This is a genomic window from Indibacter alkaliphilus LW1 (assembly GCF_000295935.2).
Taxonomy (GTDB): domain Bacteria; phylum Bacteroidota; class Bacteroidia; order Cytophagales; family Cyclobacteriaceae; genus Indibacter; species Indibacter alkaliphilus.
The window spans coordinates 173,015-230,685 of record NZ_ALWO02000052.1 but is presented as its reverse complement, the minus strand read 5'-3'; the positions used below and the strand labels follow the sequence as shown (position 1 = coordinate 230,685).

The window sequence follows — 57,671 nt, the reverse complement described above, 5'->3', positions numbered from 1 at the left end:
ATCGCCTTGATTCCGTACCGGAAAATCCACCGTTTTCAGCGCCAGGGCAGATGAGAGCGCCTGACCATATTCAGCAGAATAGCCTCCTGTACTGAAAAAAGAACCTTTGAACAAATTAGGATTGAACCTTGTGCGGGTGGGGACATTCGAGGCAGTTGTACCGAAGGCATTCCCCACCTTAAGCCCATCAATAAAAATTGAGGTTTCCGATGCATCTCCACCCCGGACAAAAAGCCTCCCGTCATTACCCACATTGGATGTACCGGGCAAAGTCTGAAAAGCTCCTATGATATCCCCCATCGCTGCAGGCACAGTGACTATATCCACAGGCCTCAGAACCACTGCCTTTTTTTCATCAGAAGCTTCCATTGCTCCTGCAGATATGGTTACAGCTGTCATTTCATTAATGGCTTCCTTTAGGGTAGAATTGATTTCCAATACTTTCCCTTCAAGATCAATTTCAAACTCTTGGGACTTGAATCCCATGGCCTGAAAAACCAGAATATAGGCTCCCCTTTCTTCTGTTTCCAGAAAATAGGTACCGTCGATCTCTGATGAAGTTCCTTCAAAAGTCCCTTTCAGATAGATATTGACTCCGGGAATGGTTTGCCCTCTTTGGTCTGTGACCAAGCCCTTGATGGTACTCTGGGCAAATATGGGCTGTATCAAAAACAGTAAGCAGCAAATAACAATGATTTTCATGGCTTTAACTTTGACCCAAATCTGGGAACAAAGAAATCCTCAAAAAATCAAAGCTTACTGAAGTGTGGGTTCAGGTGACCGAACTGTCAAAAATAGTTACCGAAAAATTATCTGTTTTTATATTTCCCCCAGAAATACAGCGGAAAAATCAAGGCTTTCAATTTCCAGTCATTCTTTTCATGAAGGTTCAAAGAGGTGTCCTTGTGCACTGCGCTGTACATTTTGGAAGCCATTAGCGTGTGGCCTATTAAGGCCAAAAATATCACGGCATAAATTATCAATTCTGTCATTTCTTTGTCAAGAGCAATGCTGCCCAATTGTCTTTGGTTTTTTGACTTTCTTTTACAAATGAAAACTCATTGGCCTTGGCTTCGATGTCTGCGATATCGTGTTCGTAAAATCCGCTTAGAAATAGTTTTCCACCTTTCTTGACCAAAGAAGCATATACTTCCATTTCATCCAAAAGGACATTTTTATTGATATTGGCCAGTATAATTTCAAATTCACCTTGAGGCTTTACTTCCCGGACAGTACCTTTTCCCATCCTTATTTCCTGCATGCCATTGAGATCAAAGTTCTCATTGCCATTTTCAACACACCATTCGTCTATATCAAACGCTTCAACATGTGCAGCCCCTAGTTTGTGGGCCATAATGCCAAGTATTCCTGTACCCGCCCCAATATCCAACACCCGGCAAGCTCTATGGTCTACTTCCAACTGATGTGAAATCATCAGGTAAGTGGTGGCATGATGCCCGGTACCGAAAGACATTTTGGGATTGATAAGGATTTCGTATTCAAATTCAGGTTTGGCGTCATGAAAGGAGGCCCTCACATACACTTTCTCCCCTACCATAATGGGATCATAATGTTTTTCCCATTCCTCATTCCAATTAACCTTGTCCATCAACCCTTCCTCTACTACAATTGATGCAGCTACTTGGTATTTGTCTATGACTTCCTGATAGGAATCCCTTTCAAATTGACTTTCTTCAATATAAGCATCTACACCCTGGTCTGTTTCCAAAAAAGAATCGAAGCCAATTTCCGCTAATTCGGCAATTAAAATTTCACGAAATGGTTCCTTACAGCTGATCTTAAATTCTAGGTAGTGCATGATTGCGTTGGGTAAAAAAACACCCGGAGTAAAGGCAAAAGGATTGTCATTCGCCAAAAACTCCGGGATAAATATTTCTGATTTTTTAGAATGATTTTACGATTTCTACAAAATCTCTTGACTTGAGGGATGCGCCCCCGATCAAACCTCCATCCACATCAGGTTTGCTGAACAGATCCTTTGCATTGTCCGGCTTGGCCGAACCTCCGTAAAGAATCGAAAGGTTGTCTGCGATATCTGCTCCAAACTTGGAGGCGATGTGGGATCTAAGTGCTGCATGCATTTCCTGAGCCTGATCAGAGCTGGCCGTTTTTCCTGTACCAATAGCCCAAATCGGTTCATAAGCAAGAACTATTTTGGACATTTCTTCCGCTGAGAAGCCAAAAAGACTTTCGGTTAATTGATCCTTGACATAATCCTCGTGTGTTCCAGCTTCTCTGATCTCCAGAGGCTCGCCGCAGCAGAAAATCGGTGTAAGACCGTTTGCCAGCGCCTGCTTGGTCTTTTCTGTGAGCAACTGATTGGACTCTGCGAAGTATTCCCTTCTTTCGCTGTGCCCTATGATGACAAACTTGGCACCGAAAGAGGCCAACATCTCAGCAGAGGTTTCGCCAGTGTAGGCTCCAGATGCTTTATCAGAACAGTTTTGAGAACCTAAAAACAGGTTTGGTGTATCTCCTATGAGTTTATTTACTGAATACAGGTGAACAAAAGGAGGATTCAGAACTACTGTCACATCCTTCACATTTTCATCCTTAAGCATATTGACAATTTCCGAGGTCAGTTTTTGGCCTTCTTCGAAATTGAGGTTCATCTTCCAGTTGCCAGCTACTATTTTTTTACGCATGATTGTTTAATGGTTTGTTGATTTGATTTGAAAAAAATAACACATAAAGTTACTTTGGGCTAAAATTACACAAAATGTCCTTCCCAAGAAAAGATAATCCTTACGATCAACCTAAAAAGTACTGGTCATTGTCAGAAGCGAAGGTACGTATAGCCGCCTATTGTGCTTATCAGGAAAGATGTCAACTGGAAGTCAGAAACAAACTTCATGAGCGGGGCATATATGGGGACAACGCTGAGGATCTGATTGCGGAAATGATATCAGAAGGTTTTTTGAATGAGGAGCGGTTTGCCCAGGCATTTGTGCGAGGAAAATTCAAACTTAAAAAATGGGGTAAAAATAAAATCCATCAAGCTTTAAAAATGAAACAGGTCAGTCCCTACTGCATCAAATCCGGAATGAAAGAAATCGAACCGGAAGAATATTGGGAGATTTTGAAAAATCAGGCAGAAAAAAAACTTCAAAACACCAAGGAGCAGGATGATTACAAGCGTAGGTATAAAGTCACACAATTCCTGATGGCCAAAGGATTTGAGCATGATTTAGTTCAAAGTGTGCTAGATGAACTTATTTGAGGACAAAAACTTTAATTTTCAATATCTAAAGGCTAATTTGCGAAAGATTTGATTGCCAGATGATTCAGAAATTATTCCCTTTAGACAAAAATTACATTCTTAGACAAGCTCAGTCCATGCTGGAAGACCAGTTGATGGAACTGATGGTTTTTGAATTGAAAAAATCCTATACCCAGCTTTACAACCCTTTAATGTTGATGGATGAGACTTTTGTTAAAATTCTGGACACACACTCCTATCCCAAAATCTATCTGCAAATGATCTACAGACAGATTTGTGGAATTTACAGATACAAAAACGGGGACAACCAACTCGAGCTACTTTTTGATGGCAAATCCCATATCGACAAATTCAAAGAAGACTGGTACATACAGTTGATCAAATGGTGCCAGGAACTTGGCAGGCACGAGCAGTATGTCAAGACAATGCTTAGGATGACAATTCTCTTTGATTCTGAGTCTCGGGCAGAATGGTCAGAAAATCATTGCAAAGCTTTTATCAATCAGTATTTTGATCTCAAAATAGTCAAAAGAAAAGGCGAGCTGAAACTGAAATCTGCCTAAATTCCTTATTGGAATAGCAGGCCAACACTTCTTTAAAAACCGGTTTCGATTAAGTGAATTAAGGATATACCCCTTCATTCTGAAAAATAATACTTCAGAAGGAAATTTGGTTTGCTTTCGGAATAGTATTTGCACACCGCATATTTGTATAAATTTGTCCCACTATGCAAGATTATTTTCTGAATTTTGGAATTCCTCCCGAGCTATTTAATTATGTGATCATGCCATTGCTGATTTTTATGGCTAGAGTAATTGATGTCTCCATCAATACCCTGAGGATTATGTTTGTTCTGAATGGAAAAAAGAAAATAGCACCGATTTTAGGCTTTTTCGAAGCTTTGATATGGCTTTTAGCTATTGGTCAGATTTTTCAAAATATCAATAACCCTATGTCCTACATTGCATATGCAGGTGGATTTGCTATGGGAACCTTTGTAGGCATGACTATCGAAGAGAAGCTAGCTTTGGGAAGAGTCCTGGTAAGGGTTATTACTCCTGCTCCCATGCCTGATCTCATAGAGTATATGAAGGACAAAAACTTTAGGTTTACCAGTGTAGGAGCAGAAGGTCGGTATGGAAAGGTAAACTTGCTTTTCACTGTCATGAAAAGAGAGGATCTCAAAGAATATGTAGCCAAAGTCAAAGGGCTCAATGATAAAGCATTCTATACCATTGAAAGTGTAAAGAGAGTCAGCGAAGATGATTTCAGCGCAATGGAAGATCGTCCAAGGTTCACAACTAAAGTCTGGAGCAGGCTGAGAAAATGAAACATTTATCATCAGATTTATAGGATAAAAAATCAGAAAGCCCTTTGAATTTCATATTCCAAGGGCTTTCTGATTTTAGACTTATAGAAGAAATTGATCAGCTCATCGATCAAGAAGCTCAATCACTTTAAACTCAGTTCTTCTGTTGACCTGATGCTCTTCTTCAGTTTGAGCATTTTCAATGATCAACTGGCGCTTACCATAGCCTTTAGGAACTAACCTATCCGGATCAATTCCTTGAGAAACGATGTATGCCACTGCAGATTCTGCTCTTCGTTGTGACAGGGCATCGTTATAGGAATCTGTTGCTCTTGCATCTGTATGAGAGCTGAGCTCAATTCTGATCGATGGATTATCTTTGAGTATCTGCACAAGCTTATCTAGTTCCTCCGCAGCATCAGGGCGGATATCGGCTTTATCCAAATCATAGTAAATATTATCAAGCACAATGGAGCGTTCCAAAATTAATGGCTCCAAAACAATTGTGGTATCCAAAACTACATTTGTAACCTCCTCGATCAAATCTTCAGGGTTGGGAGTTTTTCCAATAGTGCTATAATTTACAGTTTTTGTGAAAAACCCAGTTTTAGATGCAATCAAGGAGAATTCTTGATTTGGAGTCAATGTAAACCTCAAGCGACCACTTTGACTGGAGAAATCCCCTCCAATATTTTTATTATTTTGATCATAAAGTGCGACACGTGTTTGAGGTAAAACTACCTCAGAGCCATCATCGTTTTTCTGTTTGGTAACAACATTCAACAGCACGTTGACAATCTTAGGTTTAGGTGTTTTATCCTCAAAGAAATAGATATCATCATCTCCAGCACCTCCTTCTCTGTTTGAAGATAGAAAACCTTCAGTTGGATATTTGGTGAAAAATATCCCAAAATCATCTGCCACCGTATTGATATTAGGTCCTAAATTTTTCACTTCCCAACCGGAATCTGTTTTCTCAGCCACGAAAATATCGAGCTTCCCAAACCCTGGATGTCCATCTGATGCAAAAAAAAGTTTCCCATCCGGAGCTACATAAGGAAACATTTCATTTCCAGGTGTATTGATCTGTGACCCTAGGTTGACAGCGTTTCCGAAATCCCCATTGGCCAGTTTAGTAGCTTTATAAAGATCAAGTCCTCCTCTTCCTCCATCGCGATTGGAAGTAAAATAAAGTTCATTTCCATCCGGACTGAATGCCGGGGTGGAATTAAACCAAAACTCGTCTTCATTAACAGGCATCCATATAGGTTGTGTGAATCCACCTCCTCTAAAATAACTCGCAAACAAATGAACTTCGGGCAGATCTTTATTGGATCTAGAGTTTCCACGTGCATAAATCAGCGTATTGCCATCCGGACTGATGGCAATGGCACCTTGATTTAATCCATCTTCATTTCTGAATTCGGGCATTTCCTGAACATTTTGGACATCAACCTTGATTCCATCAGCCCTTGCTCTGTAAATTTTTGTATACGGCACTCCTGTAGCCGGGTATATGCCAGAACCTGTCCTACTACTAGTAAAATAAATAAACCCTTCACTGAATACAGGAGCGTAGTCAGACCCTGAGGTGTTTAGAAGGTTATAATTTTCAACTTCCATGTAGGGGAAGTAGTCCTCTATTTCATCAACTTTTTGAATACTTGCCAACTCCATTTGGACTTGTCTCTGAAAATTATCGTTTAAAGTGAGGTCTTTAGCCTTAGTGAAAGCCTCTTCAGCCTCCTCATATTTTCCCTGACTTTTTAAGCTCTGTCCCAATCTGAAATAAGATTCGAAAGTCTCTTCTTCCTGAACCAACTTCTCGTAATAAGCCTGAGATTTTTCAATTCTATTGGAGAGCCTGTAGCTTTCTGCAACATAAAAATTCGCCTCTTTATTGTCAGGGTCATCTTCTAAAACCCTTGAGAATGTATTGATAGATAATTGATAATCCCCAGCCATAAACTGATTTTGGCCTTTTTGAAACAGACTTGTGCATGATCCAAAAAGCAGAATTATCAAACCCAGAAATAAAGCAGACTGCTTCATGTGTATTCTTCAAATAAATTTTCTCAAAGTTTTAAATATAGGATAATTATTATAATTAATTCCTAAAGTATTTGTTTAACCAGCTTTCTTTTGCTTCGATCAACCACTTGTCATGCAAATCGCCCTTTTCTTTTACAAGAGGGTTTAACACTTTGGTTTCTGAGTTAATAACACCCGAATTAACACTCTCCTTAATCCCGAAGACGGAATTGACTGATAAGTTGTCTTCAGATTCCAAGAATCCAACTTTTCCCTGGTCAAGAAGATTCACGCCAAACTTTTCTTCAATTTCCCGTAGCGTTCTTACTGAACTATCGATAGAGCAACCACTAGCTCCAAGCTGACTTTCATCTACGGAAAGGATGATTACCTGATCAAATTTAATGGTAAAAGATGTGGGCATCAGCGCACCATGGGTATTCCATTGTTCACAAAAAGCGGCAAGTCTTTCTTTGACCCAAACCAACTCCTCTTGCTTAAATTTCCTATCTGCTTGATATACCCAGATGCGTGCGTGAGCAGGCATGCTTTCAAATTCCAAATACATATTTAGACTATTTTATTATTCTTCAAAATAAGGACTTTCACCTTGTTTAAGTTCTTTTTCTTAACGGAGAAATTTGATATTGGGTATGTAATTTCAAACTCTAATCAAGAAATTGATCAGCATAATTACCATCATTGTCATAAAGTCAAGGCATTTTTTCCGATTTCTTGTAACAAAGTCAGAGTAATTAACCAGATTTTTGTAACAAAGTAAAGGCAATTTTGAGCAAATCTTGTAACAATGTCAGGGCATTTGGGGATTTTGAACCCTATTTTTTTAAAACAAATGCTAATTAAAAAACCTGCCAGGTTTTGGAAACCTGGCAGGTCTTATACATTCAAAAATAATACGCTCATTTTAATCTAATTTACCAATTAAAACTGCCGTAAAGGATCATCATTTACATCCTCAGCGAATATCAACAAGTAACCAAAATCCATAAATATCATTTCCTCCTGTATCGATAATGGACTAAATGACAGAGTTCATCGGAAAGCTTTAACAATACCAACCCACTTATATCCCCATATCCTTAGCAATCATCTCTGCCAAGTCATAGACTTTGACATCATGCTCCCTTTCTTTGTTTTTGACTCCATCAGACATCATGGTCAAGCAAAATGGGCAACCTACAGCTATAGCAGAAGCTCCTGTGGAAAGCGCCTCTTCAGTTCGCTCTATATTGATATCCTTCTTCCCTTCTTCAGGTTCTTTGAACATCTGTGCACCACCTGCTCCACAGCAAAGACCTTTGGTTCGACAACGCTTCATTTCCACCAATTCCACGTCTAAAGCCTTGATCACCTCTCTCGGCGCTTCATAAACATCATTTGCGCGTCCAAGGTAACAGGAATCATGGAAAGTGATTTTCTTTCCTTTGAACTCTCCACCACCTTTGAGCGCTACTTTACCCTCATTGATCAGTTGCTGTAGAAATTGAGAATGATGAATCACTTCATACTCACCACCTAGGGCTGGATATTCATTCTTGATGGTGTTGAAGCAATGTGGACAGGCTGTGACTACCTTCTTGACATTGTAGCCATTCATCACTTGAATATTGGCCACAGCTTGCATTTGGAACAAAAACTCATTGCCAGCCCTTCTTGCAGGATCACCTGTACAAGCCTCCTCTGGTCCAAGCACAGCGAAGCTCACACCTACTTTGTTCAATATTTTTACAAAAGCCTGAGTAACGGCTTTGTATCGATCATCAAAAGAACCGGCGCAACCCACCCAAAAAAGTATTTCTGGGCTTTCGCCGGAAGCGGCCATCTCGGCCATAGTTGGAACTTTATATGTTGACATGATTTGGATTTTAGATTGTAGATTTTTGATTTCAGATGTAAGAAGCCCTTCCTTCTTGCGTCTTATATCTTGTCTCTTGCTTCTTATTTCGCTTCTTCGTTTTTCAACTGATCTGCCCAGTTGAATCTGTCGGTAGGAGCAAATTTCCAAGGAGAAAATGAGGTCTCCATATTCTGGAACATTGCATTCCACTGGGCGGGGCTTCCTGACTCTTCCATGGCCACGTATCTTCTCATTTGAAGAATGATAGATAATGGGTCGATATTGACTGGGCAAGCTTCCACACAGGCATTGCAGGAAGTACAGGCATTGATCTCTTCCTTGGTGGTATAATCCCCTAGAAGCGACTTACCATCTTCTAAGCCCGGCCCACCTGAATCGATGCTTTTACCTACTTCCTCAGCCCGATCTCTCACATCCATCATAATTTTTCTGGGAGAAAGCTTTTTCCCTGTGATATTGGCTGGGCATTCAGCAGTACATCTACCACATTCGGTACAACTGTAGGCATTCATGATATTGACCCAAGAAAGATCATTGACGTCCTTGGCTCCAAACCTTCCAATCTCAGCAGGCGGATCATTGGAAGTTTCAGTTTGAATTCCAAGCATCATATTTACTTCATTGGTCACTTCAGACATATTTTTCATTTCACCTTTTGGCTGCAAGTTCGAATACCACGTGTTAGGGAAAGCAAGGAATATATGTAGGTGCTTAGAATAAGTCACGTAAATAGCAAAAGCCAAAATACCTACAATATGAAACCACCAGGCAAATCGCTCAAGGAATATCAAGGCACCTTCTGACATTCCCTGGAATAAGGGTTGGATAAGTCCGCTAAAGAAAAGCCCTTCTACAGCAAGATATTTGTCAACTCCTCTTTCCGCCAATATCTGATCTGTCGCATTCATGGTCAAAATGGCAAACATCAATACAATTTCAATGATCAGAATAAGGTTAGCATCCAAAGCAGGCCAACCTTTAAGCTCTTTCATGGCTAGACGGTCTACCTTCATAATATTTCTCCTTATCAAGAAAGCAAAACAAGACACCAGTACAGCAATGGCCAAAAACTCAAAAATATTCATAGCCACGGCATAAACACCTCCCAAGAAAGGTGCAAAAATCCTGTGTTGCCCGGATAGGCCGTCAATAATAAATTCAAGAACTTCAAGATTGATAACGATAAAGGCCACATAAATCAACAAGTGCAAAAATGCAGGGCCCAATCTTTTAAACATTTTCTTTTGACCTAAAGCAACCAAAACCATGGTTTTCCATCTTTGCTCCTTCATATCGTTACGGTCTTCCTTGTGTCCAAGAAAGATATTTCTTCTCAAATAGCTGACCCTTTTATACAAAATGTAGCCAGCTACTGCAAAAACAAGAAGAAAAATCAACTGAGGTAAAATGCTCATATTGTTTAATTTAGCGTTTATAGAATGGGTTTATATGATTTTTTTATAGAAATGATTTGCATCAAAGATACAAATATCTACCTTTGCATCACTTTAAAACGGTCAGGTGATGTAGCTCAGTTGGTAGAGCATCGGACTGAAAATCCGTGAGTCGGTGGTTCGAATCCACTCATCACCACAAGTCCCGAGACAATCGGGACTTTTTTTATTTGTACCCTGCTGATTTTATTTACAGATTCCATATTCATTTCAATGATTATTTGATGCAAAATAATAAATAGTAGGCATGCATACTATTTTGCACGGCAATTTAAAATCAATCTAATTTCTATTTTTTTCTCAAATTGCTGTAACATTTCAAAAGCTCATGCATCATCTACTTGAATGAAAACATTTTTTGAAGCACATATACTATCGCTCAAAAACCAACTTTACAGAATGGCCTACCTCTGGCTGAAAGACAGGGATACGGCTCAGGATGTATTGCAAAGTGTTTTTGAAAAAGCTTGGATAAGAAAAGATGAGCTTCAGAAAATGGAAAATCCGAAAGGATGGATGGTTCGAACTTTAAAAAATGAAAGCCTTCAAGAGTTTCGCAACAATAAGAAATTTGAAAAAATAGAAGGCATGGACCTTGAATCGGAAGCAAAGGAGGATGAGGGAGATGCTGACATTCAGATTAAAATGGTCTTTAAGTTCTTACAAACCCTCCCGGAAAAACAAAAGGAAGTGTTTCACTTGAGGGAAGTTGAAGGATTGACATATGAGGAAATTTCTGAATATATGGAAATCTCACTGGATCAAGTAAAAGTCAATTTACACCGAAGCAGAAAATCTTTACGGGAATTCCTTACAAAAGCCAATTATAATGAACGATAAACTAAATGAGCTTCTAAATAAATATTGGGAAGGTAACAGCAGCCTAGAGGAAGAACGCCTGATGAGAAAACTCTTACTCCAGGAGGAAGGCAGGGAACAAGAGAAATCCTTTTTCTTGGGTTTGGATAAGTTGTCGAAAGCTTCTGCCAAAGCCATCACTCCTGCTCCTAAATCATTGGACCCATGGAAAAACTGGCTTAGATATGCTGCAGCATTAGCCATTCTATTTATTTCAAGCTGGGTTTCCTATAATTCTTATCAATCTTACCAAGAAAGAAAAGCCTACGAAGAGGTGATGCAGGCCTTCATACTTATACAGGATAATTTGCAAAAAGGAACGGCTCAATTCGAAGCCATGGAGGATTTGAAATACCTAAATACAACACATGAAATGTTCAATATCGACGATCCAAAATATTAATGAAATAGACCCTACATGAAACGGTCAGCTTTGGTCCCTTAGCAAGGGGAAAATAAAAGATTCTTCCCGTCCTGATAGTTTTATGGAAGAGAAAAATGTATCCACGAAAGAAAAACAATAAACAGATGAAAAAATACATCAGCGCAATTCTACTTTGTTTCATCATCTCAAGCCTACAGGCTCAAGATGATGCAATTGTAAAATTCTTTTCCAAGTATATGGAGGACGATAATTTCTCCAGGGTGTATATAAGCCCGAAGATGATGCAGATGGCAGGAGGTTTTCTTAAATCAACTGACAACAAGGATGAAGAAGCCCAGAAAATGGGAGAGCTCATCTCAAGAGTAAAAGGAATAAGAATACTCAGTGCCGAAAAGGTAAGCGGAAATAACCTCTACTATGAAGCTATGAGCACCCTAAATAAAAATCTTTATGAGGATTTGATGGATGTCGCTGACAAGGGTTCAAACATCAAGTTTATGGTCAGGGAAGAAAAAGGTAAAGTCAAAGAATTGATCATGATCAGTGGATCCAAGGAAAGCTTTACGCTACTGAGTATGCTGGGTGACTTCAGTTATCAAGACCTCAACATTCTGGCCGATAAGACGAATATCCCAGGTATGGATAAATACAATAAAGGGAAGTAAAGGATAAGGTTTGAAAGATGATGGAGGAAAAGATTATAGTTTGAAATATTTCTGAAAGATTTGGACACAGAATTTTAGAAGTAAACAAACACAAAACAACCCTACCCAATTAAAGACTAATTGACACTAAGCATTTATTGATATCCATTCTATTGAAATGTTCAATTTTGTTCAAATACATCTATCGGAGAAAAAAAAGATTATCATATTAATATTTAAAGTGCTTAAAACTTTACAGCAATGAAACGAAATTATATAGTATTTACGGTAACCATTTTGGCATTGATTCTTCAAAATGGCTTTGCACAATCCGACCCTTATGAAGAAATCAATAAAAGGCTGGAAACACCTGTAGAGTCAAAACTTCTTTGGCCTTGGGAAGAGAATGATTTAAAAAAGGGAATGAAGATGTCTGAAATGAATGCCACCTACAGGCTTGCTTTCAACGATCAGAACAAGTCAGAACTCGCCATTGATTTTAAGAATTTTGAGGAAATGGTATCAGCTATTTATTTTAAGGACCAAGTTTCAGGAAAAATTCTTGCAGAAACCTTAGAAAAATCTATTTCTGACGAATTCAAACCTGTTTTTGAGCAAACAGATGGAGAAGATATCTTTTTCATGTTTTCAAATGGAGACAAAGAGCAAGAAGAAGTATATTTTTTAGCAAGCAGCAAAGAAAAGTATGAACTCCTCTATTTCAAATACAAGCCAAAAACCAAGGCAAAAGACAGGCTACAATTTCAATTAGAAAACATATTAAATAAATAACTCAGACTATGAAAAAGTACATAATTTTATTCACAGCCTTATTGTTGCTCGTTGGACAATACAGCTTTGCCCAAAGCAAATCTGTTGACGCCATGTATCAAAAATATAAAGGGAACGAAAACTTCATTCACCTGGATATTGGAGGTAGCTTTATGAATTTTGCCAGAGGATTCAACATTCAGCTTGACCATGGAAAGCAAGAAGCCATTGCTAACTCCATGGAAAGACTTAAAATGTATAAGCTCCCAGTAAACTCCGAAACAGCGAAGAAGGAATACAACGAATTAAAGAAAGGACTGGAAAAAGAAAACTTTGACCTTACCCTAGAAATGCAGGAAAAGAAAAATGGTATTCAGGTCTATACAAAAGGTAATAAAATCATAAGTGATATAGTAGTTCTGGTCCGTGATGATAAAAATGAGCTCATAGTACTGGAATTATTGGGGAAATTTGAAGCTGAAGCGCTGACCGACATAGGAAACATCACTAAATAAACATTCAAAATCCTCACCAGAAAGTGGTCCTTTGACAGGGATCACTTTTTTATTTTTATAATTTGGATATTCGCAATCGATTGTTTCATTTATTATTAAATTTTTTTATTTAAAAAAATATTATTTTGTTTGAAAGCGATAAAATACATTATGATTACAGGCGTCACCGATTGCGGAAAAATTTTATTGATTTAATTATCAATAATTATCATGAATATTTTTTATGTTTTTAACAATAAAACATGTATTTCGTTGCTTAATTTGTAATTTATTGAAACATATTTTACATTTGTACTGTTGATATATCGAGAATCGACATTCCCCCACAATAACCTGCCTTCAATTATTTGATATTCGGAAAATCCGAAAAGAAGGTAAATCGAAAGATTAAATATTCTAAACCTATTAAATACTTACTATTATGAAAACGTTAATTGCATTAATTGTCGCGTTAGGTATTTCTACAAGTACATTCGCAGGAACAAATGGTGATGAGACTCCAGTGAAGTCTCCGGTATCCCTTAGAAAAGTGGATGACAGCAAAGTTCAATTGCTTTATGGTTTAATCCCAAATGGTACCATCACAGTAAAAATCTATGATCAAAACCATACTTTGGTGCAAAAAGACAGGATCTTCAAAAGAGAAGCATTTGCAAAATATTATGACTTTTCTCTTTTGTCTCCAGCAAAATACAATATCGAGGTAATTGAAAACAGTGAAGTAGTAGAAACGTTTGAATTGGATCTAAGAAGCAATTCTTACGAGCCGGTTATATACTCTAAAGTGGAAAAAATAAGCAACAATAAATTCAAGTTGCTTGTCAATTCACTCTTGCCAACAGATCTTTCAATCATGATCTTTGAAAATGGTCAATTGGTTCACGAAGAAGTCGTAGACAATGTAAATGGCTTTCAGAAACTTTACACCTTCTCAAGATTCAGCTCTAATCCAAATGTTGAATTTATTGTAAAATCACAGGATGGTTTCAGAAAACTGATGGCTGCCAAATAATAAAACAAGCACCTCAAAACAAGTTTTGAATTTTTGAAAACTTGTGTCTGAACACATTGATAAATAAAGGAGTCTATATGATGACTCCTTTATTTTTTTATTTGATATATAAATTAAGTTTATAATTCTTTCTTAATCGTTGATAATAATTTTCAATTATATATTTCCAATTTATCGTGTTTTTATACTTTTAAAAATTTATTTAACCGCTATTTATTTTTTCAAATCTCTTTATCTCCATCAATACCATTTTAAACAATAAGCATTTTTAATTTGGCAATTCCCCTCCTAATCCATTTATTTTTAATGCCATACCCAAACTTATAAAAACCTCAATAATTGAAATTCGTCAAAGATATCCGAAACCAAACATTGATTGCCATGAAAAATTTATTTGTTGTTACCCTTATTCTGATGGCTACATTTTCAACAACTAAAGCTATAAATGAAGGGCCCAAAAGCCCAGTAGTTTCTCTGAAAGCAGTTGAAGATGGCAAGGCTTTATTCCGGTATAAGACCATTCCTCAGAATCCTGTTTTTGTAAATGTTTATGATTCCAATCAAAGGCTAATGAATTCACAAAGACTGCTGAAGAAAAACTCATTTGCTAAATATTATGACTTTTCTTCTTTAGAGCCTGGGGAATATATCTTTGAGATAATCGAACGTGGTCAGGATGCTAAAAGAATACCTTTCAAATTTGAGAAAAAAGAAACTCCTCGGCCTATAGCATATTCTGAATTTGAAATACTGACTGGTAATAGACTCAACCTTAAATTCAATGCTCTAAACCCAACAGGCCTGACGATTACTGCATTTGAAGATGGGAAGCAAATTCATGAGGAAAGGATTTTTGATACAGCTGCACTTGAAAGAGTTTATCGACTGAAAGGAGTCAGCCCAATGGCTGAGCTCGAAATCGCTATTCAATCCAATGACGGATATCAAACCAGATACAAAATCAAATAGAAAACCAAATAATCAGCTCAAAAAACAAAAAGGCCAGCTACTCAACAGCTGGCCTTTTTCTATTTACCTTAAAAGTACTTTAGGAAAAATATTTCAACCTAACCACTTCTTTTTCCTGAAGAAATCTATATCTGCCTCTGCCCAGATCTTTTTTATCCAATCCGGCATACATTACCCTGTCAAGAGCAGTCACTTCATAACCCAAATGGGCAAATATCCTCCTTACAATCCTATTTCTTCCAACGTGGATCTCAAGACCTAGAATAGTCCTGTCTTTGGAAAGTACCTGCATGTCATCTACTGTTACAGGGCCGTCCTCTAGGCTTAGGCCTTCCAAAATTACCTTCTCATCATTATTGGTCAGCGGCTTATCCAGCGTGACCTGGTAGATTTTTTTGATCTTATTGGAAGGGTGAGAAAGTTTGGCTGCCAACTCACCATCGTTGGTAAACAACAATAGACCTGTCGTATTTCTGTCAAGCCTCCCTACAGGGAATACCCTTTCCTCACAGGCATTGTCAATAAGACTCATGACTGTTTTTCTTTCCATAGGATCATCCGTTGTCGTAATGAAGTCCTTAGGTTTATTGAGGAGGATGTAAATAGGTTTTTCGGGATTCAACACTTTACCCTTATAGGTGACGTGATCTGATCTTTTTACTTTATATCCCATTTCTAGGACAGTTTCACCATTTACCTTGACAAATCCCTGCTCGATCAAGTTGTCAGCTTCCCTTCGGGAGCATACCCCAGAGTTCGCAATGTATTTATTCAATCTGATCTCATCAGAAGGAGACTGTTTTCCCTGATGTTTCTCTACTTTTTCAAAATTATATTTTGGGACCTCCTCAACTTTTTCATGAGTAAATGGATTCTTGAATTTCTTCTTCGGTCTGTTCTGATTTTCAAGTTCTGATTTATGGACCTTTTCAAAAATAGGCTTTTGATTTCTGCCTCTTCCTTTGTAGACATTTCTAAAATCTTCTGAGTCCCCTTCTTTTTCTAGTCGAGATTTCTTGTCAGAATCATGTTTTTTTGGTGCAAACTTCCCCTCTGTACTGAAGTCCTTTTTCTTTTTGAAATCATCCTTTCCAAAGGATTTTTTCTTAGCATCCCCATAGCCCGTTTCTTGTGGTCTATTCGGTATACTTTCTCTTTTTCCGGATGTCTTGGAAAACTCTCTTTTACCATCCTTGGATCTTTGTTCAGTGCCCTTGTTTTTTCTGGCTTCTGAATCTTTCCTATTATCTTTCTTCATTTTGTTGCAGCATCTCTGCTGGATTATTGTAATTTTTTCCGTCAGGTTAAGTCCCTGATTTCAAATGGGAAGCAAAGGTACAAAAAGTAAATGTATTAAAATCACTTCTTGTAAAATGACTCGACAGCTGCTCTCACAGAACCATGATTCATCAATAGATCGAAAGCGGTCTTTTCATCCAATCCTGTCGTTTCCATTATCATTCTTGTTCCTCTTTTTACCAGCTTTTCATTGGAAAGCTGCATGTCTACCATCTTATTTCCTTTTACTCTGCCTAATTTGATCATTGTAGTAGTTGATATCATGTTCAACACAAGCTTTTGGGCTGTACCGGATTTCATTCTTGTACTACCTGTGACAAATTCAGGACCTACAACTACCTGAATAGGGTATTCCACAGCCTCTGCTAATGGTGAACCATTGTTACAGGTGATGCATCCTGTCAAAAGTCCTGCCTCTCTAGCAGCTTTGACCCCTCCGATTACATATGGGGTGGTTCCAGATGCAGCTATACCGATCACAGTATCATTTTCATTGAAGCCAAATTCCATGATGTCCTTCCAAGCCTGCAAAGGGTCGTCTTCGGCATTTTCAACAGCTTTCCTGATGGCAGCATCTCCACCTGCTATTATCCCCACAACCCAATCAAAAGGAACTCCATAGGTGGGAGGACACTCAGAAGCATCCAATATCCCAAGCCGACCACTGGTGCCTGCACCAATGTAAAAAAGCCTGCCACCTTTGGACATTCTTGGTACAATTTGGCTGATCAAAGCATCAATAGACGGAATTTCTTTTTCCACCGCAAATGCAACCTTTTGGTCTTCTCTATTGATGTTTTCCAATAGGGACCTGATGTCCATTTGCTCTAAATTGTCATAAAGGGAAGTGCTTTCTGTAGTACTCATAGTCTATTTTGATGGTATAGTGTCAATCCTGCAATAGGACCTTCAATAATCATATTAACCTGAATATCTGAGTCAAAAGCCGCATTTCTGAGAACATCACTGTTGTAAAAAGCAATCGAACCCACAAAATTCACAGGCTTTTTTTTATAATCATCATATTTCATAATGTGCTTTTTGAAAAACTCCTGAAAAGCATTGTAGTACAGCATATAGCAATATGGTTCGCTTTTATTTTCAGTAATAAATCTGCAAAAGCTTGCCATATATCTTCCGGGAAAGGGTCTTTGGTAGACATTTTCTATGATCACCTGATTGTCCAGCTTAAAAGTATCAAGGACTTTTTCCCTAAGTTTTTTGGGCATTTCTTCATGAATAAAATCTGCCAAAAACTTCCTTCCAATATAAGCTCCACCTCCTTCATCCCCTAAAATATATCCCGGCGCAGGTCTCTTGTCGATGATGATATCACCGTCATAATCACAACTGTTAGACCCTGTCCCCAAAATACAGGCAATTCCAGCATCATGTCCACAAGTAGCACGGGCAGCGGCCATGAGGTCATGGTCGATATTGATATCCGCATGTTTAAATAAGCTTCTTAAAGCATTTTCAACTTGTTGGCGATTTTTCGGAGAAGTACAGCCAGCACCGTAATAATAGATGGTCTCAACATCTGACCTTAGGTCCAGTAAAAAATCATCCTGCAGCTCACTTGACATTTCGGCAGCTGTCTGGTAATTGGGATTAAACCCAATCCCTCTGTGCTGGGCAATTTCTCCTTTATCATTAATTACCCTCCAATCTGTTTTACTGGCTCCACTGTCTGCTATTAAAATCATTCTATTTTATCAATAATCCAATGACTTGAAATTTGTTAAAAACCTTTGAGGTGTGCGGGGCATCCTGCAACTCATCGGAAAGATCCTGTCCTGCCCAATGCTCATAATGTTTACCATTTTTCCATAATCTGGAAGAGGAAACATCATATATTTTCCCTTGGTATGCCACCCAAATCTCTGGCTTGTCCTGACCGTTACGCAAAGCCAATTGCTGCTTGGTATACATTTTCATTTAGAAAAGCTTCAATTGGGCATTTATCCAGCGTTCCGGAATTTCACCTGTCTGGGCCATTTGATAATCTTTGTAGCTGCAAGGTATAATTGTGGAACGTTCAAACTTTTCCAAGCCTGAATCAGGCACTTCCATCCACCACTTTTCACTTCTTTTGCTTTTGTAAAAAACAATAATGGAAGGTTTCCTATCCAAAGATACAGTATATTTCACATAATCGCTTCCCTTGAAGGACATGCTGTCTTTCCGGTTATAAAATCCCTCTATAAAGTACCATATCATGGTCGCTATTACAGATGCCGTTTTATTTCTATTGTCATCATAATAGGGCTGATAACCATATACCCCAATGGAGGACAATTTTTCATTCATCCCTGCAAATCTAAAAATCTGACAAGCATCTTCCCCACTTAAGCCAAAAGGCTGGGCATCCACTGCTCCGGGTGCATCAGAAGATTGGATGGCACTGACGTCAAAACTCATCAAATCAGCATTTCTGATGATAGGCTCAGCCTCTTTCAGGTTATTTTTGAGGCTTCCTAATCTTATATGATCAAAATAGAGTTTTTCCATGACATTGATTAAATCTTTGTCATTCAAAAAGCTCTGGTAACCAATATGCCCATAATTAAACAGAAAATTAGGTTGATGCAAAATGATTTCCTGGGAATGGACTTGAGCTGCATCACCCTCTTCCTCCATGTCAATCTTGGCATCCACAGTCACCATGGAAACCAGCTTTTTTAAGCCTTGGTAAGAAAGATACTGCCCAAAATCCAAATCATGTGTACCTCCAAAGTAAATGGGCAAAATCTGTTTTTTCATTAAAAACTCCCCTACTGCCTTGATATACTCAATAGAATCTTCCCTGGATTTGCCAAGTTTTAGATCACCCAAATCAACAATTTTATAAAGTGCCTCAGCTTTTTTAAGATGGTAAAGTTTTTCCCTGATTTCAGCACTCGCTCTTTCTACCGTGTCTCCCTTTTTCATTCCTCTATTGTCCCTTAGGCCAATCAAGGCTATTTGTGCTCCTTTGATATCCGGGAAAACTTCTCCAAAGTAATGTATGTAATTGAAAAAGGAATTGTGGGAATATTCCTGATGAAAGAGATAATCAGGAATGGGGTCAAAGAAAGTCTTTAGATTCATAGATTTGCTGATACTTCATTCAAAAATAATTAAAAAAATGGGAGGCAAAATAAAAAGTCCCGCTAATGCGGGACTTCAATTTTAATTAACCTCCGAAGTCATCAAATCTGATGTTTTCTTCAGGTATACCTAAGTCATCCAACAGCTTCAGAACAGCAGCGTTCATCAATGGAGGTCCACAGAGGTAAAACTCAACCTCATCTGGCTCCGGATGATCCTTCAAGTAGTTATCATATAATACTTGGTGAATAAATCCTATATATCCATCACCTTCTTCGTCATCTAAGGATTTTTTGATTTTCCAATTATCTTCTGGAAGAGGCTCAGATAGACCAATATAAAATTTAAAGTTTGGAAAATCCTTTTCAATATCTCTGAAATGAGGCACGTAGAATAATTCTTTTTTAGATCTACCGCCATACCAATAGGATACTTTCCTGTCTGTTTTCTCAGTGTGGAACAAATGGAAAATGTGGGATCTCAATGGAGCCATACCTGCACCACCGCCTATGTAGATCATTTCCCTTTGGGTAGGGTTGATATGGAATTCTCCATACGGACCTGAGATTGTAACTTTATCACCTGGCTTTCTGCCAAACACATAAGAAGAACAAACACCAGGATTAACATCCATCCACTTGTTATTGGCTCTATCCCAAGGTGGAGTCGCAATACGGATAGTCAACATGATAATGTTACCTTCTGCAGGGTGGTTGGCCATGGAGTAGGCTCTGAAAAGCTCTTCATCATTTTTCATGACAAGATCCCAAAGACCGAACTTATCCCAATCACTTTGATAAACGTCATCTGGGTGACCTAACTCAGGATGTGGAGCGATATCCATATCCTTAAAGTTGACTGTTATTGGCGGAACATCTATCTGAATATAGCCTCCTGATTCGAAATCCAATGTTTCTCCTTCAGGCAGCTTCACCTTAAATTCTTTGATAAAGGTGGATACATTATAGTTGGAAACAACTTCGCATTCCCATTTCTTAATACCGAAGATTTCATCTGGTATTCTGATTTTCATGTCCTGCTTCACCTTTACCTGGCAGGTCAATCTTACTTGGGATTGCTTTTCTGCACGGCTCAAGTGCCCCTCTTCGGTGGGCAGCACTTCGCCTCCTCCTTCTTCGATGACACACTTACACATTGCGCAAGTACCACCTCCACCACATGCTGACGGAAGGAAAATTTTATTATTTCCCAAGGTGCTTAGCAAGGTAGATCCTGCTGAAGTAGTGATGGTCTTTTCGTTGTTGATAACGATCTGAACATCTCCAGAAGCAACTAACTTAGACTGGGCAAACAACAAGATAAAAACAAGTAGCAACAAGATCACTGTAAATGCTACTATCGATGTGATAATTACTGAACCCATTTAATATTTATTTTTACTTTAAATTTCAGTATTTGAACCCTTTTTAGGCTCACAAATATATTTATAAATCATTTAATCTGGGTAAAATGTTGGTTTATTTTACCCATTTAGATTTTAATCAGATAACGAACTGAGCGCTTAATTGTTAAGTAATTTGAGTAAAGTTGTCAATCTGTTTTTCAACTGCCTTCTATCGATGATAAAATCGAGAAAACCATGTTCAAGCACAAATTCCGAACTTTGGAACCCCTTGGGAAGGTCTTTTCCTATGGTTTCTCTTATAACCCTTGGTCCGGCAAAACCTATCAGTGCTCCAGGTTCTGCGATATTAAAATCTCCTAACATAGCGTAAGATGCTGTCACACCACCTGTAGTTGGATCAGTCAAAAGAGAAATGTAAGGAATTCCCGCCTTATCTAACAAAGCAAGTTTGGCTGATGTTTTGGCCATTTGCATCAAGCTGAAGCCGGCTTCCATCATTCTGGCGCCACCGGATTTTGATATCATCAAAAATGGAATTTTATTTTTCAATGAATAATCTATAGCCCTGGCAATCTTTTCACCTACAACAGAGCCCATAGATCCGCCAATAAAATTAAAATCCATACAAGAGATGACGATGTCAAACCCGTTCATTTTTCCAACTCCAGTTCTCACGGCATCATTGAGTTCTGTTTTTTGAATGGTAGCTTCTATGCGAGCATTGTATGGTTTGGAATCTACAAACTTCAATGGATCGCCTGATTTCATATTTTTATCAAGCTCTTTGAAATTATTCCCATCAAAAAGTATCTCAAAATATTCTTTGGAACCTATTTTAACATGGTAATCATCATCCGGACAAACAAATGAATTGTTTTTCAATTCCCGGGTATGGATAATATTCCCTTTGGGAGTTTTGAACCAAAGACCGTCAGGTGTGTCTTTTTTCTCCTCCGTTGCGGTTTTGATACCTTTATCTGTTCTTTTAAACCAAGCCATATTAGAATGTTTTAAACCGAAACTATTGTTTCAGGGACTACAAATTTATACGTATTCTCCGTTAAATAAAATTTAAGCACCTAACTTACATTGGTGGAAAATGTGATATCAGAGTGGAATTCATCTTATCACAAGATAAAACATGAAATTGGGCATTCTGTTTTCTACAACAAACCAAGTCTTTCTACGGAATAATTTTACAATAGTGGAATTTTGGTTTGTAATTCAGGCAATTTCCCTCAAATTCAGGTTTGATTCAAAAATACAGTTATGACCCTTGCTTTACTCTTGGTTTCTTCCGGAATCATTTTGTTGATTGCCTATTTTACATATGGAAAATATGTGTACCAAAAATTTGGCCTTTCCGACAAAAGAAGGGCTCCTTCCCATGAATACAAGGATGGAGTAGACTATATTCCCAGCAAACCAATCGTAGTATTAGGGCATCATTTTGCTTCCATAGCAGGGGCAGGTCCCATTGTGGGTCCAATTATCGCAGTTACTTTTGGTTGGATACCTGCTGTAATTTGGATTTTGGTCGGAGGAATATTCTTTGGTGCAGTACACGATCTTGGGAGTATGGCTGCAAGCTTGAGAAACAAGGGAAAGTCTATTGGTGTCATTATTCAAAACAATATAGGTCAGAAGGGAAAACAGCTTTTTATAATCTTCAGCTTCTCCACATTAATTTTGATTATTGGTGTATTTGCCGATATCATTGCCAAAACTTTTGTCAGCAATGCCGGCGTGGCATCTGCGTCCATACTTTTTATTCTACTAGCAATAGCTTTTGGGCTTGTCAATAGATTTATAGGAAGCAGTAAAACAGCTTTTGTCATTATTTCAATAATTGGAATTGGTCTCATGTACTATTTTGTCTATTTGGGTATGCAAATGCCCTTTGATCTGGACTATCAGAGCTGGGTCTATATTCTGTTAGCTTATGCTTTTATTGCCTCAGTCACTCCGATATCCATGCTTTTACAGCCAAGAGATTACTTGAACAGCTTTTTGCTCTATGGACTCATTATTTCTGCTGTCATCGGGGTTTTTGTAGCAAATCCTGAAATCAAAATGGAGAATGAGATTCATATCAGTGCAGACAATTTGGGTTATCTGTTTCCTGTTTTGTTTGTCACTATAGCCTGCGGTGCCATCAGTGGATTTCACTCTCTTGTAGCTTCAGGCACTACTTCTAAACAATTGGATAAAGAAAGTGACGCCAAAATAGTTGGTTTTGGAGGCATGCTGATTGAATCTTTTCTTGCTATCATCTCAGTCGGTGCCGTAATTGTACTGAGTAGAACTGAATATCTTGAAAGACTTGGAGGTGAAGGTCCTGTTCCTCTTTTTGCAAGTGGACTTGGTGGAATGATTTCAAGCTTGGGAGTTTCTGAGAATTTTGCGGTTGGTTTTGTAGCACTGACTGTTTCCGCATTTGCATTGACTACCTTGGATACTTGTACAAGATTGGCCAGATTCACGCTTCAGGAATATTTTGAAGATGTAAAAAACCCGGTAGGAACTACCCTTTCAAAAAACCGATATATCTCTACTACAGTAGTGGTTGTACTTTCAGTCTTGTTACTGGCTTCCGGTGGTTTCAGTACTTTATGGCCAATCTTCGGCTCTGCAAATCAATTGTTGGCAGCTTTGGCACTCTTGACAGTAGCTGTTTGGCTGATAAGGAAAAATGTCAATGCTACTTTTATCACCATCCCGATGTTTTTTATGTTTACAGTCACTTTAACATCATTGGGGTTATTTGCTTGGAATAATTACAAAAGTGAAACCTACATACTTTCAGTCATTGCAGCACTGCTGTTTATCCTCTCCATTGCTCTTATAATACTTGCTTCAAAAAGCTTGAAAAAAGAAGTAAATGACAGCATCAAGGTATAATAGTCCGACAGTTGAACTGTCGGACTATTAGAGCAATTAAAAGGTATTGAAAGGCGTCTCTGCCTTTCTGGTAATCCTCCAAGCCAAATTCAAATTGATCAGATAATCTGCAAAAGCGGCATCGCCATGTACATAATTATCAGGTGTGGACTCAATTTTGTCTGTAAGACTCCTTGTCCTATTCCTTATCAAAGCTATCGGCACATTTACTCCTATTGTTAAATCCCCTAGCATGTAACTGGCCCCAGGTTCAACGGACACGATGTAGCCCGGTCTTCTAAACCCTTCACTTTGTCCAAGGATATCCCTAACAGGAATTCCTTCCAATCTACCACCCAAACTCAGCCCAAGCCCATGACCACTTCCAACCGGCTTAAATATTCCTGACCTGAGTGCATATTGGTCAGGAACGCTCATGACTGCTTCGCTAGCCCTTCGTCTGAATGTCTGCACACCATTGGTATTTCTGGGGTTGAAGAGGTAAAACCCATCATAATACAGAAAAGTGCTTTTTCCAAAATTCCATATTCCCTGAGTATTGAGCACAAAACCGAATCCGCCATCTCCTAATTGAATAGACTGATCTACAGGTCTAACCTCAGATTGTCCTTCGGAGCCTACATTGTAAAATGTGCTTGTAGAACGGTAATTCCCTGTAGGGAGCTTAATTCCTCCCCCTAACGCGACATTTCCCTTAGGGGATCGCTCACCGGAAAAAATCCAATATCCACCACCTAGGATAATATCTGTCATTCCACCTGAGTAAGTCATATGTCTTGACGTTCTCCCATGCTCATAGAGAGAGCTCCTTTCGTTGTAAGCAAAAGGAATGGATGCCAGTAAAAAAGTCCTTTCAGAAAGGGCATAACTTATATTGATATCCATCCCATGAGTCCAATTTATAACTTCAGTATTATTCGCAATTCTATCTGGCTCTTCATGAGTACCTCTAAAATGCCTGAAAGACTTAAAATAACGATAATTGACAGAAATGTTCCATTCCCCTTTTTCCAGAATGTTGCCTTGCCCTACCGCATTTCCAATACCTGAAAATTGACGGATGGCTACACAGCCCTGGCCTAAGGAATCATTTACCCAAACCAGTGTAATTAATAATATAGGTATATAAAATTTAATATTTTTCATTGTTTTTATAATTAAATTGTTGGTGAATGATTTTGTGTATTAGCTAGAAATGTTTCCTACCATACCTATCCCACCACTGTTATGGAGAAGTAAGCATTCATTTAGTCAGCGCCATCATTTTTTGCTTTGACAATAGCATAGCTCCCAACTTTCTTCCCCTGTTCAATTCCTACCTCAGCATCAAACCTATAGTGAATTCCACCATAAATTCTTGACACGGCAGCTTCTTCTGACCAAATTCTAAATTGATTTGAATCTCCAGGAAAAAAATACGAAAGCACTTCTGCGGCAGCAGCAGAGAAAGTACTGTGGCCCGAAGTATAAGCAGGGAAGTTTGGAGTTCCGAGAATAGTCTTGAAAGCAGGAATTGTTTCCACAGGTCTAGGGTAATGGTAATAGTATTTTGTATCCCAACAGGCCACTCCCGCATCCATAATTGCAGTATTCATGTAGGCAAATACCCTAGCCGACCGTAAAGGGTTCAGCCTATTCTTTACTATTGATTCTTTGGCAAACTTATTCCAGTGGCCCGGAGGCGTATAAGAGCCAATCCCATCTTCCCACCAATTAGCAATCCTTCTTTGATCCAAAGTCATATGAGCAGCATATTTCTTCAACTCATTCACATCTTTTTCAAATTGCGCTGAACCTGGGGCCGGAGGAGGGACTGATCTAACCTCCTCAACATTAGATATATGCCACATCCTGACTTTACCGAAAAGAGGCGTAAGACCAACCGGCCTTTGAGGGGTTTCCATATTTTGCCATTTCCATCCAAATCTTTCATAAGCCGCATTGGCAATTGAATCTGACACAGGCTTAGGCGTCTGTGCTCTTGCCATTCCATCTGTAGAGGCTCTTTGTCTGGCGAAACTCATAATTTCATTCCCGATCAAAACCCCCGCATCAATATCACTTTTCACATTTATTCCCGCATTCTCTAAACTGGATATATGTTCCTCATATTTTTGATCTATAAAAGTATGTTCCAATGGAAACATCATTTTTAAAACTTCTTTGGATACCATCGCTACAGCAGCACCGTCGGATGGGTAAGAGGGCAATTGGCTTTTGGGGTATGCAGGATTTATACTGCAATCCACCCAATAAGGCGATGTCCTATTGTGCTGAAACTTATGCTTCCAAGCAATTACCAAGGCATCATATTGGGCTACACTTAGGTATGCAAGCATCCTACTGGTATAAGGAGGGTGGGCAAAAGGGAAAGCAGGCGGACCATCCGGATTAGCCGGATTGGGAAGGGTATAAGTACCATCAGGATTTGGGCCTGGTATCAGGTTGTATTTTGCAGCCATTTCCAGTGCAATTTCATTCCATCGAAGAATTGGGTTGTTGGTCCAATACCTAACTGCATCTCTTTCAGCAGCTGTCTGACTGTTCATTTTTTGCCTCATAGCTTCAAGCTCTTGCACATATTCGCTGCTTGTGACAGGCTTTGGTGCAGGCACCTCAATTTGGTCTACATTACTGACCAATATGGTTTTCCAGTTACCACCATTTACATCTAATTCCTCAAATTCGTAATTTTCGAATTCTAAAAACCTCGGTGTTTCTTCCAAACAAGCGGAAGTAAACCAAAGTAAAATGATGATATATATATTATTAGTAAATTTCATTTTCATATCAGTTGGAAGATTTGTTGAATGCCTGGAACTGATAAGTCAGCCCCAATCCGACGGTGGTAAATTTCCCCATGTTTCTGCCGCTAACGGTGTGATTTACATAAGCAATTGTGCCTAAGCCTTGACGCCCTTTAATATAGTATTGAATCCAGGTACCTACTTGGGCAAAATCCATTTTATTGGTAGGCTGTGGTCTATTGTAAGACCTGATATCATCACCGGTCAGGCAGTTGAGACTTTGAAAGGTGGCTTCTATACTTAATTGGTCATCAAGTAGCCAGTAAGCCAATGCTGCATGAAAATTCACTGCATTAGGGACATTCATAAAAGAGGAGTATACACTACCATTTTCGTAATAATAATCTCTTTCTATTTGGGTCTGCCCTCTCCATAGATAGGCCATTGAAGTTCTGGCAACGAGTCCAAAATCTGTCCTATAACTGACAATTCCGCGCATGCCAACCTCAGGTGCTCCTGCTCCAATACTGAATGGCATGTAATCGGACAGGTATGGACCTACAGGAGTATTGAAATTGGTATTGGTGAGAAAAGAAAAATTCCCTCCTCCGGCCCGTTTTTCCAACCATTTTACTTTTAAGGAAAGGCTGAGATCCTGAATCCCTTCCTGCCCAGCTTGAGTTCCGCCTGAGGCCTCGGTACGGACATAAGGAATACTTGCCATAAAATTCACATGATTACCAATACCAACAGCCACGTATGGCATGATCAGTTGTCTGGTAAGTGTCCCGATATTGGCATTCTCTCTAAGAAAACTCCCCTCCCAATACCTGTTCCAAGTGCCGTGCTCAAACATAAGGGCTGCACAAACTTCCCCATTTGACATCATAATTTCATCAAATGGCAATTGCCCCTGGGATGGAGCGATATAAATAAACTGCAAGAGGACAGCTAGCCCTGATGCATAAATCAGATTTTTCATTTTTGATAGATTTGGTTTGATGTAATTTTTGGTTAATTCCAATTTGTATTTGTATCCAAAGAAGAACTACACAAATACAATTATCCCATAGTAAGGGATCCACGAAACCTTACTCACTACTTTTAGAAAGCGATGATAATCGGAATTAACCCTATGGAGAAATTACACCAACTCCGGAGGAGGCGTGTCGATGTTTAAAAATTGGTTTTCATAAGCTGAAAAAATAAACCCTATCAATAATTTTTGTTCAACGTGTATCCAGCCTAATTCAACGGGATTGTCAGGCTGCACATAGTCTTTTACAAATGTTTTGGATAACAATGAGTTGCTTTTTCCATCAGGTATTTCATCCTGCACCAAGGAGCTGATCCATTGCTTGATGGTGTGATCCAAAGTACTTTTGGCAGAATCGGGAACGTATATGATCTGCAAGGTGTCCTGAACATACCGTTGCTTTACCGCACGGTAGATTTTCCCGTCTTTTTCAAACTGTGTATTGGTAGTCCGAAACTCTTCCTCATCAGCCATGTAAGGAAGGCTCATAGGAATTTCAAGTAGACGCTCTTCTCCCTGCTCAAGATTCTCTGAGTAAATTTTTTCTATCCAGTTTTTTTCGATTTGAAGATTAAAGGAAAAATAAGCCACATAGTACCCAAAATGGTACAATGCAAAACAACATAATAAAAATATGGCAATAGACCTCCTCACAATTGAATATTTCAGCCAGAAATGTAAAACTTTTTTTTTGTTTCAAAAAAATAAAAAAGAACAATCTTTCTTCATTATCCTATGATATTCGAAATTGATCAAATGCTCTCTAAAATTTTCCAGAGTAAAAAAGACAGCAAGGCTATTCTTCCATAGAGCTTCAACACTTTCTTTCTGTTGCACCGATCCAAAAACCACAATACATACACCGGCCTTATCATTCCAAGTAATAACTTGAATAAAGCCACATAAAAGATAGTCATGAAAATAAGCTTGACAGCTACAACCATACGGGCAAAAATAAAGAGGAACCGTAAATCAACAGTTCCTCTTTGTATAAATCAATTTAAATTCAAATTTATTTTTTCTTCTTGATTTCCTGCATCATGTACCCTTCGATGGTGTCATCTACCAGGATATCGTTGAATTTCTTGATAGAAATACCACATTCGTATCCAGCTTTTACTTCAGCCACATCATCTTTGAATCGCTTCAACTGATCTATTTCTCCATCGTGAATTACTATACCGTCTCTGATGATTCTGATCTTATTTTTCCTGGTTACATAACCATCTGTTACATAACATCCTGCTACTGTACCGATTTTGGAAATTTTGAAAACTTCCCTTACCTGTACGTTGCCAGTGATGACTTCTTCAAATTCAGGCTCAAGCATTCCTTCTATGGCATCTTTGATCTGGTTGATCGCATCATAGATAATTGAGTAATGTCTGATTTCAATTTCTTCTTGTTCGGCCAACCTTTTAGCGTTAGAAGAAGGTCTTACCTGGAATCCAAGAATAATTGCATCTGAGGCAGAAGCCAACAGCACATCAGATTCTGAAATCTGACCCACTCCTTTGTGAATGATATTCACAGAAACTTCTTCTTTGGATAATTTAAGCAAAGAGTCCGATAATGCTTCCACAGAACCATCCACGTCACCTTTGATAATAATATTAAGTTCCTTAAAGCTACCAATGGCCAATCGTCTGCCGATTTCATCCAATGTGATATGCTTTTTGGTTCTCATGCTCTGCTCTCTGAGAATCTGTTCCCTTGAGTTGGCTATTTCCCTTGCCTCCCTTTCGCTATCATATACTTTGAAGGTATCTCCAGCTTGAGGAGCTCCACTTAAACCCAAAACTTGGACTGGTGTGGAAGGACCAGCTTTTGAAAGTTTTTTGCCTTTATGATCGGTCATAGCCTTAACTTTACCATAATGCTGACCGGCCAACAATACATCACCAATTTTTAGTGTTCCGGCCTGAACCATTATAGTGGTCACATACCCTCTACCTTTATCAAGGGAAGCCTCTACTACTGTACCAACTGCATTCTTCTCTGAATTGGCAGTCAATTCCAGCACTTCTGCTTCAAGCAATACTTTTTCCAATAAGTCATCAATTCCAAGACCTGTTTTGGCTGATATATCCTGAGACTGGTATTTACCACCCCATTCCTCAACCAAAAGATTCATATTGGCAAGTTGTTCTTTAATTTTATTAGGATTGGCATTCGGCTTATCAATCTTATTGATTGCGAATATCATCGGTACACCTGCCACTTGGGCATGGTTGATTGCTTCTTTGGTTTGCGGCATGATGTCATCATCAGCTGCGATTACAATAATTGCGACATCTGTGATTTTAGCACCTCTGGCTCTCATCGCCGTAAAGGCTTCGTGACCTGGTGTATCCAAGAATGCAATTTTTTCACCGTTTGCGGTGGTCACGTCATAAGCACCAATGTGCTGTGTAATACCACCCGCTTCAGCATCGGTGACTTTTGACCTCCTGATGTAATCTAGAAGGGAAGTTTTACCATGATCTACGTGACCCATGATGGTCACGATTGGAGCTCTTGGCTTCAGATCATCAGGATTATCTTCTACTTCAATGACGTTTTCTTCCTCATCAGGCTTGGTGAATTCAACTTCATAGTCAAACTCATCAGCAATGATGGTGATAGCTTCGGCGTCAAGTCTTTGGTTAATAGAAACAAACATCCCTAAAGACATACAGCTGGATATCACTTGATTGACTGAAACATCCATCAATGATGCCAGGTCATTAGCTGAAATAAATTCTGTTACTCTGAGTATTTTGGTTTCTTCTACACCTTCAACTTCCTCACGGGATCTGTCGGTTTTTTTATCTCTTCTCTTGGATTTACCTCCACCGGACTTGCCTCCTCCCTGAAGTCTGGCTAGAGTCTGTTTGATCTGATCTTGGATTTCCTTTTGAGTGGGTTCAGCTTTCTGTACTCTACCAGCATTCTGCTGAGGCCTGCCTTTGCCACCTTGATTTCTGCGGTCTCTACCGGCATTTTGATTAGTTCCAGGACCACCGGGCTTTGCACCGGGTCTATTTTGTTGGTTGGGGCCCCCAGTATTTTTATCAATCCTTTTTCTTGGACGTTTTTTCTTCTCCTTACCTTTCTCATCAGAAGATGCTACAGGTTTGCCCTTTTTCTTTGACCTTTCTTCAGGTAATTCAATCTTACCCAATACGGTCAAGCCCTTCAGCGCATCTGCTTTGGCAGAGATGACTCTTTCTTGAACCTTTTCCTCTTCTTTAGGCGGTTCAGGAGCTTTAGGCGTTTTAGGAGCCTCCTTCTTGGCAGGTTCCTCTTTTTTTTCCTCAACTACTTTTTCTTCTTTTTTCTCAGTCTTTGCGTCGTCAGTGGTCTGAGGCTTCACAGCCTGAGGTTTTTCTTCTTTCGGAGGACGTGCTTTTGGTGCTTCCTCCTGCTTTTTAGGCTCTTCCTTCTTGACCTGTTGCTTTGGCTCCTCTTTTTTCGGAGTCTCTTTTTTAGGGCTAAGATCAATTTTGCCCAAAACTTTAATCCCTTGTAGTTTCGGTGCCTCAACAGGGACTTTATCTGCCTCCTTCTCCTGTTCTTTAGCAGGTGCGGGCTTTGGTTCTGCTTTTGGCTGTTCCTTTTCTTTAGGTTCTGGTGCTGGAGCTGGCTCAGGCTTTTTCTCCTCTTTCACATCAGATTCAGCCTCAATGGTAAAAGTCTCATGGTGACGCTTACCTATAGACAGATGAGATGCCTCTTCTTTTTCCATAGCAGAGGACTTAAACTCCTTGGCCAACATGTTAAACTGGTCCATGTTGATTTTGGAGTTGGGATTATTTTCTACTTCGAAGCCTTTTTTGGACAAAGAATCCACTATCGTAGAAATACCTACGTTGAGTTTCCTTGCCACCTGGCCCAATCTCATTGTTTTTTCTTCTGACATACGCTAAAAACTCTCTCTAATATAGTTTTGGCAAATATAGGCCAATTATTGTGGAATTTGGCCTATACTTATTGTTCAAATTCCTGTTTTAAGATTTTAAATACTTCATCAATAGTCTCTTCCTCAAGCTCAGTCCTTCTTAAAAGGTCCTCTTTGCTCAGTGAAAGAACACTCTTGGCAGTATCCAATCCTGTCTTTTTCAATTCATCAATTACCCATCCGTCAATTTCATCCACAAATTCTTCCAGATCAACATCTTCCTCCTCGGCATCGCTCAATTCTCTGAAAACATCAATTTCAAAACCAACCAATCTGGATGCCAATCTGATATTGAACCCCCCCTTACCTATTGCCATAGAAACTTGATCTGGCTTCAGGTAAACTGATAGTCTTTTGTTTTCCTGATCTGCACTGATGGAGCTAACCTTGGCAGGACTCAGTGCCCTTGAAACATATAATTCAAGATTGTCTGTGTAATTGATAACATCAATATTTTCATTTTGCAGTTCCCTTACGATAGCGTGAATACGGCTTCCTTTCATACCAACACAGGCACCTACGGGATCTATTCTGTCATCATAAGATTCAACCGCTACTTTAGCTCTCTCTCCTGGCTCTCTGACGATTTTTTTGATTGTAATCAGACCGTCAAAAACTTCCGGGACTTCATTTTCAAACAGTCTTTCCAAGAAGATCGGAGAGGTTCTTGAAAGAATTATTTTTGGATTTCCGTTAACCATTTCCACTTTATGGACAATAGCTTTTACTGAGTCTCCTTTTCTGAACCTATCTTTTGGTATCTGCTCTCCTTTTGGGAGAATCAACTCATTGCCTTCCCCATCTATCAATAATACCTCTCTGCCTAGGATTTGATATACTTCAGCGGATATGATTTCACCTACAAGCTCTTCATATTGATTGAACAATAAATCTTTTTCCAAATCTTTGATTCTCTGTATCAAAGTCTGTCTTGCCATCATGACAGCCCTTCTTCCGAATTCTTCCAGCTCAATTTTCTCGTAAACTTCCTCTCCTACTTCAAAATCTGGCTCTATTTTTCTGGCGTCTGTAAGGCTGATTTTGTCAAAATCCCAAATATCCTCAGAATTGTCGTCGACAATTTCCCTGATTCTTAATATTTCCAGGTCACCTTTATCCGCATTGATGGTTACGTCAAAGTTTTCATCTGTTTCGTACTTCTTGCGAATCATCGCTCTAAAAACATCTTCAAGGATACGGATCATGGTAGGGCGATCCACATTTTTAGATCTTGCAAACTCTGCAAATGATTCTATTAGAACTTTAGCATCCATTTTTTTTATTTAAAAGAGACTAACACAATTGATTTTTTTATCTGGTCCAAAGCCACCTGGATATTTTGTTCCACGGCTTTTTTCCCTTTTTCTTTTACTTTTATCTTTAGTTGGACTTCCGTGTTACCAACAGCGACCAACTCACCTTCTAACTCTTTCCCGTCCAAAAGACTAACCTTTAAATTGCGGCCAACATTCTTTTGGTATTGCCTCTTAGAAGACAAAGGATAATCGACTCCAGGAGAGGAAACTTCCAAGACGTAGGCTTTGGAAAGTATTTCTTTTGCCTCCAACTCTTCGCCCACCTGCCTGCTTACTTTGGCACAAGTGTCAATATTGAGTCCTAAATCAGCATCAATCAATATTTTTACCTGCGCTTTGGCGCCTTTATCCAATACCTGAACTTCAACCACAAAGTGGCTTTCGTCCGGAAGGTATTTCTCGACAATTTCCTCTATTGTTTGTCTGGTACTCATTTCGAATCTGGCTAATAAACGAAAGAGGGGACTGCTGTCCCCTCACGTTATTTTGGATAATACTCCACAAAGGTAATAAAATTATTCCCACAAAAAAAAACAGCATTCTTGTAATAAATTGAGAATTAGATAATAATTTTGCCGACCCACGTTGAATCTTCTGCACAGATTGTGCTAAGTTTAACCTTTAATTCAAAGACCAAATCTATTCAATCTATATATAATGGGATTATTCGATTTTTTTTCAAGTGATATCGCTATTGACTTAGGTACAGCAAACACGCTGATCATACATAAAGACAAGATCGTAGTGGATGAGCCATCCATCATTGCCATCGACAGAACCACCAATAGGGTGCTTGCTGTAGGCAAAGATGCGATGAATATGCACGAAAAGACTCACGAAAATATCAAAACTATCCGCCCCTTGAAGGATGGGGTGATCGCGGATTTTTATGCTGCAGAGCAAATGATCAGGGGTTTGATCAAAATGATTCCAGGCCACAAAAAAGGAATGTTTCCCAAATCCCACAGAATGGTTATCTGTATACCATCTGGTATTACTGAGGTAGAAAAAAGAGCTGTAAGGGATTCTGCTGAACATGCAGGTGCAAAGGAAGTCTATATGATCTATGAGCCTATAGCTGCCGCTATAGGTATTGGCATTGATATTGAAAAGCCGATGGGGTCCATGATTGTAGATATTGGTGGGGGAACTACCGAAATTGCATTGATTGCCCTTTCCGGTATTGTAGCAGATCAATCCATCAGAGTAGCTGGTGACACTTTCACCAAAGACATTTTGGACTACATGAGAAGACAACACAACCTTCTTATAGGTGAAAGATCAGCTGAAAAAGTAAAAATCGCCATTGGTTCTGCATTGACTGAGCTAGATGATGCGCCCGAAGATTATGAAATCAGGGGAAGAGACCTGATGACGGGGATTCCCAAGGTGATCAAGGTTTCTTATTCCGAAATTGCTTTTGCACTGGACAAATCAGTATCCAAAATTGAAGAAGCTGTCTTAAAAGCTCTGGAAATTGCACCACCTGAACTTTCTGCTGACATTTATGACAATGGAATTCACCTCACAGGAGGTGGTGCTTTGTTGAAAGGTCTTGATAAAAGGTTACACCAAAAAACAAAACTTCCGATCCATATTGCTGAAGATCCACTAAGAGCAGTAGTAAGAGGTACTGGTACTGCACTTAAAAATATTCATAATTTCAGGACAGTTTTGATGACCTAATGGCTGAATGCAAAGAATTTTACTATTTCTCTATAGGTTAAGAGCTTTCTTACTATTCCTTTTTTTGGAAGCAATCGCCCTGTGGCTGATTGCATCTTACAATTCCCAGCAAGGTTCTGCTTTCTTCAACAGTGCCAATCAGGCAAGTGGCTCTGTCCTTACAGCACGCAACAATGTTGTAGAATACTTTTCTTTGGCATCTGTAAATAAAAGCTTGGTGGAAAAGAACGCTGAACTTTTGGCGGAGCTGGAAAAATTCAGAATGCCTGCTGATAGCGTCTATATTGAACTGGACAGTCTCCTTGCGAACAGCTTTCAATTCAAAGGAGCCAAGGTAATCAACAATTCTCTCAATCTTTCCCAAAACTTCCTGACCATCAATAAAGGTTCAAATCATGGGATCAAAGAAGGAATGGGGGTATTCAATGAGGAAGGGGTTGTAGGACGGGTCAAAGGCGTCACCAAAAACTTTGCCTCTGTTATTTCAGTATTGCATACTGACTTGTTAATCTCTTCCAAAATAGAATCTTCCGACGTATTTGGATCTACCAAATGGGATGGAAAAGACGCCAATAAAGCCAAGCTTTTGTACGTACCAAGGCACGTCAATATCAAAGAGGGTGATAAGGTCGTGACTTCAGGGTATAATGCTGTTTTTCCGGAAGGAATACCCATTGGAAAAGTTTTTCAAGTCAGTCAGGGTGCAGAGACCAATTACCTGGATATTACTATAGAACTTGCTGCGGATTTTAGCAGGATTTCCTATGTTTATTTGGTTGAGAACAATCAAGAAGAAGAACTCAACGAGCTTTATCAATCAAACGGTATCAGTAATGAGTAGCGGAAGAATTTTTTTATTAGTTGGCGGGTTTGTGCTTTACCTTTTATTGCAGGTACTTTTGCTTAAAAACATGGTGATCTTCAGTTCGGCATTCTGCTTCCTGTATGTATTGTACATTCTGTTGCTTCCTATAGACATCAAAAGCATCCCAAGCATGTTGATTGCATTTGCAATGGGCTTGGGGGTTGACTTATTTTACGACACCTTAGGGATACACACAGCGAGTTTGGTTGCAGTGGCATTTGTAAGAAACCCCTGGCTGAAAGTACTTACACCCACAGGAGGCTATGATGAAGGGCTTATGCCTTCTATGCTCAATATGGGTTTTGGATGGTTTTTGACTTATAGTTTACCATTATTTTTATTCCATCATCTTTTGTTTTTTTATATTGAAAATTTAGGCACTAATTTATTCTTCCCGGTCGTTCAAAAAATTATATACAGTGCTATTTTTGTATTTATAATGAGTATAATTGTTCAACTGTTGTTTTACAGGAGAAGAAGAGGAATTTAATGAACGATCAAAGGCCGATTACCATCATCATAGCCATCATTTTGGTGGGGGCGGTATTGCTAACCAAACTATTTTTGATTCAAGTGGCTGACGACAGCTTCTTGAAGCGCGCAGAGCGAAATGCCATCCAAAGAGTAGTAGATCACCCCTACCGAGGACTTGTGAATGACCGTAAGGGAAACATTATGGTTTACAACAATCCTATTTTCGATTTGATGATTATCCCCAAAGAATTCAGCGTCAAGGACACCACGCGTTTCTGCGAAATTTTTCAAATCAGTAAAGAAGAATTGATTGAGGGCTATACTGCTGCAAGAAAATATTCTTATGTCAAGCCTTCTCCTTTAATCAAACAAATTTCCACTTCTGAATTTGCAAAAATCCAAGATTATCTGATCGATTACCCTGGGCTATTTGTAATGACAAGGGCGGTTAGGTCTTATCCCCAACCAAGCGCTGCCAATGCCTTGGGCTACATTGGCGAAATAAGTGCTGCACAATTGGAAAGAGACACCTTAAAGTACTATCGACAAGGTGATTATGTTGGTCTGAGCGGTATAGAAGGCTTTTATGAAAAAGAGCTTCGCGGAGTAAAAGGGGTCAAGTATAAAATGGTTAATGTGCGGGGAGTAGACAAGGGCTCTTTCAAAAGCGGGGAGTATGATACCGCTTCAGTCGCAGGTCACAACCTTACCTCTACCATTGACCTCGCTTTGCAGCAATATGGGGAAAAACTCATGGAAGGTAAAAAGGGCTCTGTAGTAGCCATTGAACCCAAAACTGGAGAAATCCTTGCCATCATCTCAGCACCAAGCTATGATCCAAATGTATTGACCGGATCAAAATTCGGATCCAATTATTTATTGTTGAACAGAGATGAAAGCAAACCTCTCTTCAACCGACCAATCATGGCAATGTATCCTCCGGGATCAATTTTCAAAATTGTCCAATCTCTTGTAGGGCTTCAGATGGGGGTATTGACTCCAAATACCACTTATGCCTGTAATCGTTCCTTGGTAGCTTGCCACAACCATTCAAGCCCTGTGAATCTTTTTGGAGCTATCAGGAACTCCTGTAATCCCTATTACCACCAAGCCTACAGGGCGATGATCAATAGGGAGGTCTCAAGCAGTACTTTCAAGGACACGGAAATAGGCCTAAATGCCTGGAGAGAATATGTTTTAAAGTTTGGTCTTGGTTCCCCTTTGGGAGTTGATCTTTTCAATGAAAAGGGTGGCTCAATTCCTTCGAGCGCTTTGTATGACAGGGTATATGGTCCGGGTAGGTGGAAGTATTCCACTATTTACTCCTTATCCATCGGACAGGGAGAGATGCTTGTTACCCCTTTACAGATGGCTAATTTGGCTGCGATTTTTGCCAATAAAGGATATTATTATGTGCCTCACCTTGTCAAAGCAATTGATGGAGACAACAGAAGAATCCCTGAAAAATACAGAACAAAGATGGAAGTTGGTGTAGATGCACATCACTTTGACATGGTGCAAGATGCCATGGCAGAGGCCATCTATGGCACGGCTGCCAGAGCTGCTATCAAGGACATTACAATTGCTGGAAAAACAGGGACAGCTCAAAATCCTCAAGGAGAGGATCACTCGGTTTTTATTGCTTTTGCTCCAAAAGAGGATCCTAAAATAGCCATTGCTGTGTACGTAGAAAATGCAGGATGGGGAGGAAGGGCTGCGGCAAGCACTGCCAGCTTGATGATAGAAAAATACATCAGGGGAGAAGTCACAAGGCCTTCCTTAGAAGAATATGTGCTCGCCGGAAAATTTATGTAAAGTGAGGCAGGACGATTTATATATCAACAAAATAGACTGGGTTACCATTTGCATTTATGTGGTACTTGTCATCATTGGCTGGTTCAACATCTATGCGGCGGTGTATGACGAGCAGTTCCCAAAAAGTATTTTTGACCTATCCATTAATTCCGGTCAGCAACTTCTACGTATAGGTGCGGCTTTTTTGATCATTTTGCTCATTATGGTAGCAGATTATAGGGTCTTTGATAATTTGGCCTGGATATTATACATTGCTTTTTTAGTTCTTCTGATTATTACCCCATTTATAGGGAAAGAAGTAAACGGACAGATTCTGTCTATTGGCTTTGGCTCTTTCAGAATACAACCATCTGAGTTTGCAAAATTTACAACGGCTTTGGCCTTGGCAAAGTACATGGAGCGTCCAAGTTTTGATCTTTCTCAGATGAAACACCAATTTCAGGCACTTGCTATCATTATGATTCCCATTATCCTGATTATGCTTCAGCCTGATACGGGAACTGCCATGGTGTATTTTGCATTTTTCATCATGCTTTACAGAGAAGGTATGCCTCAGCGCTACTATGTTCTGGCACTTACTTTTATTGCGATCTCCCTATTAGCCTTGGGTATAGAAAACAACTTGTACCTTGTGATCGGGGTTGGGGCAGTTATATTGATTTTGATTTTGATGGGCAAGAAAAAGCTCTCCAGGATTATAAGTTTTGTTTTGTTAGGAACCGTAATTGTCGCATACAGTTACAGTTTGGATTATGTTGTTTCAAAACTCCCAGAACATCAGCAAAACAGAATTATGGTTTTGTTCAATCCTGACTTGGATCCACTAGGGGCAGGGTGGAATGTAACCCAGTCCAAAATTGCTATAGGCTCTGGAGGATTTCTTGGAAAAGGTTATCTTGAAGGAACACAGACAAAATTTGACTTTGTCCCAGAGCAGCATACTGACTTTATCTTTTGTACACTTGGGGAGGAATTTGGATGGGTTGGCAGCTCGGTCGTAATCATTCTTTTCTGTGCCTTATTGATCCGTTTGGTCATGCTTGCTGAAAGACAAAAAAACAGGTTTTCCAGAGTGTATGGATACTGTGTAATTTCTATTCTGTTTTTCCATTTCATGGTCAATATTGCCATGACTATAGGGCTATTTCCAGTAGTAGGTATTCCGTTGCCGTTCTTCAGCTATGGAGGCTCCTCATTATGGTCATTTACGATACTGTTGTTTATTTTTATCAAGCTAGATTCTCACAGAATTCAGCTTTTGGGTCGTATGGGATAAAAAAAGGGGTTGATTAACCCCTCTGATCAAATTTTCTGAAAACCAACTGCAAAAATTCATTGACTGAATCCGACTCCTTATTCCAACCAAGTTCGGAAACATACCGCTGATTGAGCAAGTTGATGGCATCTACAAAGCTTTCGCACTTGTCTACAGACTTAAGCGCATGCGTTAATAAGTCCGGGTTTCCTTCAAAAAGCTCTTTGGTAAACATGATACGCTGATTAATCCCCAGGCTTTCTGAAAGTTCTTTGATAGTCCCTTTCATAATGCTGTATTCTTCATGCTCAAATCTTGCCCAAGCTTGTAACGGATCAATTCCGCCAACATTGGCTCCAACTGCTGCAGATCTTGGCTCAACTTTTACCTTTTCCTCCTCTTTAGGGGAAGTTTCTTCCTTTTCTTGGGTAAGCACCTCAGGATTTTTTGCAGGTTCTTCTATTGCTTTTGTAACGGGAAAACCTTTTACCTCCTCTGGCTTGGCAGCTGTCTCAGCTATGACTTCTGGACCTTCACCCTTATCCATCCACAATTTCCCGTAATCAATCGGCAATACAGAGTCAAAACTGCTCAAGAGCTCTTTTACAGGCTTAAGTGATGATTTTTGTTGCTCATAACTATTCGCAACTGCAGATTTGTAAGCCTTCACAGAATAACCTAGCCCCGCTCTATCAACTAATCCAGTAACCAAGGAGGTATGCCATTTAAAATACTTTTTATTCTCTTTCAGGAAATTCGGTAGCTGGTCCTCCGGAACCTTATCGAGTTCCTGCGAAAAATAAGTCACAGGATCTACTGCAAGCAAAATAGAATAGGCTACTGCCTCTGTGAGCAAAGGCTCGAAATGTTGTCTTTCAACTTTAATCGTCCTAGACAGGACATTCATAAATTCCTTGAGCGCTTCATGAACGTTTTTATCCCTGTAATCAAAATACGGGTTGCTTTTCAACGCTTCAAGTTCCCTCTGCCATGCTTCAAATAGTGCTTTGATGACAAAAAAATTAACCTGAGCAGAAGGTGTGAGTTGAAGAATATCCTGACCTGTGATGTACTTTTTTTGAGCATAGCTCGAATCACAGATTTTTTTGGTAAACTTTTCTGCGTAGTTTTCTATGTATGGACTGTTTAACTTAGCATTCATTTTCAAAGAGTTGTTTATTTAAATAAGGAACGAAAATAATGCCTAAAATTATTATTGAAAATCTTAATCATCGGGAAATTATTTCCGCTGAAGCTAATTGTAAAGTTATTGAATTAATCCATGAAAACTACATAGACTGGATGCATGCCTGTGGAAAAAAAGGCAGGTGCACCACTTGCAAAATGATCGTCAAAGAAGGAATTGAAAATCTTTCCGAGATGACAGAAAGAGAGGAATTTTTCAGGGACAAGGGCAGGTTAAACAGTTCCGAAAGATTATCTTGCCAAGCAAAATTGCAAAAAGGAGAAATTATCATCCGTGTGGCTGAGGAAAACAAATTCCCGCATATGGAATACAGCGAATAAAATATGTTTATAGAACCTTCTTTAGGTAAGTCCAATCCCAAAGACAAGAAAGGTCATATTGAAGTTATCTGTGGATCTATGTTTTCAGGAAAAACCGAAGAACTGATCCGCAGGTTAAACAGAGCTTTGATTGCCCGCCAAAAAGTGGAAATTTTTAAACCTTCCATAGACAAAAGATACCATGAATTTGATGTGGTTTCGCATAATGAGACAGCCATCAGATCCACTCCGGTGCAGTTTGCCGAAGACATTATCCTGCTGGCAGGCAACTGTGATGTGGTAGGTATTGATGAGGTTCAGTTTTTTGACAACAGGGTTGTCCATGTAGCCACTGTACTGGCCAATGCCGGCAAAAGAGTTATTTTGGCTGGATTGGATATGGACTTCGAAGGAAATCCTTTTGAGCCTATGCCGCAATTACTCGCTGTAGCTGAATATGTCACCAAAGTGCATGCGATATGTATGAAATGCGGCGATCTCGCTTCGTATTCTTTCAGATTGAGTGAAACCAGAGAAAAAGTGGTGTTAGGTGAAAAAGAAAGCTACGAGGCAAGATGTAGAAAATGCTTCTTTGAAGACAAAAGCCAAAAGTAAAGATCAATGGAAGGGAAGAATCAAAAAGCAATTCGTAAGAAAAATAGAAATTCCTTTTTTCTGATTTTGGCTTTTTCTTTCAATATTTTTTCATTGAATTCATCTTTTGCTCAATCCAATATCCCGGTAGGATCTTGGCGCATACATACCAGCTACCTCGGGGAAGGGGTTCTGAGCGGTTCAGAAAACTCTGTTTTTTCACTGGGCTCTCATTCCTTATTTTACTTAAACATCAATACAAATAAAGTAAATACCCTGACCGTATTGGACGGCTTGTATGATCAGAATTTTTCTGCGGGAGCATTTGATCCAATTTCCAAAAAATTTATCATCGCTTTTCCTGATGGTACAATTCAATTGGTAGGGGAAAGAGAAATTCAAACTGTCAATTCGCTAAGAGAAAACCCGCAAGTCACCCAAAAATCAATCAACCGAGTAAGGATTAAAGGAGGTTTTGTCCTCCTTGCAGGAGATTTTGGCGTACTGCGGATTAATCCTGTTGAAACAAGTATTTCCGCATCCTTTACCAATCTGGGCAGAGATGGCGGTTTATTGGCAATCAATGATATTGCAGAAGATGACAAGTTCCTTTATCTGGCATCAAAAGCAGGTTTGCTCTTGGGAGATAAAAACTCCAATCTCAATGACTTCAGAAACTGGAGAAGAATAGGAGAGTCGATTGGGGAATTTATCAATATAGCTTTGGTTGCCGGTAAAATTATAGCCATTCATAGGAATGGAAATCTCTATTTTCTTGAAAATGACAAGAATCAACCCGAACAAATTATCGGCATTCAAGAGGCTAAAAACCTTCATTTTTATGGAGAAAGACTTTTTTTCCAAATGGGAAATGGAATCTATGCCATTGATGAAAATGCATCCTGGAACCTTGAATTTGACACAGAAATCCAGAGTTTTTCGGATTTTTTTATCAACACCTCTGGGATTTATTATCAAGTACAAGGCAAAGGAATAGTATCACAGAACGGAGATATTTTTGCTCCTCCGGGACCGCGGTCTCAGGTAAGGCAATTGCTTCCCACTTCTGAAGGACTTCTTGGAATTCCATTTTCAAAAAATATTTTAGGAGAAACAACTGTTTCAAGCACTCAGGAAAGCAGCAGGCTGTTTGAGGGAAGGTGGGAAGCTTTAGAATCCCCAGATGAGATAGTTTCAGTAGCTCAAATGGGAAATGATCTGTTTCTCGGGACTTTTTCAAATGGGCTCTGGAAAAAAAACTCAAGTGGGCTTCAGCAAATCCAAATTGGCTCTTCAGGTCACGAAGTTAGTATCAGTGCAATACATACAGATGCATTTGGACATCTTTGGGTAGGCATTGCAGATGACAAGCCAAGGCTTCTGAAAATCAATTCTACTGGAAATATAAATTCAGTAGCAGTAGAGGGGCTTTCTTTCCCTTACAAAATTATATCAGACAGAACAGGGAATTTATGGATTCTAAATGCCCCATTAAACGGCAACTCCTTTATACAAGTATTTCATGAGCAGTCTAATTTGAACCGGATCTTGGGTTCGGCAAGTAATAATGGTTCACTCCCACCGGGAAATGTGATGGATATTGCCATTGACGCCAATCAACAGCTTTGGATAAGTACTGGTAATGGAGTCTTGTATGTTCCCAACGCATCCGATATTTCGGACAACAATAATTTAAATGCACTTACGCCCATTTTTCAGGGCAGGCCTTTGTTTTCAGGAGTCAATGTCAGGCAAATCCTAGTAGCGCCAGATCAAAGTAAATGGTTTGGAACTGTAAGAGATGGAATTTGGAGGTTTTCTGAATTTGGAAATGAACTGCTAGAGCATTTCAACCAGGCAAACAGTCCCTTAATTTCAAATAATATTTCGAACTTGAATCTGGACCCTGTTTCCGGTGAGCTGTTGATTGTACAAGAGCATGCCGCTTTTTCCTACAGAGGATCGAGCATAAAAAGCGCTCCAGGCTTGGAATCTTTAAAGATTTTTCCAAATCCGGTAAGGCCTGATTTTAATGGTGTTTTGAGTATAGAGGGTTTGATTGATTTTGCCAAAATAAAGATCACTTCTTCGGCAGGAAGAGTAGTGTTTTCATCACAAGTACAAGGTGGTAAAGTGATATGGAACCTTCGGGAGTTGCAAGGAGGAAGGGTCAAGCCTGGAGTATATTTGGTGTTTGTTACTGACAAAGAAGGCATAGAAAGAGTTTCCGGTAAATTTGTAGTCTTGTAATGCTAGTAAAAACTGAAGGCATAGTAGTTTCCCATCTGAGGTTTAGAGATACCTCTATCATAGCCAAGGTTTTTACCAGAGAGTTGGGATTAAAAAGCTACATAGTAAATGGTGTAAGAAGCAATAAATCTCAAGGTAAAATAGCCCTTTATCAACCTTTGACTCTACTCGAACTGGTTGCCTACGAAAAAGAAAATGCCGGAATCAATAGAATATCAGAAGCCAAATTAGGGTATGCTTTTAAAGCCATACCTTTTGACTTTATCAAATCAGGAGTGGCTTTGTTTATGGCTGAGGTTTTATCCAAGTCCATATATGACAATTATCAAAATGAGGACTTGTTTGATTTTTTGAAAGAAACGATCCTGCTTCTTGACAGCGATAAAGCCCAGATTAGTAATTTCCCATTAGTATTTCTCTGGGAAACCTCCAGGTATTTGGGATTTTCGCCGGAGAAAGCAAGTTACTTTTTTGAAGAAATTCAGGAGAACATCACCAAACAAATCGATTGGTCCCCTGAAATGGCAGCCTTGGATGTATTGATTTCAGAATCCTTCCAATGTCAGGAAAAAATTCCTTCAAAAATACGGAGAGACCTCTTAGATCATATGTTGATACTTTACAGTAAGAACCTGGAGTATGTTGGCGAATGGAAATCCGTGCAGGTACTGCGTCAGCTTATGCGCTGAACTAGAGGATATCTACCTGAAAATCCTATCTTTAGAAGAAAAACACAAATAATGAACATATATATTAAGGTATCTGAACCAAAAATTTGCGTATTAAGTATTGAAACGTTAATATTGTGCCAACACAGTAATTGAAAAACCTTCTCCCCGGAGGTTTTTAGCTATCCTGAATATATTTTTAATTCAGTTCAATAGTCTCAATACACTATTAATTCAATTTACATCTCATTATCAATTTAATTTCGTAAGCTTTTTATGTATAACATAGAAGAATTAAGGATCAGACTTCTTTCGGAGTTGAAGGAAATCGCTGAGGAATTGGGAGTCAAGAACTTCAAAAACCTCAAAAAAGACGACCTTGTTTACGCCATTTTGGATCAACAAGCCATCACTCCCGAGCAAGCTCTACCAAAAAAGAAGCCTTCACTCACAGAAGCTGAACCCAAAAAAGAAGAAAAACCTAAGGAGACTCGAGCCAAATCACCCGAAGCGGATTCTGAGGAAAGCAAATCCAAATTCAGAAGGCAAAATGTAACAGCTCAGCCGAAGGATGCTCCGAAAGAGGAGAAGAGTTCCAAAAAAGAAGAGCCTAAGAAACAAAGCCCTAAGAAAGAAGAAAGAAAAGAAAATACAGAAAAGAATGCTGTCCCTTCCACTTCTTCCACACCTCCTCCGCCGCCTCCCGCAGATACAGACGAAAAGCCGAAATTTATAAGACCTCGTAGAAAAGTAGTCGAAGTGGAACCTGTAGCTCCGCAGGCTGAAAAAGCTCCCGAACAAGAGGCTGAAATCCCAAGAAGAAAAAATATCAAAGATGCCGAGGAGGCACATATTCCCACCGCAGAGGTATCTCACTCATCCAAAAAGAAGTCATATGTCAGCTTGAAGGAGTTTGAAGGAATCATTGAAAATGAGGGGGTTTTGGAAATCATGTCTGAAGGATATGGCTTTATGCGCTCTTTGGATTACAATTATTTGGCATCTCCGGATGACATTTATGTATCTCCTTCACAGATCAAGCTCTTTGGACTGAAAACAGGTGATCACATCAAAGGCTCTATAAGACCTCCCAAAGAAGGTGAAAAATATTTTGCACTTCTTAAAGTGATCACAGTAAACGGCAAGACGACCGAGGAAATCAGAGACCGGATTCCATTTGAATACCTTACACCACTTTTCCCTGAAGAAAGATTGAATCTTTCTACCAAAGCAGACAACTACTCAACCAGAATATTGGATCTTTTTGCACCTATTGGTAAAGGTCAGAGAGGAATGATTGTGGCACAGCCAAAAACAGGTAAAACAGTTCTTTTGCAGCAAATTGCCAATGCAATCGCCGAAAATCACCCCGAAGTACACTTGATGATACTTTTGGTGGACGAACGGCCTGAAGAGGTAACAGATATGGCCCGTTCAGTAAAAGCAGAAGTAATTTCTTCAACTTTTGATGAACAAGCTGACCGTCATGTAAAAGTGGCGACAATAGTGCTTGAAAAGGCCAAAAGAATGGTGGAGTGTGGTCATGATGTGGTTATTCTTCTGGATTCAATCACAAGATTGGCCAGAGCCTACAATACAGTTGTTCCTTCCTCAGGAAAGATTCTTTCCGGTGGTGTGGATGCAAACGCCCTGCACAAGCCAAAGAGGTTCTTCGGAGCTGCAAGAAACGTAGAAAACGGAGGTTCATTGACCATCATTGCTACAGCCCTTGTAGAGACTGGATCCAAAATGGATGAAGTAATCTTTGAAGAATTCAAAGGAACAGGTAACATGGAATTGGCCTTAGACAGAAAGCTTTCAAACAGAAGAATCTATCCTGCTATAGATGTACCTGGATCAGGAACAAGAAGAGAAGATCTACTGATGGACAAAGAAGAAATGCAAAGGGTATGGATTCTGCGCAAGCTGATGTCCGACATGACTTCCCAAGAGGCCATGGAATTCTTGCTTCAAAGAATGAAAGGCACAAGAGACAATGCAGAGTTTCTTATATCTATGAATGGGTAACTTTAAGTCCAACAATTTACAATGGCATCCTCTCTTTAAAGGATGCCATTTTTTTTATCTATCCATATTGAATAAGCAATGATGAATGAAATATAATTTGGTTTAAAAGACGTTTTTCTTTATACAAAAAACACAAATCTCTTTTTGGTTCGAAAACTTTAGATTACTTTTGTGATACAAGTTGATCACCCAAACAACTCAGTATCATTTATGAGCGCTTTCATTCAGAAAAATGTATTTCATACGTTCTTGTTTCTGTGTGCCTTTTTATATTTTTCCCATAATTCAATAGCTTCCTGCCCTAACTGCACTGGGAATATTAAAACATATAGACCCGGCGCGACCAACAATGTCAATTCGGGAAACAACAACACCAATAATTCCACTTGGGATCCTAATGGAGCCCCAGGGTCTTCAGATATTGCAAGGTTTAATGAAGACCGTTCATTTACTTGGTTGGCCAACAACGAAGATATCCGAGGAATAATCTTGGAAGGTAACTCCAAGCTAATACTAGACAGGCCAAACGAAGGAAATAATCCTTCTTTTGTAATTGGAGGTACTGCCCAAAATAGAGGATGTATTATTATTAAAAGTGGCTCAATCCTTACACTGCGCTATATTTCAAATTTAGTATATGTCAATATTTGTATAGAGGATGGAGGGAAACTTGTTGTAGATTCCAGAAGTGAGGACAGGAATGATTATCTATTCAATGGCGTGGACATTTCTTTGAATGGCCCAAATGCTCAAGTTGAATTCGGGGAAGCAGACATCATTGTTGGAGATCAAGGGTTGGGGATTTCCGGATATACAGGTCAAGGATGTACATTAAATGCAGATGGTTCCTATTCTCTACCTAGTCCTCCTCCAAATATCACAGCAGACCCCGCAAAAACAAATATTCAGGATTTTTGTGAGTTTTTAGATGCTGCTGGTTTTAGTATTCTACCCGTTAAATACCTTTATTTCAATTCAAGTATTGACCGACATGAAAGGTCAATTAAATTAAAATGGGCTACAGCAAAAGAGTTGAACAACTCACATTTTGAAATTGAAAGATCAATTAACAATGTTAACAATTGGAATAAAATAACAGAACTTGATGGAGTTGGATGGTCGGACATGCCTGTCGAATATTCATTTTCTGACAATGATCTTCCTCTTTCTGGAGGAATCGCCTACTACAGAATCAAACAGGTAGATTTTGACGGAAGCTTCTCTTATACAGAAACTATTTCTGAGAGATTCTCTAAGATTGAATCATCAGGTAAAACTTGGAGAGTTTTTCCAAACCCGACTTTAGGAAACATTAATATTGGACTTCTGGATTTAGAAAAATATAAAGGTGAAGATATAAGGGTTAAGTTGTTTAACTCGGGAATCAATACCTCTGCTGAGGTATCAAAAAACATTGGATCTATTTCATCAGAATTATCAGAAATCTTGCAAACATCTAAGCCTGGAGTTTATGTCCTAGAAATAGCTTGGGGAGAACAAGTAGAACATTTTAGAATATTAAAAAACTAAAGTTTAACTTTTAAAAAAAGGGTCAGATTTGAGAAATCTGACCCTTTTTCTTTTCACATATCATCCTCCTCATCAAAATCTTCCTCATCTGGCGCTCCCATGTCAAACATACTGCTGAAAAGGTCCTTAAACTTCAAACCTGTATCCAGCAGTTTTTTGCTCAGTTGGCTGTATTCGGCCAAGCCATGGAGCAAAAATTCCATGAAAAATTCCTTTTCTTTTTCAGGTAATTCTTTGACCATCTTGGTCACCAAGTCCTCCAAGCCCGGTACTTGATGCAATGCTGTCTTGAATTCTTTGTCAGATTGAGAAGCCAAAACATCAAGCTCATTTCCTTCCCCAAACCAGGACAAAGGCAAAACATAAGGATTGCCTTCTTTGTCTTTCTTCTTTTGCTCAGGAGAAGGAAAGTAATTTACAAATTGTGATCGAATAGCTTTCCCGATCAGATTGTAGGCGACTAATCCAGCCCCTTCCTGCTCTCCTTCATACACCAATTCTACTTTTCCTGTAATGGCTGGAATCACTCCTATGAGGTCCGAGATCCGGGCAACGGTATTCTCTTCCTGATTGAGATAAAGCCTCCTTTCAGCAGCAGAAACCAAATTCTCATACCCAGAAATAGTTAACCTTGCAGACACCCCACTCTTCTCATCCACATATTCACTGCTTCTGGCTTCCACTGCGATCTGCTCTATCAGGTCTTTCAGCAATTCGGGCACATGGATTTTTTCAATGGGCTTTCCTTCAAGCCTGGCTTCTTGAGAAGTGATTCTTTTTCCTATTTCTATGGACTTAGGATAGTGGGTGATGATCTGGCTCTCAATCCTGTCTTTCAAAGGTGTCACAATAGAACCCCGATTGGTATAATCTTCAGGATTGGCCGTAAACACAAACTGTATATCCAAAGGTAGCCTCAGCTTAAAACCACGGATCTGAATGTCCCCTTCCTGTAATATATTGAACAAGGCGACCTGTATCCTTGCCTGCAAATCGGGCAACTCATTGATTACAAAAATCGATCTGTGTGACCTTGGTACCAGGCCATAATGAATCACCCTTTCATCATTGTAAGAAAGTTTCATGGTTGCCGCTTTGATCGGATCAACATCCCCGATCAGATCAGCTACAGACACATCAGGAGTGGCCAATTTCTCTGTGTAACGATCATCCCGATGCCACCAGGAAACCGGAGTCTGATCACCTTTTGATTCTATAAGCTCCTTGGCAAATGTACTCAATGGCTGCAAAGGGTCATCATTCAGTTCTGCTCCTTCCACCACCGGTACATATTCATCGAGCAACTTGGTCATCATTCTGGCGATCCTGGTTTTGGCCTGACCTCTCAAACCCAGAAAATTGATATTGTGACGGGACAATATCGCCCTTTCTATATCCGGAATCACAGTATCTTCAAATCCCCAGATTCCTTCAAAAACATTGATCTTCTGGCTGATTTTACTGATCAGGTTTTGGCGCAACTCTTCTTTGATTGATTTTGGCTGATACCCTGCTGCTTTTAATTCGCCAAGGTTCTTAATCTTCAACAGTGCTCCTGCTGTGAGGTTTTTATACTCCATATTTTTAAAATCTTTTTGTTCTGTTTTTTCTATAATCTTCAAAAATCAAATCACCCAAACCCTTGAGGCTACTGTAATAAGCATTGCCATTGTTTACCTTGGTGAATTCTTTCACGAACTCCTTCAGGTAAGGGTCAGAAGCAATCATAAATGTGGTTACCGGAATTTTTAGCTTACGGCATTGTGCTGCCAATTTCAAAGTCTCTGACAAAATCTTGCTGTCTATTCCAAAAGCATTTTTATAATACTTGATGCCTACCTTAAGGCAGGTAGGCTTTCCATCAGTAATCATAAAAATTTGCTTGTTTGGATTTTTTCTCCTCCTCAGCAGATCCATGGCAAGTTCCAATCCTGCTACCGTATTGGTATGATAAGGACCCACCTGCAAATATGGAAGGTCTTTTATCTCTATCTGCCAGGCATCATTTCCAAAAACTATCACATCTAGCGTATCTTTCGGATAGCGGGTTTTGATCAGCTCTGCCAAAGCCATAGCTACTTTTTTGGCAGGGGTGATCCTATCTTCACCGTATAGGATCATGGAATGGCTGATGTCAATCATCAATACTGTGGAAGTCTGGGTCCTGTATTCATTCTCTACCACCTCCAGGTCATCCTCTGTGAGCAGGTAGTCCCCACCAAAACCATGATTGATCTGGGCATTGCGGATAGAATCCGTCAAAGCAATCTGGTCTAGATTATCTCCAAAGGAATAAGGTCTTCTTTCGCTACCCTTTTCATCTCCAGGTCCGGAATGGGTGGTTTTGTGCATGCCTCCCTTGCCTCTCTTCAGCTTACCGAAAATTTCCTCCAGGGCATTTTTCCTGATAGTCTGCTCCGCTTTGCCTGTAATTTTGATCTCACCTTTGGCATTTTCCTCAGTGAGGTAACCCTTATTTTTAAGATCTTCAATAAAATCGCCTATCCCGTAACCTGGATTGGTCATGTTGTATCTTTTATCAAGGTTACTCAACCAACTTAAAGCCTCTGCCACATCTCCTCCAGTCATGGTGACTAATTGTAAAAAGATATTCAGCAGGTTTTCAAAGGTATTTTTCTCAGGATCTTGGGGTGGTACGTATTTGGTAAATCGGAATCCTTTCATAAATCACCTAACAAACTGAATGCAAAGCTGGTTTAATAATTATCATTAAATAATTTGAAAATGAAAGATTATCTGTTTCCAGTCTACCTGACTACCGCTTTCCTGATAATATTTATCACCGCAATCTTTGCAGACATCAATACAGGAATAGTCATGTTTATGTTTTCTATATCACCAGCGGCTGTGATCTGGATGGTCTACAAAGTGCTGACAGCTGATGTTGAGGTCAATGATACCTTTGAGGACAAATGGTATCAGGACATGTGATAAGCTTAATACTATTTCATCATGTGGAGATGAACATTTACTTAAAAAGATTCAATCTGAAAATGTAAAATCATCCATCCATATATTAAAGTAACCGAATACATATTGGGTCAAAAAATATCAATGTGTGTTTTTTACATTTATACATAGATGCAGTGAAAAAATGAACCGTCAAATCAAAGTTTTAGGCAAAGTTCAGGGTGTTTTCTTTCGCAAAAGCACGCAGAAAAAAGCCGTGGAGCTTGGTTTAACAGGCTGGGTAAAAAATGAAGAGGATGGTTCAGTCTTGGTGGAAATTGAAGGAGACTTACACTCCATACTTGCTATGCAAAGCTGGTTAAGATTGGGTCCCCCTAATGCAGAAGTAAAAGAATTGGAGATTAGCAATGCCGACGAGAAAGGATATGAAGACTTTTTGATATTGCAATAGTTATGGGCATTCACCAGCCGTAAATTGTACTACCCCGTTTGCCTTGGCATAACAATCATTCCCATAGGTTTTCCCATCACAGCCACATACAGGTTGGTATATATCATAACAAAATGTTTTGGAATTGATCTTTGATTGATCTATGCAGCTTGATTCAATCTCTCTTACAGGATTTTCCTGCTCGCACTGAAAGGCAGTAATACTCATTGCGAGGAACAAAATGATGGGAAGGAATAATCTTTTCATAATTCTCATTAAATCCATATTCTCTTGACGTTAGCTTTTAAGAAACTGCTACAGCTTTACCAAACTTTCTTTTCCCCGAAGCCCAAGAGGGCATCCGAGAAATTTTGCTAATTTTGCCAACCTAAAATTTAAGACATTATGCTTGATAAATTACAGGCGCTCAAAGATAGATTTATAGAAGTCGGACAGCTCATCATTCAGCCGGACGCCATGTCGGACATGGGCAAATATACCAAGCTTACCAAAGAATATAAAGAATTGGAAAAGGTGGTAGAGCTTTATGATGAATACAAACTGGTCATAGAAAACATCAAAAGCACCAAAGAAATCCTCGATAAAGAAAAAGACCCTGATTTTAGGGAAATGGCTAAAGTTGAGCTGGATGAACTTAAGAAAAAAGAAAGTGTATTAGAGGAACAAGTCAAGCAACAATTGATACCAAAGGATCCAAACGATTCCAAAGACTGTATTTTGGAAATCAGAGGTGGTACAGGAGGCGATGAAGCAGCAATTTTTGCAGGGGATCTATTCAGGATGTACGAGCGGTTTTGTGAAAAACAAGGTTGGAAATTAACTGTACTTGATTTGACTTTTGGGTCCTCAGGCGGATATAAAGAAATCATAAGTACCATCACTGGTGCTGATGTCTATGGAATGATGAAATATGAGTCAGGTGTACATAGAGTACAGCGGGTTCCGACTACAGAAACCCAGGGAAGGGTACATACCTCCGCAGCATCAGTAGCAGTACTTCCGGAAATGGACGAAGTAGAAGTGGACATCAACATGAACGATATCCGAAAAGACACTTATTGTTCTTCTGGCCCAGGTGGACAATCTGTCAATACAACTTACTCCGCCGTGAGACTAACACACAACCCAACCGGGCTTGTGGTAACGTGCCAAGATGAAAAATCACAGATCAAAAACTTTGAAAAAGCATTGAAAGTACTTCGCTCAAGGTTGTATGAAATCGAGTTGGCCAAACACAATGAGGCTGTAGGAGCACAAAGAAGATCTATGGTAGGAAGCGGTGACAGATCAGATAAAATAAGAACCTACAATTATCCTCAAAGTAGAGTCACAGATCACAGAATCAATAAAACCGTGTATAACCTTCCTGATGTCATGGATGGCAATATTGAAGAATTCATCTCGGCACTTCGACTGGCAGAAAACCTTGAAAAAATGAAATCCTCCGGCATGGAAGAATAGATACTCTAATAAAAATCCATCAACTTTTTATGAATTCTCATAAAAACCACGTTAACTTAAGGTTAAGAAACCCAATTTTTACATGAAGATCAGCGGAAAAAAAAATATTGAACTGGCCACCTGGAATGACAGACATTTTCATAACCTATATCCCTTGGCCAACAATCCCAATATTGCAAAGAATCTTCGGGACAGCTTCCCCTCTCCTTATACCATTCATGATGCCAGGCATTGGATTGAGCACAACCAAAAGTTCAACCCTCCCCAAAATTTTGCCATTGAATTCGAGGGGCAACTTGCCGGCTCTATTGGTTGCGAAATCGGAAAAGATGAGCTCAGAACTAATATGGAAATCGGATTTTGGTTGGGAGAGGCCTTTTGGGGTAAGGGAATTGCTACCGAAGCAGTGACCTTATTCACCGAGTATGCTCTTGAAAAATTTCCCGAAATCAAGCGGATTTATTCACAGGTATTTGATGTAAATATCCCCTGTATGAAAGTGTTGGAGAATGCAGGATTTGAGCCTGAAGCCATTCTTAGACATGGTTATATCAAAAATGGGAGGGTTGGAGACCTTTTTCAGTATGTGATCATAAGAGAAGAAGTAGAGAAACACAGCTAAGTAAAAAGCCGGCCTGTAAATTACGGAAGCCGGCTTTTTTATTAACACCTCTCTAATGCCTGTTCAATATCCCAAATGATATCGGCATGATGTTCGACGCCAATTGAAAGTCTAACCAGCTTTGCTGAAATACCCATTGCCTGCTTATCTTCAATTGAAACATCACTATGAGTCATGGTGGCAGGATGTTCGGCCAAAGACTCCGTACTTCCCAAAGAAACTGCAAGCTTGATCAGCTTTAGACTATTCAAGAACTTAAATGCCTCCTGTTCTCCACCTTTGACATCAAAAGAAACCATGGCACCCGCGCAGGAAAGCTGTTTTTTAAAGATCTGATATTGCTCTGTCCCCTCTTTCAGATGACCTAAATAATAGACTTTTTCTACTTTGGGATGATCAGCTAAAAAATCTGCGACTTTTACTGCATTTTCAGCTTGCTGTTGCATTCTTACCTTCAGGGTCTCTAAGCTTCTCATTAGCAGCCAACCTGTCCATGGCCCAGCCATATTTCCTAAAAAAGTCCTCAATGTCCTTACACGCTGCATATATTTCTGCTTGCCCAAAACAGCACCTGCAATCAAATCAGAGTGACCCCCTATGTATTTGGTAGCAGAGTACACCACAAGATCAGCACCATGCTTCAACGGGTGCTGCCATAAAGGACCCATATAAGTATTGTCTACACAGACCACCACTTCTTTTTCCTCTGTGGCTAACTTGTCAGCCACTTTCCGACACAGCTCAAGATCAAACAAAGCGTTGGTTGGATTCGCTGGAGTCTCCACATAGACAAGCTTTACTTTATCCTTGGCACCATAGGCATCAATCATTTCCAAAATGTCGGATTCTGACTGGAGACTGGTAAAACCTATCCCTTTAATGCCGTATTGCGGAAGCACCTTGTTTACAAAGTGGTCAGTACCGCCATATACAGGCTTACTGTACAATATCACATCTCCTGGCCTCAAAAATTCCAACATGACAGTTGAAATGGCAGACATCCCACTCTCAAAAACAGCACATTCGTCTGCTTCATCCCATAGGCAAAGCCTTTCTTCGAGGATCTGTAAGTCAGGATTGTTCAACCGTGAATAAATCAAACCCAACTCTTCATTGGGTTGCTTCTCCCGCTGCCCATAAGCAACCTCGAAAAATGCCTTCCCTTCCTCTGCGGAATTAAAAACAAAAGTAGAGGTTTGGAAAATTGGACACTTAATGGCGCCTTCTGACAATGCCGGTTTATAACCATGCGACATCATCAAACTTTCTGGATGGAAATATCTACTGTTCATCATATTTGGGTTTTTGATACAAAACAGCAAAAATCTTCAGAATATTACAATACAGTTTGTAAAATATTATTTTGTTAATACTTAATCGACCTAATTATTATTTTACATTGGCAAAATAAAAAGTTATTACGGCTTTTTTTGCAATCATTTATTTTGAGTTTAAAATAAATTTAGGCCTCAAAATACAGAAAATTGCGCACACTACTATTTGACTAGAATTTTTCGAAAAACCTCCCTGTCACGGGTTTGAATACTGATGGTATGAAGTCCTTTTGGCATGGCGGAGAATTTAAACTCAAAACCTGTCTTTGAAGGAACCAACTCTCTTATTGATTGGCCCAATGCATTGAAAATTGTGATTTTCCTTACTTCTGACATCCCTGTAATCCTTATATTAAAATCTCCTGAAGAAGGATTGGGATAAACATTGACAAACTCCATCTCAATAGGCTGTTCATGAATAGAGGTGATGAGGTTGACATTCACCGCAAGCGACCTTGCCTCTCCTTCATCACAACTATTCACCGGTGTTACGGAAACAGTGAAGTCTCCTTCTCTTTCCCATTGAACGGTTATTTTATTGGTACCTTGACCATCCAGTATTCTGCCACCTTGGTCACTGATATTCCATTGGTAGTTGACCTCAGGAAGACCTGTCACTTGGTATTCTTCTACTGTAAGACCAGCCATTTCCGGCCCGGAAATTACTGATGGCATTGAAGGTGGAGTTTGAACTCTGATTTCTTTTGAAAACAGTTCCCCATTACCACAGGCATTGCCTGGTGTTACTCTGATTGTTTGATTTCCTTCATTGATCCACCTCACTACAATGCTATTGCTTCCCTGTCCTTCGGTAATCAGCCCACCTGTCGCTTCCCAGATAAAATTTGTCCCAGGTATATCTTCCACTGAATATTCCATAAAACTTTCCATGCAAACAGCACCATCTCCTTCAATTTCAGAAATCATCCTCGGCTCCGTGGAAACCAATACTTCCAAGCCTCTAGTTCCTCCATTTCCACAGAAATTACTGGCTCTGACCAAGACTGCATTTCTGCCTGGAATATCCCATGCCACTACAATTCTCGCTGTGCCCTGTCCTTCCAAAATTGTCCCTCCATCGACTCTCCATTCATATTCTGTCCCCTCTTCCAAGGCTTCCTGAACGGTATACACTTGCTGGCTTAGGCATAAGTTATTTTCTCCAAAAATTACTGTTGGTGTTTCTGGAACTTGGCAGTCATAATTAAATAGTCCACCTTTTTCCCCCACAGCAAATCCATTGCTCAAGGTTCCAAAGCTAATTCCTGTAAAATCCTGAAATGTAGATGTAGTAAGCCTCTCCCAAGTAATCCCTCCATCTTTTGTTTGAATAATGAGACCCCTTTCGCCTGCTATAAATCCAACTGACTCATCCAAGAACTCTACTGAATTCAGGTTTTGATTATAGGAAGTATTTATCAGAGACCAGGAAACTCCCCTATCCTCAGTTTTGATAATTGTACCATCATTTCCTATCGCTATGGCTGCATCTTCATCAAGAATTGCCAAACCATTAAGATTTTGATTGGTCCCGGAAGGTATTCTGCGCCATTCTCCATTTTCAAGTATTGCCACAAAGCCACCTGACCCTGATACAATTCCCGCTTCTTGATCAAAAAAAGCAATTGACCTGAAATTAAAATTACTGTTGCCAATATTGATACTTTCCCAATTGACCCCTGCATTCTCTGTTTTGGAAAGAAAGCCTCCATTTCCCACTGCATATCCCAAGTTATTATTAAAAAAGAATAGTCCATTGATTTGATTGCTGGTCCCGGGGTTTAGTGAAGTCCAATTACCCCCTGAATTGGTCGTCCTCAAAATATTGCCATTATCACCCGCGATATAGCCAAAAGCATTTGTCGTGAAAAATAAGCCATTGAAAGTGATGGAGAGTGGCCTAGATCTGTCCACTAGAGTATTCCCACCATTATTGGTAGAAAAAACCCTTCCGTTGGGCCCGATAATATAGCCTAAAGTTGCTGTTCTGAATTGTGTACCGGTGTAATCAATTTCTCTCCCTGATAGTCTCAGGCTCCAACTTTGGCCGGAGTTTGTAGAGGATATGACAAACCCGTTACTTCCTACCGCAAAGACAATATTTGCTGTAGTCCTGAAACTGGCGTCAACATAATTTTCTGCATTGTTTATGTTGATACCATCAAAGGTAAGTCCACCATTTACGGTTCTCATTAATGTAGCACCTTCACCTGTCACCACTCCCAAATTAGTATTGGTTCTGTTGAAGGCTACTGCAATGAGATTTCTTTCTGTACCGGAATTGATCCTTTCCCAATTATTTCCTGAGTTACTGGTTTTAAGAATTGTACCAGAATTACCAACCGCAAAGCCCGTTTTTCCATCTGTAAAATAGATGTCATTCAAGGATTGAGCCTGTCCCGTATTGGTAGAAGACCAATTATTCCCTCCATTGAATGTTCTTATCACCTGACCGTTAGCAGCTGCTACATATCCTGTGTCTGCATTTGCAAAATAAAGCCCTCTTAAGTCAGCATTGGTTCCTATATTTTGTCTTGCCCAGGATTGGCCTCCATTGGTAGATCTATAGGTTTCCCCATTGTCACCGATAATGTAGGCTCTGCTATTATTTAGAAATTTTACCTTTCTAAGGTTTGCAGATGTTCCGATATTGACTAGCTGCCAGTTACTTCCGCCATCCGAAGTCCTGTATACCTGCCCTCCTTCACCGACCATCAAGCCAAGGGTTTCACTGGTGAAGTCAATCCCCAGCATTCTGTTTTTAGTAGGAGCTTCCTGTTCTACCCAGCTTAAACCTCCATCAATGGTTTTTAAGATAATCTGATTTCCGGAAATATAGCCGACTTCTTCATTTAACCAAACAATACCTGTCAGCTGATTGCCCCATCCACCAACTCTCCTCCAAGATTGTGCATAGACCATTTGTTGGAAAATGAAGTAGACAAAAAGTGCAAAAAAAACTTTTCTCATGAGTTTAGATGACTGACATGCACAAAAATAAGATTAATTGGCTAAAATGAAACATGTGCCATACATTTGAACAAGCAATAAAACTAATAACCTTGTTGATTAACCTCATAAAGAACAATTATCATTTTAGAAACTCCCATTTAAGTCCTATTTTTAGTAAATCTTAGAAATTATCATGAAAAAAATATTTTACATAATTCCAGCAATTTTTACCATTTGGAGTTGTAATTCCAATGAAAAGGTGAGCCGTGAAGTTTTTGACGAAGTCAATAAGAGTATGAAAGTCACCAAGGTAAATGAGGCTGAACTTTTACAATCAGCTATAAAGTGGGGAAATGAAATCAGTCAGGAAGCCCAAGACCAGTTGATCAGTACCTTACAAAATGCCATTTCTGAAAAAGGGGTACCTGGAGCGATTGAGTTTTGTAACCTGGAAGCATTACCCATTCTGAAGGAAGTTGGTGATAG

The 57,671-nt window shown here is 39.4% G+C and carries 55 protein-coding genes and 1 tRNA gene (2 of these 56 running past the window's edge); 28 read left to right on the top strand and 28 right to left on the bottom strand.

Annotation, left to right across the window (positions count from 1 at the left end):
* The 4 genes from A33Q_RS19340 to tpiA form a co-directional block, all read right to left on the bottom strand.
* Nucleotides 1–702, bottom strand: partial view of a TonB-dependent receptor gene (locus A33Q_RS19340; RefSeq protein WP_009033023.1) — the 5' end (the start) only. It extends 1,464 nt beyond the left edge of the window; the window shows 702 of its 2,166 coding nt (coding positions 1–702); the start codon lies at nucleotides 700–702; its stop codon lies beyond the left edge, outside the window.
* A 107-nt stretch (nucleotides 703–809) separates the two neighbouring features.
* Nucleotides 810–992 carry a hypothetical protein gene (locus A33Q_RS19335; RefSeq protein ID WP_009033024.1) on the bottom strand — a complete coding sequence of 61 codons (183 nt, stop codon included), beginning with the start codon at nucleotides 990–992 and terminating at the stop codon, nucleotides 810–812.
* Nucleotides 989–1,819 carry a 50S ribosomal protein L11 methyltransferase gene (prmA, locus tag A33Q_RS19330; protein WP_009033025.1) on the bottom strand — a complete coding sequence of 277 codons (831 nt, stop codon included), beginning with the start codon at nucleotides 1,817–1,819 and terminating at the stop codon, nucleotides 989–991. The genes A33Q_RS19335 and prmA overlap by 4 nt, the downstream gene beginning before the upstream one ends.
* Before the next feature lie 85 nt (nucleotides 1,820–1,904).
* On the bottom strand, nucleotides 1,905–2,666 hold the full coding sequence (gene tpiA, locus A33Q_RS19325) for a triose-phosphate isomerase (protein WP_009033026.1): 762 nt from the start codon (nucleotides 2,664–2,666) through the stop codon (nucleotides 1,905–1,907).
* 74 nt (nucleotides 2,667–2,740) lie between these two features.
* Between tpiA and A33Q_RS19320 the strand changes: the two genes are divergently transcribed.
* The 3 genes from A33Q_RS19320 to A33Q_RS19310 all read left to right on the top strand — a co-directional run bounded on the left by A33Q_RS19320 (nucleotide 2,741) and on the right by A33Q_RS19310 (nucleotide 4,571).
* Nucleotides 2,741–3,241 carry a regulatory protein RecX gene (locus A33Q_RS19320; RefSeq protein ID WP_009033027.1) on the top strand — a complete coding sequence of 167 codons (501 nt, stop codon included), beginning with the start codon at nucleotides 2,741–2,743 and terminating at the stop codon, nucleotides 3,239–3,241.
* Between the two features lie 59 nt (nucleotides 3,242–3,300).
* Nucleotides 3,301–3,804 (top strand): hypothetical protein, encoded by a 504-nt coding sequence (locus tag A33Q_RS19315; protein ID WP_009033028.1) that lies wholly within the window; start codon nucleotides 3,301–3,303, stop codon nucleotides 3,802–3,804.
* Nucleotides 3,805–3,968: 164 nt separating this feature from the next.
* Nucleotides 3,969–4,571: a DUF2179 domain-containing protein gene (locus A33Q_RS19310; protein WP_009033029.1), complete on the top strand. Its 603-nt coding sequence runs from the start codon at nucleotides 3,969–3,971 to the stop codon at nucleotides 4,569–4,571.
* Between the two features lie 102 nt (nucleotides 4,572–4,673).
* On the opposite strand, the gene A33Q_RS19305 is transcribed toward A33Q_RS19310, so the two are convergent.
* The 4 genes from A33Q_RS19305 to A33Q_RS19290 form a co-directional block, all read right to left on the bottom strand.
* The gene (locus A33Q_RS19305; RefSeq protein ID WP_009033030.1) at nucleotides 4,674–6,602 is read right to left on the bottom strand and encodes an OmpA family protein; all 1,929 of its coding nucleotides are present in this window, start codon (nucleotides 6,600–6,602) and stop codon (nucleotides 4,674–4,676) included.
* Nucleotides 6,603–6,657: 55 nt separating this feature from the next.
* On the bottom strand, nucleotides 6,658–7,149 hold the full coding sequence (locus tag A33Q_RS19300; protein ID WP_009033031.1) for a hypothetical protein: 492 nt from the start codon (nucleotides 7,147–7,149) through the stop codon (nucleotides 6,658–6,660).
* Nucleotides 7,150–7,665: 516 nt separating this feature from the next.
* Entirely contained in the window at nucleotides 7,666–8,457 is a 792-nt protein-coding gene (locus A33Q_RS19295) for a (Fe-S)-binding protein (RefSeq protein WP_040490716.1), read from the bottom strand.
* An 83-nt stretch (nucleotides 8,458–8,540) separates the two neighbouring features.
* A complete protein-coding gene (locus A33Q_RS19290) occupies nucleotides 8,541–9,875 on the bottom strand; it encodes a 4Fe-4S dicluster domain-containing protein (protein ID WP_009033033.1) in 1,335 nt (444 codons plus the stop codon).
* A 105-nt stretch (nucleotides 9,876–9,980) separates the two neighbouring features.
* Between A33Q_RS19290 and A33Q_RS19285 the strand changes: the two genes are divergently transcribed.
* The 8 genes from A33Q_RS19285 to A33Q_RS21695 all read left to right on the top strand — a co-directional run bounded on the left by A33Q_RS19285 (nucleotide 9,981) and on the right by A33Q_RS21695 (nucleotide 15,068).
* A tRNA-Phe gene (locus A33Q_RS19285) sits at nucleotides 9,981–10,053 on the top strand.
* Between the two features lie 206 nt (nucleotides 10,054–10,259).
* Nucleotides 10,260–10,754 (top strand): RNA polymerase sigma factor, encoded by a 495-nt coding sequence (locus A33Q_RS19280; RefSeq protein WP_009033034.1) that lies wholly within the window; start codon nucleotides 10,260–10,262, stop codon nucleotides 10,752–10,754.
* Nucleotides 10,744–11,175: a hypothetical protein gene (locus A33Q_RS19275; protein WP_009033035.1), complete on the top strand. Its 432-nt coding sequence runs from the start codon at nucleotides 10,744–10,746 to the stop codon at nucleotides 11,173–11,175. Before A33Q_RS19280 ends, A33Q_RS19275 begins: the two co-directional genes overlap by 11 nt.
* A gap of 125 nt (nucleotides 11,176–11,300) precedes the next feature.
* The gene (locus A33Q_RS19270) at nucleotides 11,301–11,822 is read left to right on the top strand and encodes a DUF4252 domain-containing protein (RefSeq protein ID WP_009033036.1); all 522 of its coding nucleotides are present in this window, start codon (nucleotides 11,301–11,303) and stop codon (nucleotides 11,820–11,822) included.
* Between the two features lie 240 nt (nucleotides 11,823–12,062).
* Nucleotides 12,063–12,593, top strand: coding sequence for a hypothetical protein (locus A33Q_RS19265; protein WP_009033037.1), 531 nt, complete (start codon nucleotides 12,063–12,065; stop codon nucleotides 12,591–12,593).
* 8 nt (nucleotides 12,594–12,601) lie between these two features.
* Nucleotides 12,602–13,087 (top strand): DUF4252 domain-containing protein, encoded by a 486-nt coding sequence (locus tag A33Q_RS19260; RefSeq protein ID WP_009033038.1) that lies wholly within the window; start codon nucleotides 12,602–12,604, stop codon nucleotides 13,085–13,087.
* 421 nt (nucleotides 13,088–13,508) lie between these two features.
* Nucleotides 13,509–14,099, top strand: a complete 591-nt coding sequence (locus A33Q_RS19255) for a hypothetical protein (RefSeq protein ID WP_009033039.1) — start codon at nucleotides 13,509–13,511, stop codon at nucleotides 14,097–14,099.
* 381 nt (nucleotides 14,100–14,480) lie between these two features.
* Nucleotides 14,481–15,068, top strand: a complete 588-nt coding sequence (locus A33Q_RS21695) for a hypothetical protein (protein WP_152527438.1) — start codon at nucleotides 14,481–14,483, stop codon at nucleotides 15,066–15,068.
* 79 nt (nucleotides 15,069–15,147) lie between these two features.
* Here the strand turns inward: A33Q_RS21695 and A33Q_RS19245 are convergent, their stop codons facing one another.
* From A33Q_RS19245 to accD, 7 genes are all read right to left on the bottom strand, one after another.
* Nucleotides 15,148–16,326 (bottom strand): pseudouridine synthase, encoded by a 1,179-nt coding sequence (locus tag A33Q_RS19245; RefSeq protein ID WP_009033041.1) that lies wholly within the window; start codon nucleotides 16,324–16,326, stop codon nucleotides 15,148–15,150.
* A 101-nt stretch (nucleotides 16,327–16,427) separates the two neighbouring features.
* Nucleotides 16,428–17,234 (bottom strand): N-acetylmuramic acid 6-phosphate etherase, encoded by an 807-nt coding sequence (murQ, locus tag A33Q_RS19240; RefSeq protein WP_009033042.1) that lies wholly within the window; start codon nucleotides 17,232–17,234, stop codon nucleotides 16,428–16,430.
* Nucleotides 17,231–18,073, bottom strand: a complete 843-nt coding sequence (locus A33Q_RS19235) for a hypothetical protein (RefSeq protein WP_009033043.1) — start codon at nucleotides 18,071–18,073, stop codon at nucleotides 17,231–17,233. The genes murQ and A33Q_RS19235 overlap by 4 nt, the downstream gene beginning before the upstream one ends.
* Nucleotide 18,074: 1 nt before the next feature.
* On the bottom strand, nucleotides 18,075–18,305 hold the full coding sequence (locus A33Q_RS19230) for a cytochrome b5 domain-containing protein (RefSeq protein ID WP_009033044.1): 231 nt from the start codon (nucleotides 18,303–18,305) through the stop codon (nucleotides 18,075–18,077).
* Nucleotides 18,306–19,457 (bottom strand): formimidoylglutamase, encoded by a 1,152-nt coding sequence (locus tag A33Q_RS19225; RefSeq protein WP_009033045.1) that lies wholly within the window; start codon nucleotides 19,455–19,457, stop codon nucleotides 18,306–18,308. It abuts the gene before it with no gap.
* Between the two features lie 85 nt (nucleotides 19,458–19,542).
* Nucleotides 19,543–20,841, bottom strand: a complete 1,299-nt coding sequence (gene nqrF / locus A33Q_RS19220; protein ID WP_009033046.1) for an NADH:ubiquinone reductase (Na(+)-transporting) subunit F — start codon at nucleotides 20,839–20,841, stop codon at nucleotides 19,543–19,545.
* A 138-nt stretch (nucleotides 20,842–20,979) separates the two neighbouring features.
* Nucleotides 20,980–21,822, bottom strand: a complete 843-nt coding sequence (accD, locus tag A33Q_RS19215) for an acetyl-CoA carboxylase, carboxyltransferase subunit beta (RefSeq protein WP_009033047.1) — start codon at nucleotides 21,820–21,822, stop codon at nucleotides 20,980–20,982.
* 270 nt (nucleotides 21,823–22,092) lie between these two features.
* Between accD and A33Q_RS19210 the strand changes: the two genes are divergently transcribed.
* Entirely contained in the window at nucleotides 22,093–23,724 is a 1,632-nt protein-coding gene (locus tag A33Q_RS19210) for a carbon starvation CstA family protein (protein ID WP_009033048.1), read from the top strand.
* 36 nt (nucleotides 23,725–23,760) lie between these two features.
* Here the strand turns inward: A33Q_RS19210 and A33Q_RS19205 are convergent, their stop codons facing one another.
* The 7 genes from A33Q_RS19205 to A33Q_RS19170 all read right to left on the bottom strand — a co-directional run bounded on the left by A33Q_RS19205 (nucleotide 23,761) and on the right by A33Q_RS19170 (nucleotide 33,197).
* Complete coding sequence (locus tag A33Q_RS19205) at nucleotides 23,761–24,870, bottom strand: hypothetical protein (RefSeq protein ID WP_009033049.1); 1,110 nt, start codon at nucleotides 24,868–24,870, stop codon at nucleotides 23,761–23,763.
* Between the two features lie 101 nt (nucleotides 24,871–24,971).
* Entirely contained in the window at nucleotides 24,972–26,507 is a 1,536-nt protein-coding gene (locus A33Q_RS19200; protein ID WP_235062820.1) for a phosphatase PAP2 family protein, read from the bottom strand.
* A gap of 7 nt (nucleotides 26,508–26,514) precedes the next feature.
* Nucleotides 26,515–27,453 (bottom strand): OmpA family protein, encoded by a 939-nt coding sequence (locus A33Q_RS19195; RefSeq protein WP_009033051.1) that lies wholly within the window; start codon nucleotides 27,451–27,453, stop codon nucleotides 26,515–26,517.
* A 162-nt stretch (nucleotides 27,454–27,615) separates the two neighbouring features.
* Nucleotides 27,616–28,161 (bottom strand): hypothetical protein, encoded by a 546-nt coding sequence (locus A33Q_RS19190; RefSeq protein WP_040490714.1) that lies wholly within the window; start codon nucleotides 28,159–28,161, stop codon nucleotides 27,616–27,618.
* A 358-nt stretch (nucleotides 28,162–28,519) separates the two neighbouring features.
* A complete protein-coding gene (gene infB / locus A33Q_RS19180) occupies nucleotides 28,520–31,408 on the bottom strand; it encodes a translation initiation factor IF-2 (protein ID WP_016255586.1) in 2,889 nt (962 codons plus the stop codon).
* Nucleotides 31,409–31,476: 68 nt separating this feature from the next.
* The gene (nusA, locus tag A33Q_RS19175) at nucleotides 31,477–32,721 is read right to left on the bottom strand and encodes a transcription termination factor NusA (RefSeq protein WP_009033054.1); all 1,245 of its coding nucleotides are present in this window, start codon (nucleotides 32,719–32,721) and stop codon (nucleotides 31,477–31,479) included.
* Between the two features lie 5 nt (nucleotides 32,722–32,726).
* On the bottom strand, nucleotides 32,727–33,197 hold the full coding sequence (locus A33Q_RS19170; RefSeq protein WP_009033055.1) for a ribosome maturation factor RimP: 471 nt from the start codon (nucleotides 33,195–33,197) through the stop codon (nucleotides 32,727–32,729).
* A gap of 223 nt (nucleotides 33,198–33,420) precedes the next feature.
* Here A33Q_RS19170 and A33Q_RS19165 point away from each other — a divergent pair, with 223 nt between their 5' ends.
* The 5 genes from A33Q_RS19165 to rodA are packed head-to-tail and all read left to right on the top strand — an operon-like array spanning nucleotide 33,421 to nucleotide 38,879.
* Nucleotides 33,421–34,449, top strand: a complete 1,029-nt coding sequence (locus tag A33Q_RS19165; RefSeq protein ID WP_009033056.1) for a rod shape-determining protein — start codon at nucleotides 33,421–33,423, stop codon at nucleotides 34,447–34,449.
* A gap of 7 nt (nucleotides 34,450–34,456) precedes the next feature.
* The gene (mreC, locus tag A33Q_RS19160; protein WP_009033057.1) at nucleotides 34,457–35,290 is read left to right on the top strand and encodes a rod shape-determining protein MreC; all 834 of its coding nucleotides are present in this window, start codon (nucleotides 34,457–34,459) and stop codon (nucleotides 35,288–35,290) included.
* On the top strand, nucleotides 35,283–35,804 hold the full coding sequence (locus A33Q_RS19155) for a hypothetical protein (RefSeq protein ID WP_040490712.1): 522 nt from the start codon (nucleotides 35,283–35,285) through the stop codon (nucleotides 35,802–35,804). The genes mreC and A33Q_RS19155 overlap by 8 nt, the downstream gene beginning before the upstream one ends.
* Nucleotides 35,804–37,603 (top strand): penicillin-binding protein 2, encoded by a 1,800-nt coding sequence (gene mrdA / locus A33Q_RS19150; RefSeq protein ID WP_009033059.1) that lies wholly within the window; start codon nucleotides 35,804–35,806, stop codon nucleotides 37,601–37,603. The genes A33Q_RS19155 and mrdA overlap by 1 nt, the downstream gene beginning before the upstream one ends.
* 1 nt (nucleotide 37,604) lies before the next feature.
* On the top strand, nucleotides 37,605–38,879 hold the full coding sequence (gene rodA / locus A33Q_RS19145; protein ID WP_009033060.1) for a rod shape-determining protein RodA: 1,275 nt from the start codon (nucleotides 37,605–37,607) through the stop codon (nucleotides 38,877–38,879).
* 13 nt (nucleotides 38,880–38,892) lie between these two features.
* Here the strand turns inward: rodA and A33Q_RS19140 are convergent, their stop codons facing one another.
* Nucleotides 38,893–40,020, bottom strand: coding sequence for a hypothetical protein (locus tag A33Q_RS19140; protein ID WP_009033061.1), 1,128 nt, complete (start codon nucleotides 40,018–40,020; stop codon nucleotides 38,893–38,895).
* A gap of 38 nt (nucleotides 40,021–40,058) precedes the next feature.
* On the opposite strand from A33Q_RS19140, the gene A33Q_RS19135 reads away from it, so the two are divergent.
* The 6 genes from A33Q_RS19135 to A33Q_RS21690 all read left to right on the top strand — a co-directional run bounded on the left by A33Q_RS19135 (nucleotide 40,059) and on the right by A33Q_RS21690 (nucleotide 47,434).
* Entirely contained in the window at nucleotides 40,059–40,385 is a 327-nt protein-coding gene (locus A33Q_RS19135; RefSeq protein WP_009033062.1) for a 2Fe-2S iron-sulfur cluster-binding protein, read from the top strand.
* A gap of 3 nt (nucleotides 40,386–40,388) precedes the next feature.
* Nucleotides 40,389–40,979: a thymidine kinase gene (locus A33Q_RS19130; RefSeq protein WP_009033063.1), complete on the top strand. Its 591-nt coding sequence runs from the start codon at nucleotides 40,389–40,391 to the stop codon at nucleotides 40,977–40,979.
* Nucleotides 40,980–40,985: 6 nt separating this feature from the next.
* Nucleotides 40,986–43,208, top strand: coding sequence for a type IX secretion system anionic LPS delivery protein PorZ (gene porZ / locus A33Q_RS19125; RefSeq protein WP_016255583.1), 2,223 nt, complete (start codon nucleotides 40,986–40,988; stop codon nucleotides 43,206–43,208).
* Nucleotides 43,208–43,897, top strand: coding sequence for a DNA repair protein RecO (gene recO, locus A33Q_RS19120; protein ID WP_009033064.1), 690 nt, complete (start codon nucleotides 43,208–43,210; stop codon nucleotides 43,895–43,897). Before porZ ends, recO begins: the two co-directional genes overlap by 1 nt.
* 255 nt (nucleotides 43,898–44,152) lie before the next feature.
* Entirely contained in the window at nucleotides 44,153–45,904 is a 1,752-nt protein-coding gene (gene rho, locus A33Q_RS19115; protein WP_009033065.1) for a transcription termination factor Rho, read from the top strand.
* Nucleotides 45,905–46,114: 210 nt separating this feature from the next.
* On the top strand, nucleotides 46,115–47,434 hold the full coding sequence (locus A33Q_RS21690) for a T9SS type A sorting domain-containing protein (RefSeq protein ID WP_009033066.1): 1,320 nt from the start codon (nucleotides 46,115–46,117) through the stop codon (nucleotides 47,432–47,434).
* A 53-nt stretch (nucleotides 47,435–47,487) separates the two neighbouring features.
* Here the strand turns inward: A33Q_RS21690 and A33Q_RS19105 are convergent, their stop codons facing one another.
* The gene (locus A33Q_RS19105; RefSeq protein ID WP_016255582.1) at nucleotides 47,488–49,014 is read right to left on the bottom strand and encodes a P-loop NTPase family protein; all 1,527 of its coding nucleotides are present in this window, start codon (nucleotides 49,012–49,014) and stop codon (nucleotides 47,488–47,490) included.
* Nucleotides 49,015–49,018: 4 nt separating this feature from the next.
* Entirely contained in the window at nucleotides 49,019–50,119 is a 1,101-nt protein-coding gene (locus tag A33Q_RS19100; protein WP_009033068.1) for a vWA domain-containing protein, read from the bottom strand.
* A gap of 60 nt (nucleotides 50,120–50,179) precedes the next feature.
* Here A33Q_RS19100 and A33Q_RS19095 point away from each other — a divergent pair, with 60 nt between their 5' ends.
* A complete protein-coding gene (locus A33Q_RS19095; RefSeq protein ID WP_009033069.1) occupies nucleotides 50,180–50,386 on the top strand; it encodes a hypothetical protein in 207 nt (68 codons plus the stop codon).
* Nucleotides 50,387–50,549: 163 nt separating this feature from the next.
* A complete protein-coding gene (locus A33Q_RS19090) occupies nucleotides 50,550–50,816 on the top strand; it encodes an acylphosphatase (protein WP_009033070.1) in 267 nt (88 codons plus the stop codon).
* Here A33Q_RS19090 and A33Q_RS19085 read toward each other — a convergent pair whose 3' ends face one another.
* Entirely contained in the window at nucleotides 50,817–51,062 is a 246-nt protein-coding gene (locus A33Q_RS19085) for a Kazal-type serine protease inhibitor family protein (protein WP_051394897.1), read from the bottom strand.
* Between the two features lie 138 nt (nucleotides 51,063–51,200).
* On the opposite strand from A33Q_RS19085, the gene prfA reads away from it, so the two are divergent.
* Together prfA and A33Q_RS19075 are read left to right on the top strand one after the other, a co-directional pair.
* Nucleotides 51,201–52,277: a peptide chain release factor 1 gene (gene prfA / locus A33Q_RS19080; protein WP_009033072.1), complete on the top strand. Its 1,077-nt coding sequence runs from the start codon at nucleotides 51,201–51,203 to the stop codon at nucleotides 52,275–52,277.
* An 82-nt stretch (nucleotides 52,278–52,359) separates the two neighbouring features.
* Entirely contained in the window at nucleotides 52,360–52,899 is a 540-nt protein-coding gene (locus A33Q_RS19075; protein ID WP_009033073.1) for a GNAT family N-acetyltransferase, read from the top strand.
* Nucleotides 52,900–52,940: 41 nt separating this feature from the next.
* Here the strand turns inward: A33Q_RS19075 and A33Q_RS19070 are convergent, their stop codons facing one another.
* Entirely contained in the window at nucleotides 52,941–54,191 is a 1,251-nt protein-coding gene (locus A33Q_RS19070; RefSeq protein ID WP_009033074.1) for a cystathionine gamma-synthase family protein, read from the bottom strand.
* Nucleotides 54,192–54,395: 204 nt separating this feature from the next.
* Nucleotides 54,396–57,203 carry a YCF48-related protein gene (locus tag A33Q_RS19065; protein WP_009033075.1) on the bottom strand — a complete coding sequence of 936 codons (2,808 nt, stop codon included), beginning with the start codon at nucleotides 57,201–57,203 and terminating at the stop codon, nucleotides 54,396–54,398.
* 175 nt (nucleotides 57,204–57,378) lie between these two features.
* On the opposite strand from A33Q_RS19065, the gene A33Q_RS19060 reads away from it, so the two are divergent.
* A protein-coding gene (locus A33Q_RS19060) for a Tll0287-like domain-containing protein (protein WP_009033076.1) crosses the window boundary here: on the top strand, nucleotides 57,379–57,671 show its 5' end (the start). Its footprint extends 367 nt past the window's final position; the window shows 293 of its 660 coding nt (coding positions 1–293); the start codon lies at nucleotides 57,379–57,381; its stop codon lies off the right edge, out of view.

Coding starts and splice junctions, on each gene's coding strand:
- A33Q_RS19335 (WP_009033024.1), bottom strand. CDS start 992: ATGACAGAATTGATAATTTATGCCGTGATATTTTTGGCCTTAATAGGC.
- prmA (WP_009033025.1), bottom strand. CDS start 1,819: ATGCACTACCTAGAATTTAAGATCAGCTGTAAGGAACCATTTCGTGAA.
- tpiA (WP_009033026.1), bottom strand. CDS start 2,666: ATGCGTAAAAAAATAGTAGCTGGCAACTGGAAGATGAACCTCAATTTC.
- A33Q_RS19320 (WP_009033027.1), top strand. CDS start 2,741: ATGTCCTTCCCAAGAAAAGATAATCCTTACGATCAACCTAAAAAGTAC.
- A33Q_RS19315 (WP_009033028.1), top strand. CDS start 3,301: ATGATTCAGAAATTATTCCCTTTAGACAAAAATTACATTCTTAGACAA.
- A33Q_RS19310 (WP_009033029.1), top strand. CDS start 3,969: ATGCAAGATTATTTTCTGAATTTTGGAATTCCTCCCGAGCTATTTAAT.
- A33Q_RS19305 (WP_009033030.1), bottom strand. CDS start 6,602: ATGAAGCAGTCTGCTTTATTTCTGGGTTTGATAATTCTGCTTTTTGGA.
- A33Q_RS19300 (WP_009033031.1), bottom strand. CDS start 7,149: ATGTATTTGGAATTTGAAAGCATGCCTGCTCACGCACGCATCTGGGTA.
- A33Q_RS19295 (WP_040490716.1), bottom strand. CDS start 8,457: ATGTCAACATATAAAGTTCCAACTATGGCCGAGATGGCCGCTTCCGGC.
- A33Q_RS19290 (WP_009033033.1), bottom strand. CDS start 9,875: ATGAGCATTTTACCTCAGTTGATTTTTCTTCTTGTTTTTGCAGTAGCT.
- A33Q_RS19280 (WP_009033034.1), top strand. CDS start 10,260: ATGAAAACATTTTTTGAAGCACATATACTATCGCTCAAAAACCAACTT.
- A33Q_RS19275 (WP_009033035.1), top strand. CDS start 10,744: ATGAACGATAAACTAAATGAGCTTCTAAATAAATATTGGGAAGGTAAC.
- A33Q_RS19270 (WP_009033036.1), top strand. CDS start 11,301: ATGAAAAAATACATCAGCGCAATTCTACTTTGTTTCATCATCTCAAGC.
- A33Q_RS19265 (WP_009033037.1), top strand. CDS start 12,063: ATGAAACGAAATTATATAGTATTTACGGTAACCATTTTGGCATTGATT.
- A33Q_RS19260 (WP_009033038.1), top strand. CDS start 12,602: ATGAAAAAGTACATAATTTTATTCACAGCCTTATTGTTGCTCGTTGGA.
- A33Q_RS19255 (WP_009033039.1), top strand. CDS start 13,509: ATGAAAACGTTAATTGCATTAATTGTCGCGTTAGGTATTTCTACAAGT.
- A33Q_RS21695 (WP_152527438.1), top strand. CDS start 14,481: ATGAAAAATTTATTTGTTGTTACCCTTATTCTGATGGCTACATTTTCA.
- A33Q_RS19245 (WP_009033041.1), bottom strand. CDS start 16,326: ATGAAGAAAGATAATAGGAAAGATTCAGAAGCCAGAAAAAACAAGGGC.
- murQ (WP_009033042.1), bottom strand. CDS start 17,234: ATGAGTACTACAGAAAGCACTTCCCTTTATGACAATTTAGAGCAAATG.
- A33Q_RS19235 (WP_009033043.1), bottom strand. CDS start 18,073: ATGATTTTAATAGCAGACAGTGGAGCCAGTAAAACAGATTGGAGGGTA.
- A33Q_RS19230 (WP_009033044.1), bottom strand. CDS start 18,305: ATGAAAATGTATACCAAGCAGCAATTGGCTTTGCGTAACGGTCAGGAC.
- A33Q_RS19225 (WP_009033045.1), bottom strand. CDS start 19,457: ATGAATCTAAAGACTTTCTTTGACCCCATTCCTGATTATCTCTTTCAT.
- nqrF (WP_009033046.1), bottom strand. CDS start 20,841: ATGGGTTCAGTAATTATCACATCGATAGTAGCATTTACAGTGATCTTG.
- accD (WP_009033047.1), bottom strand. CDS start 21,822: ATGGCTTGGTTTAAAAGAACAGATAAAGGTATCAAAACCGCAACGGAG.
- A33Q_RS19210 (WP_009033048.1), top strand. CDS start 22,093: ATGACCCTTGCTTTACTCTTGGTTTCTTCCGGAATCATTTTGTTGATT.
- A33Q_RS19205 (WP_009033049.1), bottom strand. CDS start 24,870: ATGAAAAATATTAAATTTTATATACCTATATTATTAATTACACTGGTT.
- A33Q_RS19200 (WP_235062820.1), bottom strand. CDS start 26,507: ATGAAATTTACTAATAATATATATATCATCATTTTACTTTGGTTTACT.
- A33Q_RS19195 (WP_009033051.1), bottom strand. CDS start 27,453: ATGAAAAATCTGATTTATGCATCAGGGCTAGCTGTCCTCTTGCAGTTT.
- infB (WP_016255586.1), bottom strand. CDS start 31,408: ATGTCAGAAGAAAAAACAATGAGATTGGGCCAGGTGGCAAGGAAACTC.
- nusA (WP_009033054.1), bottom strand. CDS start 32,721: ATGGATGCTAAAGTTCTAATAGAATCATTTGCAGAGTTTGCAAGATCT.
- A33Q_RS19170 (WP_009033055.1), bottom strand. CDS start 33,197: ATGAGTACCAGACAAACAATAGAGGAAATTGTCGAGAAATACCTTCCG.
- A33Q_RS19165 (WP_009033056.1), top strand. CDS start 33,421: ATGGGATTATTCGATTTTTTTTCAAGTGATATCGCTATTGACTTAGGT.
- mreC (WP_009033057.1), top strand. CDS start 34,457: ATGCAAAGAATTTTACTATTTCTCTATAGGTTAAGAGCTTTCTTACTA.
- A33Q_RS19155 (WP_040490712.1), top strand. CDS start 35,283: ATGAGTAGCGGAAGAATTTTTTTATTAGTTGGCGGGTTTGTGCTTTAC.
- mrdA (WP_009033059.1), top strand. CDS start 35,804: ATGAACGATCAAAGGCCGATTACCATCATCATAGCCATCATTTTGGTG.
- A33Q_RS19140 (WP_009033061.1), bottom strand. CDS start 40,020: ATGAATGCTAAGTTAAACAGTCCATACATAGAAAACTACGCAGAAAAG.
- A33Q_RS19135 (WP_009033062.1), top strand. CDS start 40,059: ATGCCTAAAATTATTATTGAAAATCTTAATCATCGGGAAATTATTTCC.
- A33Q_RS19130 (WP_009033063.1), top strand. CDS start 40,389: ATGTTTATAGAACCTTCTTTAGGTAAGTCCAATCCCAAAGACAAGAAA.
- porZ (WP_016255583.1), top strand. CDS start 40,986: ATGGAAGGGAAGAATCAAAAAGCAATTCGTAAGAAAAATAGAAATTCC.
- recO (WP_009033064.1), top strand. CDS start 43,208: ATGCTAGTAAAAACTGAAGGCATAGTAGTTTCCCATCTGAGGTTTAGA.
- rho (WP_009033065.1), top strand. CDS start 44,153: ATGTATAACATAGAAGAATTAAGGATCAGACTTCTTTCGGAGTTGAAG.
- A33Q_RS21690 (WP_009033066.1), top strand. CDS start 46,115: ATGAGCGCTTTCATTCAGAAAAATGTATTTCATACGTTCTTGTTTCTG.
- A33Q_RS19105 (WP_016255582.1), bottom strand. CDS start 49,014: ATGGAGTATAAAAACCTCACAGCAGGAGCACTGTTGAAGATTAAGAAC.
- A33Q_RS19100 (WP_009033068.1), bottom strand. CDS start 50,119: ATGAAAGGATTCCGATTTACCAAATACGTACCACCCCAAGATCCTGAG.
- A33Q_RS19095 (WP_009033069.1), top strand. CDS start 50,180: ATGAAAGATTATCTGTTTCCAGTCTACCTGACTACCGCTTTCCTGATA.
- A33Q_RS19090 (WP_009033070.1), top strand. CDS start 50,550: ATGAACCGTCAAATCAAAGTTTTAGGCAAAGTTCAGGGTGTTTTCTTT.
- A33Q_RS19085 (WP_051394897.1), bottom strand. CDS start 51,062: ATGAAAAGATTATTCCTTCCCATCATTTTGTTCCTCGCAATGAGTATT.
- prfA (WP_009033072.1), top strand. CDS start 51,201: ATGCTTGATAAATTACAGGCGCTCAAAGATAGATTTATAGAAGTCGGA.
- A33Q_RS19075 (WP_009033073.1), top strand. CDS start 52,360: ATGAAGATCAGCGGAAAAAAAAATATTGAACTGGCCACCTGGAATGAC.
- A33Q_RS19070 (WP_009033074.1), bottom strand. CDS start 54,191: ATGAACAGTAGATATTTCCATCCAGAAAGTTTGATGATGTCGCATGGT.
- A33Q_RS19065 (WP_009033075.1), bottom strand. CDS start 57,203: ATGAGAAAAGTTTTTTTTGCACTTTTTGTCTACTTCATTTTCCAACAA.